The organism is Shigella sp. SIG6, assembly GCF_053555815.1.
In genome coordinates this window covers 1-51,979 of the sequence record NZ_JBQZXC010000009.1, presented here as the reverse complement: position 1 = coordinate 51,979, position 51,979 = coordinate 1, and the positions used below count along the sequence as shown (strand labels likewise).

The following is a 51,979-nucleotide window of genomic DNA, read 5'->3' as shown; positions in this document are numbered from 1 at the left end:
GTGGCATGACGTCCCATCAGAAAAATGAGATTCAGAATTAATACAACACCCAGACTCACCAACATACGGATGCGAAGATCAATAACCATATGCTTTGCCAGCTGTTCCGTAAGTGAGTTGGTAATTGCCACTGCATATATCAACACGACGACAAAAAAGGCGATGAAGTACAGCGTGGTAATCAGATTACCAATCTTCTTGCCATAGTAGTGTGTTACCGCGCCCGTTATCCCTTCACCTGCTGATGTTTTTGATGAGAGGATGAACTGGCATAAGGCTTTATGTGGCCAATATGTTAAAGGCCAGGCGACCAGAGCAGTAATAAACAGGACCACAGCCCCTGCCGAACCTAACTGAATAGGAAGGAATAGCGTGCCTGCACCAACGGCTGTGCCGTAGAGCGCGAAACTCCACAGAGTTTCTTCTTTAGACCAAATATTAGACATTATCTGAACGTATCATCTACAAATTAAACAAAATGGAGGGCAATTTACCATAAACCAAGTTAAGTATGGGAGATTAACGCCCTATCTACCCATCTATTGGTGGGTTAGTGGTTGCAAACCTTACGTGCCAGTTATGACTCTGACTACTGCTCAGGCATATTTCCTTTGTGATAAAAATCACTTTTTTTAAACAATTAAGATAACTGTAATTAACAATCATTTACTATTGCACTGTTAATTGGTGCGAGGTTGTGATGAAAGACGTTGTGATTGTCGGGGCGTTACGGACACCTATCGGCTGCTTTCGTGGTGCGTTAGCGGGTCATTCCGCCGTGGAACTTGGTAGTCTGGTCGTGAAAGCGTTAATAGAACTTACCGGCGTTCCTGCATATGCGGTGGATGAAGTAATTCTTGGTCAGGTGTTGACTGCAGGGGCAGGGCAGAATCCGGCAAGGCAATCGGCTATTAAAGGTGGTCTTCCTAACAGCGTTTCTGCAATCACGATTAATGACGTTTGCGGTTCCGGTCTTAAAGCACTGCATCTGGCTACTCAGGCGATACAGTGTGGCGAGGCTGATATTGTCATCGCCGGTGGCCAGGAAAACATGAGCCGCGCACCACATGTTCTGACTGATAGCCGCACCGGTGCACAGCTTGGCAATAGCCAGTTGGTTGACAGTCTGGTGCATGATGGGTTGTGGGATGCCTTCAATGATTATCATATTGGTGTCACCGCCGAAAATCTGGCTCGCGAATATGGCATCAGCCGTCAGTTGCAGGATGCTTACGCACTTAGCTCGCAACAAAAAGCGCGAGCGGCGATTGACGCCGGACGATTTAAAGATGAGATCGTCCCGGTAATGATCCAAAGTAACGGTCAGACGTTGGTTGTTGATACCGATGAACAGCCACGCACTGACGCCAGTGCAGAAGGTTTAGCCCGTTTAAATCCTTCATTTGATAGTCTCGGTTCTGTAACCGCGGGGAATGCATCATCCATAAACGATGGCGCAGCTGCGGTAATGATGATGAGCGAAGCCAAAGCACGAGCGTTGAATTTACCCGTGCTGGCCCGCATCCGCGCATTTGCCAGCGTTGGTGTAGATCCGGCATTGATGGGAATTGCGCCGGTGTATGCGACCCGCCGTTGCCTGGAGCGTGTAGGCTGGCAGTTGGCTGATGTCGATCTTATCGAGGCTAATGAAGCGTTTGCTGCACAGGCGCTTTCGGTTGGCAAGATGCTTGAGTGGGATGAGCGTCGGGTCAATGTCAATGGTGGCGCGATCGCACTCGGTCACCCGATAGGCGCTTCCGGTTGCCGAATCCTGGTTTCTCTGGTTCATGAAATGGTGAAACGTAATGCCCGCAAAGGGCTGGCAACGCTTTGTATCGGCGGGGGCCAGGGCGTGGCATTGACCATTGAACGTGACGAGTAGCTCTGCATTTCCTCCTTACCGATAAATATCTGCCGTCATTAATCTGTTGAATAATGATGGCTGGCAAGTCGACATACATTTTCTGGGCTCCCTCATTTTTCCATTCTCATGACATATTCGTGATCGACACTGCACTTTTTTTAATCCTTAACTTAAAAATGAAACATTATTTTATTTTTAATTGAAAACCCTAGCCCATGGGCATATCATCCCTTTATAGAGAAAACGAAACAGTGTTTCACTATCGTTTTCTATTTTCACGCTTCACTGATTATCGGAGGTTGATGTGGACGTAAGACAGAGCATCCACGGTGCGCACGCAAAAACGCTGGATACCCAAGGGCTGCGCAATGAATTTTTGGTTGAAAAGGTATTTGTCGCCGATGAGTACACCATGGTTTACAGCCACATTGACCGAATTATTGTTGGCGGCATTATGCCGATAACTAAAACGGTTTCCGTTGGCGGGGAAGTTGGTAAACAACTCGGCGTAAGCTATTTCCTTGAACGTCGCGAGTTAGGTGTTATCAATATTGGCGGTGCCGGTACGATTACTGTCGATGGTCAATGCTATGAAATCGGTCACCGCGACGCCCTGTATGTTGGTAAAGGTGCAAAAGAAGTTGTCTTTGCCAGTATTGATACCGCCACTCCGGCGAAGTTTTATTACAATTGCGCACCCGCGCATACGACGTATCCCACCAAAAAAGTCACACCGGACGAAGTATCTCCAGTCACGTTAGGCGATAACCTCACCAGTAACCGTCGCACGATTAACAAATATTTTGTCCCGGATGTACTGGAAACCTGTCAATTGAGTATGGGGCTGACGGAGCTGGCTCCAGGTAACTTGTGGAACACCATGCCGTGTCACACCCACGAGCGCCGGATGGAAGTTTATTTCTATTTCAATATGGATGATGACGCCTGCGTTTTCCACATGATGGGGCAGCCGCAAGAAACGCGTCACATTGTGATGCATAACGAGCAGGCGGTGATCTCCCCAAGCTGGTCGATCCATTCCGGCGTCGGAACCAAAGCTTATACCTTTATCTGGGGCATGGTCGGTGAAAACTAGGTCTTTAATGATATGGACCATGTGGCCGTTAAAGATTTGCGCTAGTTGTGGGCATAAACGAATAAGGTGTTGTTATGATTTTAAGTGCATTTTCTCTCCAAGGTAAAGTTGCGGTCGTCACTGGTTGTGATACTGGGCTGGGCCAGGGGATGGCGTTGGGGCTGGCGCAAGCGGGCTGTGACATTGTTGGCATTAACATCGTTGAACCGACTGAAACCATCGAGCAGGTCACGGCGCTGGGGCGTCGTTTTTTAAGCCTGACCGCCGATCTGCGAAAGATTGATGGCATTCCTGGACTGCTGGATCGCGCGGTAGCTGAATTTGGTCATATTGATATCCTGGTGAATAACGCCGGATTGATTCGCCGCGAAGACGCTCTCGAGTTCAGCGAAAAAGACTGGGACGATGTCATTAACCTGAATATCAAGAGCGTATTCTTCATGTCTCAGGCAGCGGCGAAACACTTTATCGCGCAAGGCAATGGCGGCAAGATTATCAATATCGCGTCAATGCTCTCCTTCCAGGGCGGGATCCGTGTGCCTTCTTATACCGCATCAAAAAGCGGCGTGATGGGTGTGACGCGATTGATGGCAAACGAATGGGCTAAACACAACATTAATGTTAATGCGATAGCTCCGGGTTACATGGCGACCAACAATACCCAACAACTGCGGGCAGATGAACAACGTAGCGCGGAAATTCTCGATCGCATTCCAGCTGGCCGTTGGGGACTGCCGAGTGACCTGATGGGGCCGGTAGTGTTTCTTGCCTCCAGCGCTTCAGATTATGTAAATGGTTATACCATTGCTGTGGATGGCGGTTGGCTGGCGCGTTAATTCATTCCTCTTACTTTTATGACCCTGCCGCATGGCAGGGTTTTTTATATCTCTAGATCATCATAATCCATATCATGGTTATGAAATAATCCATATCAATTATCAATTAATGAACTTTATGAATTTTATCTGCTTTAAAATTAGGTGGTTAATAATAATCTCAATAATTCAACTTAATTTTAAAATTGGAATATCCATCACATAACGGCATGTCGCAGCAATTTAATCCATATTTATGCTGTTTCCGACCTGACACCTGTGTGAATTGTTCACGTATTTTTTCACAATGTCTTACTCTCTGCTGGCAGGAAAAAATGGTTACTATCAATACGGAATCTGCTTTAACGCCACGTTCTTTGCGTGATACGCGGCGTATGAATATGTTTGTTTCGGTAGCTGCTGCGGTCGCAGGATTGTTATTTGGTCTTGATATCGGCGTAATCGCCGGAGCGTTGCCGTTCATTACCGATCACTTTGTGCTGACCAGTCGTTTGCAGGAATGGGTGGTTAGTAGCATGATGCTCGGCGCAGCAATTGGTGCGCTGTTTAATGGTTGGCTGTCGTTCCGCCTGGGGCGTAAATACAGCCTGATGGCGGGGGCCATCCTGTTTGTACTCGGTTCTATAGGGTCCGCTTTTGCGACCAGCGTAGAGATGTTAATCGCCGCTCGTGTGGTGCTGGGCATTGCTGTCGGGATCGCGTCTTACACCGCTCCTCTGTATCTTTCTGAAATGGCAAGTGAAAACGTTCGCGGTAAGATGATCAGTATGTACCAGTTGATGGTCACACTCGGCATCGTGCTGGCGTTTTTATCCGATACAGCGTTCAGTTATAGCGGTAACTGGCGCGCAATGTTGGGGGTTCTTGCTTTACCAGCAGTTCTGCTGATTATTCTGGTGGTCTTCCTGCCAAATAGCCCGCGCTGGCTGGCGGAAAAGGGGCGTCATATTGAGGCGGAAGAAGTGTTGCGTATGCTGCGCGATACGTCGGAAAAAGCGCGAGAAGAACTCAACGAAATTCGTGAAAGCCTGAAGTTAAAACAGGGCGGTTGGGCACTGTTTAAGATCAACCGTAACGTCCGTCGTGCTGTGTTTCTCGGTATGTTGTTGCAGGCGATGCAGCAGTTTACCGGTATGAACATCATCATGTACTACGCGCCGCGTATCTTCAAAATGGCGGGCTTTACGACCACAGAACAACAGATGATTGCGACTCTGGTCGTGGGACTGACCTTTATGTTCGCGACCTTCATTGCGGTCTTTACGGTAGATAAAGCAGGTCGTAAACCGGCTCTGAAAATTGGTTTCAGCGTGATGGCGTTAGGCACTCTGGTGCTGGGCTATTGCCTGATGCAGTTTGATAACGGTACGGCTTCCAGTGGCTTGTCCTGGCTCTCTGTTGGCATGACGATGATGTGTATTGCCGGTTATGCGATGAGCGCCGCGCCAGTGGTGTGGATCCTGTGCTCTGAAATTCAGCCGCTGAAATGCCGCGATTTCGGTATTACCTGTTCGACGACGACAAACTGGGTGTCGAATATGATTATCGGCGCGACCTTCCTGACACTGCTTGATAGCATTGGCGCTGCCGGTACGTTCTGGCTCTACACTGCGCTGAACATTGCGTTTGTGGGCATTACTTTCTGGCTCATTCCGGAAACCAAAAATGTCACGCTGGAACATATCGAACGCAAACTGATGGCAGGCGAGAAGTTGAGAAATATCGGCGTCTGATTTCACGGGCCGGATGTGCTGTACATCCGGCCCTTTTTTCGTTAATAGAGATTGGGCACCTGGCCGTTGAGGCGTTTGTCTCGTTCCTTATTCAGCCTTGTTGCGGTAACACACATCAGGAGAGAGGAATGAAAACAATTGGTTTGCTGGGAGGAATGAGCTGGGAATCCACCATTCCTTACTATCGTCTGATAAATGAAGGCATTAAACAGCGGCTTGGTGGGCTTCACTCTGCGCAAATGCTGCTACATAGCGTCGATTTTCATGAAATAGAAGAGTGCCAGCGTCGCGGGGAATGGGATAAAACCGGGGACATTCTGGCTGAGGCGGCGCTTGGCTTACAGCGGGCGCAGAAGGTATTGTGTTATGTACCAATACGATGCATAAAGTGGCGGATGCCATTGAGTCACGTTGCACTCTGCCTTTCTTACACATTGCGGATGCCACCGGACGTGCAATTACCGGGGCCGGAATGACTCGTGTGGCGCTGCTGGGTACGCGTTACACCATGGAACAGGATTTTTATCGCGGGCGGCTGACGGAACAATTTTCCATCAATTGTCTTATTCCTGAAGCGGATGAACGGGCGAAAATTAATCAGATTATTTTTGAAGAACTGTGTCTGGGGCAATTTACCGAAGCGTCATGCGCTTATTATGCGCAAGTGATTGCTCGCCTTGCAGAACAGGGCGCACAGGGCGTCATTTTTGGCTGCACAGAAATTGGTTTACTGGTGCCAGAAGAGCGCAGTGTTTTGCCTGTGTTTGATACCGCGGCGATCCATGCCGAGGATGCTGTCGCTTTTATGCTGTCGTAGCTGACGACAAAATAGCGTCAAGAGAAGTGACCAGTTTCGGTAACCCCGCTTGTAAATGCCCACTAAACGCCTGAACCAGCGCTGATGACGGGCGGTGCAGGGGGCGGATCAGGCTGACGGTGAACGGAACCGCAATACTGAACCGCCGCACCACTAAACCGCTTGCCGCATAATCTAGTGCGGTGAGCGGGTTAACCACCGAAACACCTACCCCCGCCCGTACCATTGCGCAGACTGACGCGGCGCTGTGGGTTTCTACGATCATGCGTCGTTTAACCTGATGTTCAGTAAATAGCTGATCCAGCAACTGGCGATAGCTGTCAGTACGGGAAAGGCTGATGTAATTCTCACCCTGAAAATCATCCGGCGTTAATACCTTTTTTACCGCCAGCGGATGACCCGGAGGTAACACACACACTTCATCTAAAGAGAGTAATTCGGTACGTTCTGTTCCCGCAGGCGTATGGAGTGTCTCAGTGAGTCCTAAATCATGACGCTGGGCCGAGAGCCACTCTTCAAGTAGCGGTGATTCCTGGGGCACGATATTTAAGCTGACATCGGGATAACGTGCCAGAAAGGGTTGCAGGAGCTGCGGTAAAAAAGATTGCGAAAAGACCGGCAGGCAGGCAATAGACAGTTCTCCCTGGCGAAACTCGCGCAGACTTTCTGCGGCGCTGACAATGCGATCCAGTCCGTACCAGGATCGTTGCACTTCTTCAAACAGACGCAGTCCTTGCACGGTAGGATGTAATCGTCCACGTACGCGCTCAAACAATTTCAGCCCGATCACCTTCTCAAAGCGCGCCAGTTCGCGGCTGACGGTTGGCTGTGAGGTGTGTAGCAGGTGTGCTGCCTCAGTCAGGCTTCCGGCGGTCATTACCGCATGAAAAATTTCAATATGACGTAAGTTAACGGCGGCCATTAGCGCTCTCTCGCAATCCGGTAATCCATATCATTTTTGCATAGACTCGACATAAATCGATATTTTTTATTCTTTTTATGATGTGGCGTAATCATAAAAAAGCACTCATCTGGAGTTTGTTATGCCACATTCACTGTTCAGCACCGATACCGATCTCACCGCCGAAAATCTGCTGCGTTTGCCCGCTGAATTTGGCTGCCCGGTGTGGGTCTACGATGCGCAAATTATTCGTCGGCAGATTGCAGCGCTGAAACAGTTTGAAGTGGTGCGCTTTGCACAGAAAGCCTGTTCCAATATTCATATTTTGCGCTTAATGCGTGAGCAGGGCGTGAAAGTGGATTCCGTCTCGTTAGGCGAAATAGAGCGTGCGTTGGCGGCGGGTTACAATCCGCAAACGCACCCCGATGATATTGTTTTTACGGCAGATGTTATCGATCAGGCGACGCTTGAACGCGTCAGTGAATTGCAAATTCCGGTGAATGCGGGTTCTGTTGATATGCTCGACCAACTGGGCCAGGTTTCGCCAGGGCATCGGGTATGGCTGCGCGTTAATCCGGGGTTTGGTCACGGACATAGCCAAAAAACCAATACCGGTGGCGAAAACAGCAAGCACGGTATCTGGTACACCGATCTGCCCGCCGCACTGGACGTGATACAACGTCATCATCTGCAGCTAGTCGGCATTCACATGCACATTGGTTCTGGCGTTGATTATGCCCATCTGGAGCAGGTGTGTGGTGCTATGGTGCGTCAGGTCATCGAATTCGGTCAGGATTTACAGGCTATTTCTGCGGGCGGTGGGCTTTCTATTCCTTATCAACAGGGTGAAGAGGCGGTTGATACCGAACATTATTATGGTCTGTGGAATGCCGCGCGTGAGCAAATCGCTCGCCATTTGGGCCACCCTGTGAAACTGGAAATTGAACCGGGTCGCTTCCTGGTAGCGCAGTCTGGCGTATTAATTACTCAGGTGCGGAGCGTCAAACAAATGGGTAGCCGCCACTTTGTGCTGGTTGATGCCGGGTTCAACGATCTGATGCGCCCGGCAATGTACGGTAGTTACCACCATATCAGTGCCCTGGCAGCTGATGGTCGTTCTCTGGAACACGCGCCAACGGTGGAAACCGTCGTCGCCGGGCCGTTATGTGAATCGGGCGATGTCTTTACCCAGCAGGAAGGGGGAAATGTTGAAACCCGCGCCTTGCCGGAAGTGAAGGCAGGTGATTATCTGGTACTGCATGATACAGGGGCATATGGCGCATCAATGTCATCCAACTACAATAGCCGTCCGCTGTTACCAGAAGTTCTGTTTGATAATGGTCAGGCGCGGTTGATTCGCCGTCGCCAGACCATCGAAGAATTACTGGCGCTGGAATTGCTTTAACTGCGGTTAGTCGCTGGTTGCATGATGACTTGCCTCCAGCGACGGAGTTGACACTGAATGACGACGTACCAGCGTCGGACTAAATACATTAGTAATTTCCGGGAGAGGGCGATTATCCGCCAGTGCCAAAGCCAGTTCGGCAGCCTGGGTCGCCATCGTTACGATTGGGTAACGCACGGTGGTCAGGCGCGGACGCACATAGCGTGACACCAGCACATCATCAAAGCCAATTAACGAAATCTCACCCGGTACATCAATACCATTATCATTGAGAACGCCCATCGCGCCCGCCGCCATTGAATCGTTATAACAGGCTACCGCAGTGAAATTTCTTCCTCGTCCCAAAAGCTCGGTCATTGCCTGTTCGCCGCCGCTTTCGTCTGGTTCGCCAAATGTCACCAGCCGATCATTGGCCGGAATACCACTTTCAGCAAGGGCATCGTAATACCCTTGCAGACGATCTTCGGCGTCAGAAATAGAGTGGTTAGAGCACAGATAACCAATGCGGGTATGACCTTGCTGAATTAAATGACGCGTTGCCAGCCAGGCACCGTAACGATCGTCAAGAGCAATACAACGGTTTTCAAAGCCAGGCAGGATACGGTTGATCAGCACCATACCGGGCATTTGTTTCATTAATGAGGCTAAATCGGCATCCGGGATCATTTTGGCATGGACGACCAACGCAGCACAGCGATGGCGGATCAGTTGCTCAATAGCCTGACGCTCTTTTTGTTCGTTGTGGTAACCGTTGCCAATCAATAAGAAATTACCGGTGTGATAAGCCACCTGTTCGACCGCTTTCACCATTGCACCGAAAAACGGATCGGAAACATCACCAACGATCAGACCGACCGTTTCAGTGGTCTGCTGCGCCAGCGCACGGGCGTTGGCGTTCGGGTGATAGCTAAGAGACTCCATTGCACTATGCACAGCCAGCCGGGAAGCTTCGCTGGCTTTGGGTGAATTATTAATGACGCGGGAAACGGTGGCGACTGAAACGCCTGCCAGTCGGGCTACATCCTTTATGGTCGCCATGAAAATACCTTTGTGGGTAAACGCTTACATTGTTTCAGTGTTACGGAAAACGCCCGTTGGTTCAAGGGGGGGCGTGTTTTCATCGTGGGAATGTGAGCCAAACGCAAATAAGTAAGACAAAAAAAGAGATTGCAAACCTTTGGTTACACTTTGCGAAACGCTGTTGCGATTGACCGCTGGTGGCGTTTGGCTTCAGGTTGTTAAAGTGGTGATCCCAGAGGTATTGATTGGTGAGATTATTCGGTACGCTCTTCGTACCCTGTCTCTTGCACCAACCTGCGCGGATGCGCAGGTTTTTTTTCGCACCTAATTTACTGTCGCTCGCGTTCTTTATCTCGTGTAATCTCCCTCCATTCGCTTTTACTGAATCAGAGCAAAGGGAGTTGGAATGCTTTTTAGCTTTTTTCGAAATTTGTGCCGTGTTTTGTATCGCGTTCGCGTTACGGGTGACACCCAGGCACTGAAGGGCGAGCGCGTTCTAATTACGCCTAATCACGTCTCTTTTATTGATGGCATTTTGCTTGGGCTGTTTTTACCTGTGCGTCCAGTGTTTGCCGTTTACACCTCAATAAGCCAACAGTGGTATATGCGTTGGCTGAAATCATTTATCGACTTTGTTCCTCTCGACCCGACGCAACCTATGGCTATTAAACATCTGGTACGTCTGGTGGAACAGGGCCGACCAGTGGTGATTTTCCCTGAAGGACGCATCACCACTACAGGCTCGCTGATGAAAATCTACGATGGCGCGGGTTTTGTCGCGGCGAAGTCTGGTGCAACGGTTATTCCTGTGCGTATTGAAGGGGCGGAACTTACGCACTTCAGCCGCCTGAAAGGTCTGGTTAAACGTCGCTTGTTCCCGCAAATTACTCTGCATATTTTGCCTCCAACGCAGGTGGCGATGCCGGATGCGCCGCGTGCCCGTGACCGTCGCAAAATCGCTGGCGAAATGCTGCATCAAATAATGATGGAAGCGCGTATGGCGGTGCGCCCGCGTGAAACTCTGTACGAATCTTTACTGAGTGCAATGTACCGCTTCGGAGCCGGGAAGAAATGTGTCGAAGACGTCAACTTTACCCCAGACTCCTATCGCAAATTGCTTACGAAAACGCTGTTTGTTGGACGCATCCTTGAAAAATACAGTGTTGAAGGCGAACGCATCGGCTTAATGCTGCCCAATGCAGGCATCAGTGCGGCAGTGATTTTTGGGGCCATCGCGCGTCGCCGCATTCCCGCAATGATGAACTACACTGCCGGGGTAAAAGGGCTGACCAGTGCTATTACGGCGGCTGAAATCAAAACCATCTTCACTTCCCGCCAGTTTCTCGATAAAGGCAAACTCTGGCATCTGCCGGAGCAACTTACTCAGGTGCGCTGGGTCTATCTGGAAGATTTAAAAGCAGATGTCACCACTGCCGACAAAGTATGGATCTTCGCTCATTTGCTGATGCCGCGCCTGGCGCAGGTAAAACAGCAGCCGGAAGAAGAGGCGCTGATCCTCTTTACCTCCGGTTCTGAAGGCCATCCAAAAGGCGTCGTCCATAGCCATAAAAGCATTCTGGCGAACGTCGAGCAGATTAAAACGATTGCCGACTTCACCACCAACGATCGCTTTATGTCGGCATTACCGCTGTTTCACTCCTTTGGGCTGACGGTAGGCCTGTTTACGCCACTGCTTACAGGTGCAGAAGTGTTCCTTTATCCAAGCCCGCTGCATTACCGCATTGTGCCGGACTTGGTGTATGACCGCAGTTGCACCGTGTTGTTCGGTACCTCGACTTTCCTCGGTCACTACGCGCGTTTCGCCAACCCGTATGACTTCTATCGTCTACGCTATGTGGTGGCAGGCGCAGAAAAACTACAAGAAAGTACCAAACAGCTTTGGCAGGATAAATTTGGTCTGCGCATCCTTGAAGGCTACGGTGTGACCGAATGCGCGCCTGTCGTTTCTATCAACGTACCGATGGCGGCGAAACCCGGTACGGTAGGGCGTATTCTACCAGGAATGGATGCACGCCTGTTGTCGGTCCCTGGTATCGAAGAGGGCGGACGCCTGCAACTGAAAGGGCCGAACATAATGAACGGCTATCTGCGGGTGGAGAAGCCAGGTGTACTGGAAGTGCCCACCGCCGAGAATGTTCGCGGCGAAAGGGAGCGCGGCTGGTATGACACTGGCGATATTGTGCGTTTTGACGAGCAGGGCTTTGTGCAGATTCAGGGCCGCGCAAAACGCTTTGCCAAAATTGCAGGCGAAATGGTGTCGCTGGAAATGGTGGAACAACTGGCACTTGGTGTTTCGCCAGATAAAGTCCATGCCACTGCGATTAAGAGCGATGCCAGCAAAGGCGAGGCACTGGTGCTTTTCACCACAGATAACGAACTGACGCGCGATAAGTTGCAACAGTATGCCCGCGAGCACGGCGTGCCGGAGCTTGCTGTACCGCGCGATATTCGCTATCTGAAACAGATGCCATTACTTGGCAGCGGCAAACCTGACTTTGTCACGTTGAAAAGCTGGGTAGACGAAGCGGAACAACACGATGAGTGAGTCAGTGCACACTAACACTTCGTTGTGGTCGAAGGGGATGAAAGCGGTTATCGTGGCGCAGTTTCTCTCTGCGTTTGGCGATAACGCGCTACTGTTTGCCACTCTGGCGTTACTGAAAGCGCAGTTCTATCCGGAGTGGAGCCAGCCCATCCTGCAAATGGTGTTTGTAGGTGCTTACATTCTTTTGGCGCCGTTTGTCGGGCAGGTGGCGGATAGCTTCGCCAAAGGCCGGGTGATGATGTTTGCCAACGGCCTGAAGCTGCTGGGCGCAGCCAGTATCTGCTTTGGTATCAATCCGTTTCTCGGCTATACGCTGGTGGGTGTTGGTGCTGCAGCCTATTCACCGGCGAAATACGGTATTCTCGGCGAATTAACCACGGGTAGTAAGTTAGTAAAAGCTAACGGTTTAATGGAAGCTTCTGCCATAGCGGCGATTTTACTCGGTTCCGTAGCCGGTGGTGTGCTGGCTGACTGGCATGTCCTGGTCGCCCTGGCCGCATGCGCACTGGCCTACGGTGGTGCGGTCGTTGCCAATATCTACATTCCCAAACTGGCGGCGGCGCGTCCGGGGCAGTCCTGGAATCTCATCAACATGACCCGCAGTTTCCTGAATGCCTGCACCTCGCTATGGTGCAATGGTGAAACGCGTTTTTCGCTGGTGGGCACCAGTTTATTCTGGGGAGCGGGTGTCACGCTGCGTTTCCTGTTGGTGCTGTGGGTACCGGTGGCGCTGGGCATTACCGATAACGCTACGCCGACCTATCTCAACGCGATGGTAGCGATTGGTATCGTGGTTGGCGCAGGTGCGGCAGCGAAGCTGGTTACGCTGGAAACCGTGTCACGCTGTATGCCAGCCGGGATTTTGATTGGCGTGGTGGTACTGATTTTCTCCCTGCAACACGAGCTGCTGCCAGCCTATGCCTTGTTGATGCTGATTGGCGTGCTGGGGGGCTTTTTTGTCGTTCCGCTCAATGCGTTGCTACAGGAGCGGGGTAAAAAAAGCGTCGGGGCGGGGAATGCGATTGCAGTACAAAACCTTGGCGAAAACAGCGCCATGTTGTTGATGCTGGGCATTTACTCGCTGGCGGTAATGGTAGGCATCCCGGTCGTGCCCATTGGCATTGGCTTCGGTGCGCTATTTGCGCTGGCAATAACGGCGCTGTGGATCTGGCAGCGCCGTCATTAATATTTAACGCCGGTTTTAACCGGCGTTAATCTTTATGGTGCAGGATAAGTATAAACCTGATGTACCGCTTCAATTTCAGCTAATACGTCTTCGCTTAACTCCAGATGCAAACTTTCGATGTTAGTTTTCAGCTGATCCATCGTGGTTGCGCCCAGCAGAGTGCTGGCAACAAACGGTTGACGGCGTACAAACGCGAGCGCCATCTGAGCAGGATCAAGGCCATGACGTCTGGCGATATCAACATACGCCGCGACGGCTTTTTGCGTTTGCTCACCGCTATAGCGGGTGAACCGACTAAAGAGCGTATTACGTGCGCCAGCGGGTTTTGCACCATTGAGATATTTCCCGGTCAGCGTGCCGAAACCCAGGCACGAATAGGCCAGCAGTTCGACCCCTTCATACTGGCTGACTTCTGCCAGACCTACTTCAAAACTGCGGTTTAACAGACTGTAAGGGTTCTGAATGGTGACAATACGCGGCAGATCGTGTTTGTCCGCCAGATGCAGGTAGCGCATTACGCCAAATGCAGTTTCGTTCGACACGCCGATATAACGAATTTTTCCCGCGCGTTGGTACTCTGCCAGTGCGTCCAGCGTATCCAGCAGCGAAACCGCAGGCGCAGAATCCGTCCAGCTATAACCGAGTTTGCCGAAGCAGTTGGTCGGGCGCTGCGGCCAGTGCACCTGATAAAGATCGAGGTAATCAGTCTGTAGGCGCTTGAGGCTGTCATGCAGCGCTTCGCGGATATTCTTCTGATCCAGCGCCTGATCCGGGCGGATGCCCTTGTCATTATTGCGCGACGGTCCGCTCACTTTGGAGGCGATAATTAACTTTTCGCGGCTGCCATGTTTCGCCAGCCAGTTGCCGACGTAGGTTTCGGTTAACCCTTGCGTTTCGGGGCGCGGAGGTACTGGGTACATTTCGGCAACGTCGATAAGGTTAATGCCCTGAGCGACGGCATAGTCGAGTTGTGCGTGGGCGTCGGCTTCGCTGTTCTGTTCACCAAACGTCATCGTGCCAAGCCCCAGCGTGCTGACTTCCAGCGAACTGTGGGGTATACGGTGATATTGCATAGCCGTTTCCTTTTTATAATCACGACATAAGGAATATAAAAATGGCAGAGGGAAGGGAAAAGGGAAAGAGAAAAATCTTAAGGCCAGCCGGATGCTGACCTTATTTGTTAACGTTCAATAATTTGCGAAACATCATCACGGTTAATTTGCATCGCGTTACCTTGCTGATCGTGATAACTCACCAGCCCGGTATCATCATCAATTTCAGGTTTTCCATCGGTCAAAATCATACGGCCATCTTTGGTCGCCATGACGTAATCACTGGAACACCCGGAAACAGCAAACGCCAGTCCGACTGCAGAAATTATTACTGCCCATTTTTTCATCCGGTTATCCTCATTTGGCCTACCTATGATAATAGTCTGTTTATAAACCGACGTTATATATCTTGAAAGCAGGAAAATCTTAAACTGTGAGGGTAAAAGGAGTGAGTACGCCCTCCCGCAGGAGAGCGTACGGAGTATCAGAGCGGATTCTTTTTGTTGCGAATCAAGTTGAGGCTTTCAACCGCAATAGAGAAGAACATCGCGAAGTAGATGTAACCTTTCGGTACGTGGATGTCGAAACTTTCCAGAATCAGGGTAAAGCCCACCAGAATCAGGAAAGAGAGCGCCAGCATTTTTACCGAAGGATGGCGTTCGACAAAATCACCAATCGAGCGCGCGGCGAACATCATCACGCCTACGGCAATCACCACGGCTGCCATCATAATAAACAGGTGATCTGACAGACCCACAGCGGTAATCACCGAGTCGAGGCTGAAGATAATATCCAGCAGCATAATCTGCACGATAGCGCCGAGGAATGATGAAACGCGTGTTTTCAGCCCTTCTTCTTCACCTTCAATGGATTCGTGGATTTCCTTGCTGGCTTTCCAGATAAGGAACAAGCCACCCAGAAGCAGAATCAAATCACGGGCAGAAATTTCCTGACTGAATATTGTAAAAAGCGGATTTGTCAGGCGCGTAACCCAAGAGATTGATGCCAGCAGCGCCAGACGCATAACCATGGCTCCCGCCAACCCCAGACGGCGCGCATGAGCACGTTGTGCTGTGGGAAGCTTTGCCACCACCAGAGAAAGGAAAATAATATTGTCGATCCCAAGAACGATCTCCAGCAGCGTCAGCGTACCGAGCGCAAGCCAGGCGTTAGGATCGGTTATCCATGCAAATAACATCTAAAAAGCCCTGCCAAAAAAATGAAGCGGTAATTATATGCCCGGAAAGCGGCAGGTCAAAGCGATGGCTACTGGATCAGAAAATGACGGGCCAGTAGTGCACTGGTGAAATTCTTCTTCAAATAAAAGCCGCGTGGCAGCGTCAGAATCCGTTCGCCCCGGGCACCAATGGCTTCGGTAAGTGCTTTCGCATTCGCTGCTTTCGGTCTTATCTGTAAATATTCCCCGTGACGAGCGGTGATCCGCTCAACCTGACCGAGAACAATCATATCCATTAATTCTTCCCAGTCTTCGCGTAGCTGTCGGTCTTCCTCTTCATTCGGGCTCCACAGCAACGGTGATCCTACGCGACGCTGCGCCAGCGGGATGCTGCGCTCGCCTTCAACCGGTATCCACAGTACGCGTTTGAGCTTGTGGCGCACATGGCTGGTTTCCCAGGTCACCCCGCTATTACCCGTTAACGGGGCAACACAAACGAATGTTGTTTCCAGCGGACGACCAAGACTATCCACAGGGATAGTTTTAAGTTCCACGCCCAGAGCAGCAAAATCTTGCTCAGGTTTACTCCCTGCGCTGGCACCTAGCCAGATCTCCAGTAACACGCCAATCCAGCCCTTATCGCGTTTTAAATTCTCTGGCGTAACCAGCCCGGCAAGTGCCGCCAGTTCTCCCAATGTATAACCAGAAAGTTGCTGTGCTTGCGCTAACAACTGTTCTTCAGTTTCGGGAGGAGAGAGCAGTGGGCGAGGTTGGGACATGTCATGATACCTTGGTTAAAAAACAAACAGCAATTATGTGCCGAATATTCGCAGTGTAACTTTTTCCACATGTGTTGTTCAATTCTCTGATTTATATTGCTTTTTAGGCTGCCGGTAATCGAGTTGCGCAACACTGCAATAGGTTTTCCAAATCTGGTCACTGAAAATAAACAGGATCTTACACCATGTTATCCACAGAAAGCTGGGATAACTGTGAAAAACCTCCACTACTGTTTTCATTTACAGCCTTGACGTGCGACGAAACTCCAGTTTTTAGTGGTTCAGTGCTTAACTTAGTGGCACATTCTGTGGATAAATACGGCATTGGTTGATCTTTCGCCAACCCGTAAATGAGAGGTGTGACCTGGGTCACGAATTACTCTTTTTCATTACTCAAATTACATGTAATGCATTGACTAATAATGAATATTTTAAAATGTCTATATCGGGCTTATTCAGAATGCTCCGGGTTTTCCCGTAGTAATTCCGTAGTTCTTCACAACTCTATCCACAGAAAAGGTGAATAAAAACGGCTATCCACCCCTTCCTCTGTTTATAACTCTGCACATAACTGTGAGTTATTCAATTGTTATTAGTGTGTAATGCCCTGCAGAGAGTGGTTTACCGTCTTCCTGGAGTATGAAACAATCATTCGTATATAAAGCTTTATTTTGAGGTAGTCCGGTGATTGATGACGATGGCTACCGCCCAAACGTAGGTATCGTGATTTGTAATCGCCAGGGGCAGGTAATGTGGGCCCGGCGATTTGGTCAGCACTCCTGGCAATTTCCGCAAGGCGGAATCAACCCCGGAGAATCCGCAGAGCAGGCGATGTACCGTGAATTGTTTGAAGAAGTAGGATTAAGCCGCAAAGACGTTCGAATCCTTGCTTCAACGCGTAACTGGTTGCGCTACAAATTACCGAAACGTTTGGTGCGTTGGGACACGAAGCCGGTTTGTATCGGCCAAAAACAAAAATGGTTTCTCTTGCAGCTGGTAAGCGGCGATGCAGAAATCAATATGCAAACCAGCAGTACACCAGAGTTTGACGGCTGGCGATGGGTAAGTTACTGGTATCCGGTCAGACAGGTGGTGTCATTTAAACGTGATGTCTACCGTAGGGTAATGAAAGAGTTCGCGAGTGTGGTGATGTCACTGCAGGAAAATACGCCAAAACCACAAAACGCATCTGCTTATCGACGTAAAAGAGGTTAAGTCACGCCAATTATGCTCACTCGCCTGCGCGAAATAGTCGAAAAGGTAGCCAGCGCACCACGCCTGAATGAGGCGTTAAATATTCTGGTTACCGACATCTGTCTTGCGATGGATACCGAGGTCTGTTCGGTCTACTTGGCCGATCATGATCGACGTTGTTACTACCTGATGGCGACCCGGGGGCTGAAAAAACCACGCGGTCGCACTGTAACGCTCGCGTTTGATGAAGGGATCGTCGGCCTGGTTGGCAGGCTGGCGGAACCGATAAACCTTGCAGATGCGCAAAAGCACCCCAGCTTCAAATACATCCCCTCCGTAAAAGAAGAACGTTTCCGCGCGTTTTTAGGCGTACCAATTATTCAACGTCGCCAGTTGCTTGGTGTACTGGTGGTACAGCAACGAGAGTTGCGCCAGTATGACGAAAGTGAAGAATCCTTCCTGGTGACGCTTGCCACCCAGATGGCAGCTATTCTTTCTCAGTCGCAGTTGACTGCCCTGTTTGGGCAATATCGCCAGACGCGAATCCGCGCATTACCGGCAGCACCTGGTGTGGCGATTGCCGAAGGCTGGCAGGATGCCACGTTACCTTTAATGGAACAGGTGTATCAGGCATCAACGCTGGATCCGGCTCTGGAACGCGAACGACTGACCGGGGCGCTGGAAGAAGCGGCAAACGAGTTTCGCCGCTACAGCAAACGCTTTGCCGCCGGAGCACAAAAAGAAACGGCGGCTATTTTCGATCTTTACTCGCACCTGCTTTCGGACACCCGGCTGCGTCGCGAATTGTTTGCCGAGGTTGATAAAGGCTCGGTGGCAGAGTGGGCGGTAAAAACGGTCATTGAAAAATTTGTCGAACAGTTTGCCGCGCTAAGCGATAACTATCTCAAAGAGCGGGCTGGCGATTTACGTGCGCTGGGTCAGCGATTGCTGTTTCATCTTGATGACGCTAATCAAGGGCCGAACGCCTGGCCGGAACGTTTCATTCTGGTGGCAGATGAACTGTCAGCGACAACTCTTGCTGAGCTGCCCCAGGATCGCTTAGTCGGTGTTGTCGTGCGAGATGGCGCAGCCAACTCCCATGCTGCGATCATGGTACGTGCGCTGGGGATCCCTACCGTGATGGGCGGGGATATTCAGCCTTCGGTGCTGCATCGTAGGACGCTGATCGTTGATGGCTATCGCGGTGAATTGCTGGTCGATCCGGAGCCGGTACTGCTGCAAGAATATCAGCGGCTAATTAGTGAAGAGATTGAGCTTAGCCGTCTGGCGGAAGATGACGTCAATTTACCCGCGCAGTTAAAAAGCGGTGAGCGTATAAAAGTCATGCTCAATGCTGGTTTAAGCCCGGAACATGAAGAAAAACTGGGCAGCCGTATTGATGGCATCGGTCTTTATCGCACTGAAATCCCATTCATGCTGCAAAGTGGTTTCCCGTCGGAAGAAGAACAGGTGGCGCAGTATCAGGGGATGCTGCAAATGTTCAATGATAAACCCGTCACCTTGCGTACGCTGGATGTCGGAGCAGATAAGCAGCTGCCTTACATGCCGATCAGCGAAGAGAATCCATGCCTGGGTTGGCGTGGGATTCGCATTACGCTCGATCAGCCGGAGATCTTCTTGATCCAGGTGCGGGCGATGCTGCGTGCTAATGCCGCTACGGGCAACCTGAATATTCTGTTGCCGATGGTCACCAGCCTCGATGAAGTTGACGAAGCACGCCGCCTGATTGAACGTGCCGGACGTGAAGTCGAGGAGATGATCGGTTACGAAATTCCCAAACCACGTATCGGCATCATGCTGGAAGTGCCGTCAATGGTATTTATGCTGCCGCATCTGGCAAAGCGGGTCGATTTCATCTCTGTTGGCACCAATGATCTGACTCAATACATTCTGGCCGTTGATCGCAACAATACCCGGGTGGCGAACATTTACGACAGTCTTCATCCTGCAATGTTACGAGCTCTGGCGATGATCGCCTGGGAAGCGGAAATACATGGTATCGATCTCCGTTTGTGCGGTGAAATGGCGGGCGATCCCATGTGCGTGGCAATCCTCATTGGGCTTGGGTATCGCCATCTGTCTATGAACGGACGTTCTGTAGCGCGGGTAAAATACCTGCTGCGGCGCATTGATTTTGCCGAAGCTGAAAATCTTGCGCAGCGTAGTCTGGAAGCGCAACTGGCGACCGAAGTTCGTCATCAGGTTGCAGCCTTTATGGAGCGTCGCGGCATGGGCGGGCTGATTCGCGGAGGGTTATAGCGCGGATCATATACATATCTTTTAACGGTATCCGGCAACCAGCCAGGTCCCCTTGTGCTATTATTCGCACCTTTGGAGCGCCTGAAACCTGCGGCGCGCATTTCAATCGCTGTTCTCTTTCAGCGAAATAACAAGAACTTGTGGTGACAGATGACCAGTAGCTATCTGCATTTTCCGGAGTTTGATCCGGTCATTTTCTCAATAGGACCCGTGGCGCTTCACTGGTACGGCCTGATGTATCTGGTGGGGTTCATTTTTGCAATGTGGCTGGCAACACGTCGGGCGAATCGTCCGGGCAGTGGCTGGACCAAAAATGAAGTTGAAAACTTACTCTATGCGGGCTTCCTCGGCGTCTTCCTCGGGGGACGTATTGGTTATGTTCTGTTCTACAATTTCCCGCAGTTTATGGCCGAACCGCTGTATCTGTTCCGTGTCTGGGACGGCGGCATGTCTTTCCACGGCGGCCTGATTGGCGTTATCGTGGTGATGATTATCTTCGCCCGCCGTACTAAACGTTCCTTCTTCCAAGTCTCTGATTTTATCGCACCACTCATTCCGTTTGGTCTTGGTGCCGGGCGTCTGGGCAACTTTATTAACGGTGAATTGTGGGGCCGCGTTGACCCGAACTTCCCGTTTGCCATGCTGTTCCCAGGCTCCCGTACAGAAGATATTTTGCTGCTGCAAACCAACCCGCAGTGGCAATCCATTTTCGACACTTACGGTGTGCTGCCGCGCCACCCATCACAGCTTTACGAACTGCTGCTGGAAGGTGTGGTGCTGTTTATTATCCTCAACCTGTATATTCGTAAACCGCGCCCAATGGGAGCTGTCTCAGGCTTGTTCCTGATTGGCTACGGCGCGTTTCGCATCATTGTTGAGTTTTTCCGCCAGCCCGACGCGCAGTTTACCGGTGCCTGGGTGCAGTACATCAGCATGGGGCAAATTCTTTCCATCCCGATGATTGTCGCGGGTGTGATCATGATGGTCTGGGCATATCGTCGCAGCCCACAGCAACACGTTTCCTGAGGAACCATGAAACAGTATTTAGAACTGATGCAAAAAGTGCTCGACGAAGGCACACAGAAAAACGACCGTACCGGAACCGGAACGCTTTCCATTTTTGGTCATCAGATGCGTTTTAACCTGCAGGATGGATTCCCGCTGGTGACAACCAAACGTTGCCACCTGCGTTCCATCATCCACGAACTGCTGTGGTTCCTGCAGGGCGATACTAACATTGCTTATCTACACGAAAACAATGTCACCATCTGGGACGAATGGGCCGATGAAAATGGCGACCTCGGGCCAGTGTATGGTAAACAGTGGCGCGCCTGGCCAACGCCAGATGGTCGTCATATTGACCAGATTACTACGGTACTGAACCAGCTGAAAAACGACCCGGATTCGCGCCGCATTATTGTTTCAGCGTGGAACGTAGGCGAACTGGATAAAATGGCGCTGGCACCGTGCCATGCATTCTTCCAGTTCTATGTGGCAGACGGCAAACTCTCTTGCCAGCTTTATCAGCGCTCCTGTGACGTCTTCCTCGGCCTGCCGTTCAACATTGCCAGCTACACGTTACTGGTGCATATGATGGCGCAGCAGTGCGATCTGGAAGTGGGTGATTTTGTCTGGACCGGTGGCGATACGCACCTGTACAGCAACCATATGGATCAAACTCATCTGCAATTAAGCCGCGAACCGCGTCCGCTGCCGAAGTTGATTATCAAACGTAAACCCGAATCCATCTTCGACTACCGTTTCGAAGACTTTGAGATTGAAGGCTACGATCCACATCCGGGCATTAAAGCGCCGGTGGCTATCTAATTACGAAACATCCTGCCAGAGCCGACGCCAGTGTGCGTCGGTTTTTTTACCCTCCGTTAAATTCTTCGAGACGCCTTCCCGAAATTTTGCAACGTCCTGCAACGGCGTAAATAGTCCGGAAGATGCGCCGAAGAAATAGAAACTGGCCCTCGTCTTTTTTTCTCCTCGCTCCATACTGCCGGCATGAAAACACAACGTGGTTATACGCTGATTGAAACGCTGGTCGCGATGCTGATTTTGGTCATGCTAAGCGCAAGTGGACTCTATGGCTGGCAATACTGGCAGCAGTCGCAACGGCTTTGGCAAACCGCCAGCCAGGCGCGGGACTATTTGCTCTATTTACGTGAAGATGCCAACTGGCATAACCGCGACCACAGTATCAGCGTTATCAGGGAGGGGACGTTATGGTACCTTGTGAGTTCCGCTGCTGGGGCCAATACCTGTCATGGCAGTTCACCATTGGTCTTTGTGCCACGCTGGCCCGAAGTCGAAATGAGCGACCTGACACCTTCGCTTGCTTTCTTTGGCCTGCGCAATACCGCATGGGCCGGGCATATTCGCTTCAAAAACTCAACGGGCGAGTGGTGGCTGGTGGTTTCGCCGTGGGGAAGACTCCGGCTTTATCAGCAAGGAGAAACAGAAGGATGCCTGTAAAAGAGCAAGGTTTTTCTCTGCTGGAAGTGTTGATTGCTATGGCGATCAGTAGCGTATTGTTGCTGGGGGCTGCACGCTTTCTGCCTGCGTTACAGCGTGAAAGTTTAACGAGCACTCGTAAGCTGGCACTGGAAGATGAAATCTGGCTGCGGGTATTTACCGTCGCGAAGCATCTCCAGAGGGCGGGTTATTGTCATGGCAGCTGTACCGGCGAAGGGCTGGAAATTGTCGGACAGGGTGACTGTATCATTGTGCAGTGGGATGCGAACAGTAACGGTATCTGGGATCGCGAACCGGTAAAAGAGTCCGACCAGATTGGATTTCGTCTGAAGGAGCATGTGCTGGAAACGCTACGCGGTGCGACATCCTGTGAAGGTAAGGGCTGGGATAAAGTCACTAATCCGGATGCCATCATTATCGACACTTTTCAGGTCGTACGTCAGGATGTCAGCGGCTTCTCGCCGGTGTTGACGGTTAATATGCGTGCTGCCAGTAAGTCTGAACCGCAAACCGTGGTGGATGCCAGCTATAGCGTGACAGGATTCAACCTGTGAACCGCGAAAAAGGTGTTTCGTCACTGGCTCTGGTCCTGATGCTGCTGGTTTTGGGTAGCTTGCTATTGCAAGGAATGAGTCAGCAGGATCGCAGTTTTGCCTCTCGCGTGAGCATGGAAAGTCAGTCATTGCGCCGCCAGGCCATCGTTCAGTCGGCGCTGGCGTGGGGAAAAATGCACTCCTGGCAGACGCAGCCAGCAGTTCAGTGCTCGCAGTACGCTGGAACCGATGCCCAGGTTTGTTTGCGTTTACTGGCAGATAATGAAGCCTTATTGATTGCCGGTTATGAAGGCGTTTCGTTGTGGCGAACAGGCGAAGTCATTGATGGAAAAATTGTTTTTTCGCCACGCGGCTGGAGCGATTTTTGTCCGCTGAAAGAGGGGGCATTATGTCAGCTTCCCTGAAGAATCAACAAGGCTTTAGCCTGCCGGAGGTAATGGTTGCGATGGTGCTGGTGGTGATGATTGTCACTGCGTTATCGGGTATCCAACGAACATTAATGAACAGTCTCGCCAGCAGAAACCAGTACCAACAGCTCTGGCGGCATGGTTGGCAGCAAACGCAACTGCGCGCGATTTCGCCACCTGCCAACTGGCAGGTCAACCGAATGCAGACATCGCAGGCGGGATGTGTCAGCATCAGCGTTACGCTAGTTTCACCCGGGGGCAGAGAAGGCGAGATGACCCGCCTGCATTGCCCGAATCGTCAGTAGTCAGGAGCCGCTATGTTAAGGGTCTACCATTCCAATCGTCTGGACGTGCTGGAAGCGTTGATGGAGTTTATTGTCGAACGCGAACGGCTGGACGATCCTTTCGAACCAGAGATGATTCTGGTGCAAAGTACCGGTATGGCGCAGTGGCTGCAAATGACCCTGTCGCAAAAGTTTGGTATTGCGGCAAACATTGATTTTCCGCTGCCAGCGAGCTTTATCTGGGATATGTTCGTCCGGGTGTTACCGGAAATCCCCAAAGAGAGCGCCTTTAACAAACAGAGCATGAGCTGGAAACTGATGACTCTGCTGCCGCAATTGCTGGAGCGCGAAGACTTTACCCTGTTGCGGCATTATCTGACTGACGATAGCGACAAGCGAAAACTGTTCCAGCTTTCCTCAAAAGCGGCGGACCTGTTTGACCAGTATCTGGTCTATCGTCCGGACTGGCTGGCACAGTGGGAAACAGGACATTTGGTTGAAGGGCTGGGAGAAGCACAGGCCTGGCAAGCCCCGTTGTGGAAGGCGCTGGTGGAATATACCCATGAACTCGGACAACCGCGCTGGCACCGCGCGAATCTCTATCAGCGCTTTATCGAAACGCTGGAGTCCGCGACGACCTGCCCGCCGGGGTTACCTTCGCGCGTCTTTATATGCGGTATTTCCGCGTTACCGCCTGTTTATCTCCAGGCGCTCCAGGCGCTGGGTAAACATATTGAAATCCATCTCCTGTTTACCAACCCTTGCCGTTATTACTGGGGCGATATTAAAGATCCTGCTTATCTGGCGAAACTGCTGACTCGTCAGCGTCGACACAGTTTTGAAGATCGCGAATTGCCGCTATTTCGCGATAGCGAAAATGCCGGACAGCTCTTTAACAGCGATGGTGAACAGGATGTCGGCAACCCGCTGCTGGCCTCATGGGGGAAGCTTGGGCGCGACTACATTTATCTCCTTTCTGACCTGGAGAGCAGCCAGGAGCTGGACGCTTTTGTCGATGTGACGCCAGATAACCTGCTGCATAACATTCAGTCTGACATTCTGGAACTGGAAAACCGCGCCGTTGCGGGTGTGAACATCGAAGAGTTTTCCCGTAGCGATAACAAACGCCCGCTTGATCCACTGGATAGCAGTATCACATTCCACGTTTGCCATAGCCCGCAGCGTGAAGTTGAAGTTTTACACGATCGCTTGCTGGCGATGCTGGAGGAAGCCCCGACACTTACTCCGCGCGACATCATCGTGATGGTGGCTGATATCGACAGCTACAGTCCGTTTATTCAGGCAGTGTTTGGTAGCGCACCTGCGGATCGTTACCTGCCTTACGCCATTTCCGACCGTCGTGCGCGGCAGTCACATCCGGTACTGGAAGCGTTTATCAGCCTGTTATCACTGCCTGACAGTCGCTTTGTGTCAGAGGATGTGCTGGCGCTGCTGGATGTGCCGGTGCTGGCGGCGCGGTTTGACATCACCGAAGAAGGGCTGCGTTATTTACGCCAGTGGGTCAACGAATCCGGCATTCGTTGGGGGATAGATGACGACAACGTTCGCGAGCTGGAACTCCCCGCCACCGGACAACACACCTGGCGATTTGGCCTGACGCGTATGTTGCTGGGCTACGCGATGGAGAGCGCGCAGGGCGAGTGGCAATCGGTTCTACCTTATGATGAATCGAGCGGCTTAATTGCAGAACTGGTGGGGCATCTGGCTTCACTGCTAATGCAGCTAAACATCTGGCGTCGCGGGCTGGCACAGGAGCGTCCGCTAGAAGAGTGGTTGCCGGTTTGTCGCGATATGCTCAACGCCTTCTTCCTGCCGGATGCGGAAACCGAAGCGGCGATGACGCTGATCGAACAACAATGGCAGGCGATTATCGCCGAAGGTTTAGGTGCGCAGTATGGCGACGCGGTGCCGCTGTCACTATTGCGTGATGAACTGGCACAGCGTCTGGATCAAGAACGTATCAGCCAGCGTTTTCTCGCCGGACCGGTTAACATTTGTACTCTGATGCCAATGCGTTCAATTCCGTTCAAAGTGGTTTGCCTGCTGGGAATGAACGACGGCGTTTATCCACGTCAGCTTGCGCCATTGGGCTTTGACCTGATGAGCCAGAAACCGAAGCGTGGCGACCGTAGCCGTCGCGATGACGACCGCTACCTGTTCCTGGAAGCGTTAATTTCCGCGCAGCAAAAACTCTATATCAGCTATATCGGGCGTTCCATTCAGGATAACAGTGAACGTTTCCCGTCGGTACTGGTGCAGGAACTGATCGACTACATCGGGCAAAGTCATTATCTACCGGGCGATGAAGCGCTCAACTGTGATGAAAGCGAGGCAAGGGTAAAAGCGCATCTTACTTGCCTCCATACCCGGATGCCGTTTGATCCGCAAAACTACCAGCCAGGCGAACGACAAAGCTATGCTCGTGAATGGCTACCTGCGGCCAGCCAGGCTGGTAAAGCACATTCTGAATTTGTTCAGCCGCTGCCGTTTACCTTACCGGAAACCGTGCCGCTGGAAACGCTACAACGATTCTGGGCACATCCGGTGCGGGCGTTCTTCCAGATGCGTTTGCAGGTGAACTTCCGTACTGAAGACAGCGAAATCCCAGACACCGAGCCATTTATTCTGGAAGGACTTAGCCGTTATCAAATCAATCAGCAGTTATTGAATGCACTGGTTGAGCAGGATGATGCCGAACGCTTGTTCCGCCGCTTCCGGGCGGCAGGGGATTTACCGTATGGCGCTTTTGGTGAAATTTTCTGGGAAACACAGTGCCAGGAGATGCAGCAGCTTGCCGACAGAGTCATTGCCTGTCGCCAGCCGGGGCAGAGTATGGAAATTGATCTCGCCTGCAACGGTGTGCAGATAACTGGCTGGTTGCCGCAGGTGCAGCCGGATGGCCTGTTGCGCTGGCGTCCCTCTTTATTAAGTGTGGCGCAGGGAATGCAACTTTGGCTGGAACACCTTGTCTACTGTGCCAGCGGTGGTAATGGCGAAAGTCGCCTTTTTCTACGCAAAGACGGTGAGTGGCGTTTTCCGCAGCTTGCAGCCGAACAGGCTTTGCATTACCTCTCACAACTGATTGAGGGGTATCGTGAAGGAATGTCCGCGCCATTGCTGGTGTTACCTGAAAGTGGCGGCGCGTGGCTAAAAACCTGTTATGACGCGCAAAACGATGCCATGCTGGATGACGATTCCACGTTGCAAAAAGCCCGTACGAAATTCCTTCAGGCTTACGAAGGCAACATGATGGTGCGTGGCGAAGGTGATGATATCTGGTATCAACGGCTCTGGCGGCAATTAACACCAGAGACAATGGAGGCCATCGTTGAACAGTCGCAACGTTTCCTGTTACCGCTGTTTCGCTTTAATCAGTCATGAGTGTTGTATAAAAATTGCGCAATCTGTCCGCTTACTTTATGATGCGCACCAGTCACGGACTGATGGTTATATAAACATAGGCTGACTCGTGCAGCACAAGATTAAATTCTGGCAGATGATTTGCGTTAACCTGTTGAATCTGTCCAGAAAATAAAGTTGATTATGAGGTCCGTGAATGCCCCGCAGCACCTGGTTCAAAGCATTATTGTTGTTTGTTGCCCTCTGGGCACCATTAAGTCAGGCAGAAACGGGATGGCAGCCGATTCAGGAAACCATCCGTAAAAGTGATAAAGATAACCGCCAGTATCAGGCTATACGTCTGGATAACGGTATGGTGGTCTTGCTGGTTTCTGATCCGCAGGCAGTTAAATCGCTCTCGGCGCTGGTAGTGCCCGTTGGGTCGCTGGAAGATCCCGAGGCGTACCAGGGGCTGGCACATTACCTTGAACATATGAGTCTGATGGGGTCGAAAAAGTACCCGCAGGCTGACAGTCTGGCCGAATATCTCAAAATGCACGGCGGTAGTCACAATGCCAGCACTGCGCCGTATCGCACGGCTTTCTATCTGGAAGTTGAGAACGACGCCTTGCCCGGTGCGGTAGACCGCCTGGCCGATGCTATTGCAGAACCCTTGCTCGACAAGAAATACGCCGAACGTGAGCGTAATGCAGTGAACGCTGAATTAACCATGGCGCGTACGCGTGACGGGATGCGCATGGCACAGGTCAGCGCAGAAACCATTAACCCGGCACACCCCGGTTCAAAGTTTTCTGGTGGTAACCTCGAAACTTTAAGCGACAAACCTGGTAATCCGGTGCAGCAGGCGCTGAAAGATTTCCACGAGAAGTACTATTCCGCCAATTTGATGAAGGCGGTTATTTACAGTAATAAACCGCTGCCGGAGTTGGCAAAAATGGCGGCGGACACCTTTGGTCGCGTGCCGAACAAAGAGAGCAAAAAACCGGAAATCACCGTGCCGGTAGTCACCGACGCGCAAAAGGGCATTATCATTCATTACGTCCCTGCGCTGCCGCGTAAAGTGTTGCGCGTTGAGTTTCGCATCGATAACAACTCAGCGAAGTTCCGTAGTAAAACCGATGAATTGATTACCTATCTGATTGGCAATCGCAGCCCAGGTACACTTTCTGACTGGCTGCAAAAGCAGGGATTAGTTGAGGGCATTAGCGCCAACTCCGATCCTATCGTCAACGGCAACAGCGGCGTATTAGCGATCTCTGCGTCTTTAACTGATAAAGGCCTGGCTAATCGCGATCAGGTTGTGGCGGCAATTTTTAGCTATCTCAATCTGTTACGTGAAAAAGGCATTGATAAACAATACTTCGATGAACTGGCGAATGTGCTGGATATCGACTTCCGTTATCCGTCGATCACCCGTGATATGGATTACGTCGAATGGCTGGCAGATACCATGATTCGCGTTCCTGTTGAGCATACGCTGGATGCAGTCAATATTGCCGATCGGTACGATGCTAAAGCAGTAAAGGAACGTCTGGCGATGATGACACCGCAGAATGCGCGTATCTGGTATATCAGCCCGAAAGAGCCGCACAACAAAACGGCTTACTTTGTCGATGCGCCGTATCAGGTCGATAAAATCAGCGCACAAACTTTCGCCGACTGGCAGAAAAAAGCCGCCGACATTGCGCTCTCTTTGCCAGAGCTTAACCCTTATATTCCTGATGATTTCTCGCTGATTAAGTCAGAGAAGAAATACGACCATCCAGAGCTGATTGTTGATGAGTCGAATCTGCGCGTGGTGTATGCGCCAAGCCGTTATTTTGCCAGCGAGCCCAAAGCTGATGTCAGCCTGATTTTGCGTAATCCGAAAGCCATGGACAGCGCCCGCAATCAGGTGATGTTTGCGCTCAATGATTATCTCGCAGGGCTGGCGCTTGATCAGTTAAGCAACCAGGCGTCGGTTGGTGGCATAAGTTTTTCCACCAACGCTAACAACGGCCTTATGGTTAATGCTAATGGTTACACCCAGCGTCTGCCGCAGCTGTTCCAGGCATTGCTCGAGGGGTACTTTAGCTATACCGCTACGGAAGAGCAGCTTGAGCAGGCGAAGTCCTGGTATAACCAGATGATGGATTCCGCAGAAAAGGGTAAAGCGTTTGAGCAGGCGATTATGCCCGCGCAGATGCTCTCGCAAGTGCCGTACTTCTCGCGAGATGAACGGCGTAAAATTTTGCCCTCCATTACGTTGAAAGAGGTGCTGGCCTATCGCGACGCCTTAAAATCAGGGGCTCGACCAGAGTTTATGGTTATCGGCAACATGACCGAGGCCCAGGCAACAACGCTGGCACGCGATGTGCAAAAACAGTTGGGCGCTGATGGTTCAGAGTGGTGTCGAAACAAAGATGTAGTGGTCGATAAAAAACAATCCGTCATCTTTGAAAAAGCCGGTAACAGCACCGACTCCGCACTGGCAGCGGTATTTGTACCGACTGGCTACGATGAATACACCAGCTCAGCCTATAGCTCTCTGTTGGGGCAGATCGTACAGCCGTGGTTCTACAATCAGTTGCGTACCGAAGAACAATTGGGCTATGCCGTGTTTGCGTTTCCAATGAGCGTGGGGCGTCAGTGGGGCATGGGCTTCCTTTTGCAAAGCAATGATAAACAGCCTTCATTCTTGTGGGAGCGTTACAAGGCGTTTTTCCCAACCGCAGAGGCAAAATTGCGAGCGATGAAGCCAGATGAGTTTGCGCAAATCCAGCAGGCGGTAATTACCCAGATGCTGCAGGCACCGCAAACGCTCGGCGAAGAAGCATCGAAGTTAAGTAAAGATTTCGATCGCGGCAATATGCGCTTCGATTCGCGTGATAAAATCGTGGCCCAGATAAAACTGCTGACGCCGCAAAAACTTGCTGATTTCTTCCATCAGGCGGTGGTCGAGCCGCAAGGCATGGCTATTCTGTCGCAGATTTCCGGCAGCCAGAACGGGAAAGCCGAATATGTGCATCCTGAAGGCTGGAAAGTGTGGGAGAACGTCAGCGCGTTGCAGCAAACAATGCCCCTGATGAGTGAAAAGAATGAGTGATGTCGCCGAGACACTAGATCCTTTGCGCTTGCCCTTACAGGGCGAGCGCCTGATTGAAGCCTCTGCCGGCACAGGCAAAACCTTTACGATTGCGGCGCTCTATTTGCGCCTGTTACTTGGACTAGGCGGTTCCGCCGCCTTTCCCCGCCCGCTGATCGTTGAAGAACTGCTGGTGGTCACCTTTACCGAGGCTGCCACGGCAGAATTGCGCGGTCGTATCCGTAGCAATATCCACGAGTTGCGCATCGCCTGTCTGCGTGAAACCACCGACAATCCACTGTACGAACGCCTGCTGGAAGAGATCGACGATAAAGCGCAAGCCGCGCAGTGGTTGTTGTTAGCCGAACGGCAGATGGATGAAGCGGCAGTCTTTACTATTCACGGCTTTTGCCAGCGCATGCTCAACCTGAATGCCTTTGAATCCGGCATGCTGTTTGAGCAGCAGCTGATTGAAGATGAGTCTCTGCTACGCTACCAGGCCTGCGCCGATTTCTGGCGTCGCCACTGCTACCCGCTGCCGCGTGAAATAGCCCAGGTCGTCTTTGAAACTTGGAAAGGGCCGCAGGCGTTGCTGCGCGATATTAATCGTTATCTGCAAGGCGAAGCGCCGGTTATCAAAGCACCGCCGCCCGATGATGAAACGCTGGCTTCCCGCCACGCGCAAATTGTGGCGCGTATTGATACGGTAAAACAGCAGTGGCGCGACGCAGTGGGTGAACTGGATGCGCTGATCGAATCTTCTGGTATTGATCGACGCAAGTTTAACCGTAGCAATCAGGCTAAATGGATCGAAAAGATCAGCGCCTGGGCAGAAGAAGAGACAAACAGTTATCAGTTGCCGGAGTCGCTGGAAAAATTCTCCCAGCGTTTCTTAGAAGATCGCACGAAGGCCGGGGGGGAAACCCCGCGACATCCACTGTTTGAGGCGATCGATCAACTGCTTGCAGAACCATTGTCGATCCGCGATCTGGTGATCACCCGCGCATTGGCTGAGATCCGCGAAACAGTAGCGCGTGAAAAACGCCGCCGTGGCGAATTGGGTTTTGATGACATGTTAAGTCGGCTCGATTCCGCGCTGCGTAGCGAAAGCGGCGAGGTGTTGGCAGCGGCGATCCGTACGCGATTCCCGGTGGCAATGATCGATGAATTTCAGGATACCGACCCCCAGCAGTACCGAATTTTTCGCCGTATCTGGCACCATCAGCCGGAAACCGCATTGTTGCTGATTGGCGACCCGAAGCAGGCCATATATGCATTCCGGGGTGCGGATATCTTCACTTATATGAAGGCGCGTAGTGAAGTTCACGCCCACTACACTTTAGACACCAACTGGCGCTCCGCACCTGGAATGGTGAACAGTGTGAACAAGCTTTTCAGCCAGACTGATGACGCGTTCATGTTTCGCGAAATACCGTTTATTCCAGTGAAATCAGCCGGGAAAAATCAGGCGTTACGTTTTGTATTTAAAGGTGAAACGCAGCCTGCGATGAAAATGTGGCTGATGGAAGGCGAAAGCTGCGGCGTTGGCGACTATCAAAGTACCATGGCGCAGGTATGTGCTGCGCAAATCCGCGACTGGCTACAAGCCGGACAGCGGGGCGAAGCGTTGCTGATGAACGGCGACGACGCGCGTCCGGTGCGTGCTTCGGACATCAGCGTGCTGGTGCGCAGCCGCCAGGAGGCCGCCCAGGTGCGCGATGCCTTAACGTTGCTGGAAATCCCTTCCGTTTACCTTTCGAACCGCGACAGTGTTTTTGAAACTCTGGAAGCGCAGGAAATGCTTTGGTTGTTGCAGGCGGTGATGACGCCCGAACGTGAGAACACCCTGCGCAGTGCGCTGGCAACGTCAATGATGGGGCTGAATGCGCTGGATATTGAAACGCTGAATAATGACGAACATGCGTGGGATGCGGTAGTCGAAGAGTTCGATGGTTATCGGCAAATCTGGCGCAAACGTGGCGTTATGCCGATGCTGCGGGCGCTGATGTCGGCGCGTAACATTGCAGAAAACTTGCTGGCAACGGCAGGCGGTGAGCGGCGTCTTACCGATATCTTGCATATCAGCGAACTGCTTCAAGAAGCCGGAACGCAGCTGGAAAGTGAACATGCGCTGGTACGCTGGTTATCGCAACATATCCTCGAGCCAGACAGTAATGCCTCCAGCCAACAAATGCGCCTCGAAAGTGATAAACATCTGGTGCAGATTGTCACGATCCATAAATCGAAAGGGCTGGAATATCCGCTGGTCTGGTTGCCATTTATTACCAATTTCCGCGTCCAGGATCAGGCGTTTTATCACGATCGCCACTCGTTTGAGGCAGTTTTGGATCTTAATGCTGCGCCAGAAAGCGTCGACCTCGCGGAGGTCGAACGTCTGGCGGAAGATCTGCGTTTGCTTTACGTGGCGCTGACGCGTTCGGTTTGGCATTGCAGTCTCGGCGTTGCACCGCTGGTGCGCCGTCGTGGCGATAAAAAAGGTGACACCGACGTCCACCAAAGTGCGCTCGGGCGTTTGCTGCAAAAAGGGGAACCGCAAGATGCGGCAGGGCTTCGCACCTGTATTGAAGCGTTATGCGATGATGATATTGCCTGGCAAACGGCACAAACTGGTGATAACCAGCCCTGGCAGGTTAATGATGCTTTAACTGCAGAACTGAATGCGAGGACACTACAACGATTGCCCGGCGATAACTGGCGTGTCACCAGCTACTCCGGCTTGCAGCAGCGTGGTCACGGTATCGCTCAGGATCTGATGCCACGGCTGGATGTTGATGCCGCAGGCGTGGTCAGCGTCGTTGAAGAACCGACGTTAACACCGCATCAGTTCCCGCGCGGTGCGTCACCGGGGACATTCTTGCACAGTTTGTTTGAAGACCTCGATTTTACCCAGCCGGTTGACCCGAACTGGGTACAGGAAAAACTGGAACTCGGCGGCTTTGAATCGCAGTGGGAACCGGTGTTGACCGAGTGGATCACGGCTGTCCTCCAGGCACCTCTCAATGAAACGGGTGTTAGCCTGAGTCAGCTTTCCGACCGCGATAAACAGGTGGAGATGGAGTTTTACCTGCCGATTAGCGAACCGCTCATCGCCAGCCAGCTTGATGCACTAATTCGCCAGTTTGACCCGCTATCCGCTGGCTGCCCGCCGCTGGAGTTCATGCAGGTACGCGGCATGTTAAAAGGCTTTATCGACCTGGTATTCCGCCACGAAGGGCGTTATTACCTGCTCGACTATAAATCCAACTGGCTGGGTGAAGACAGTTCGGCTTACACCCAACAGGCTATGGCAGCAGCGATGCAGGCACACCGCTATGATCTGCAATATCAGCTTTATACCCTGGCGCTGCATCGTTATCTGCGCCATCGCATTGCTGATTACGACTATGATCTTCACTTTGGCGGCGTTATCTATCTGTTCCTGCGTGGCGTTGATAAAGAACATCCGCAACAAGGGATTTACACAACCCGACCCAACGCCGGGTTGATTGCCCTGATGGATGAGATGTTTGCCGGTATGACCCTGGAGGAGGCGTAATGAAATTGCAAAAGCAATTACTGGAAGCTGTGGAGCACAAACAGCTACGCCCGCTGGATGTGCAATTTGCCCTGACCGTGGCGGGAGATGAACATCCTGCCGTCACCCTCGCGGCGGCACTGTTAAGTCATGATGCCGGAGAGGGACACGTCTGTTTGCCGCTTTCACGACTGGAAAATAACGAGGCGTCACATCCGCTGTTGGCGACCTGTGTCAGTGAAATCGGTGAGCTACAAAATTGGGAAGAATGCTTGCTGGCTTCTCAAGCGGTCAGCAGGGGAGATGAACCCACGCCGATGATCCTCTGTGGCGATCGTCTTTATTTGAATCGCATGTGGTGTAACGAGCGGACGGTAGCGCGCTTCTTCAATGAGGTGAATCATGCCATTGAGGTTGATGAAGCTCTACTGGCGCAAACCCTGGACAAACTTTTTCCAGTAAGCGATGAAATTAACTGGCAAAAAGTTGCAGCGGCAGTGGCGCTGACGCGGCGGATCTCGGTGATTTCCGGCGGTCCAGGCACCGGTAAAACGACCACCGTGGCGAAGTTGCTGGCAGCGTTAATTCAAATGGCCGACGGCGAACGCTGCCGTATCCGTCTGGCTGCACCAACGGGTAAAGCTGCCGCGCGCTTAACCGAATCTCTCGGCAAGGCTTTGCGACAGTTACCGCTGACCGATGAACAAAAGAAACGCATTCCGGAAGATGCCAGCACTTTGCACCGATTGCTGGGCGCGCAGCCGGGTAGCCAGCGTTTACGTCATCATGCCGGTAACCCGCTGCATCTTGATGTGCTGGTGGTAGATGAAGCGTCAATGATCGATCTGCCTATGATGTCGAGACTGATCGACGCCTTGCCAGATCATGCGCGAGTGATCTTTCTCGGCGATCGTGATCAACTGGCCTCGGTTGAGGCTGGGGCTGTGCTGGGCGATATCTGCGCTTATGCCAACGCGGGCTTTACCGCCGAGCGTGCCAGGCAGCTAAGCCGCCTGACGGGGACTCACGTTCCGGCAGGAACCGGCACAGAAGCGGCATCTTTGCGCGACAGTCTCTGCCTGCTGCAAAAAAGCTATCGTTTCGGCAGCGATTCTGGCATTGGTCAGTTAGCTGCGGCGATCAACCGTGGTGATAAAACGGCAGTGAAAACCGTTTTTCAGCAGGATTTTACTGATATCGAAAAACGACTTTTACAGAGCGGCGAAGATTATATTGCGATGCTTGAGGAAGCTCTTGCGGGTTACGGACGTTATCTGGATCTGCTGCAAGCGCGTGCCGAGCCGGATTTAATCATTCAGGCGTTCAATGAGTACCAGCTTTTGTGCGCCCTGCGGGAAGGGCCGTTTGGCGTGGCTGGACTGAATGAGCGAATTGAGCAGTTTATGCAACAGAAGCGCAAAATTCATCGTCATCCGCACTCTCGTTGGTACGAAGGCCGACCGGTGATGATTGCCCGTAATGACAGCGCGCTTGGGTTGTTTAATGGCGATATCGGTATTGCGCTGGATCGCGGGCAGGGGACGCGCGTCTGGTTTGCGATGCCGGACGGCAATATTAAGTCTGTGCAACCGAGTCGCTTGCCAGAGCACGAAACTACGTGGGCGATGACGGTACATAAATCGCAGGGATCGGAGTTCGACCATGCGGCGTTGATTTTACCGAGCCAACGCACGCCGGTAGTAACGCGAGAGCTGGTATACACCGCGGTGACCCGCGCGCGTCGTCGTCTGTCGCTGTATGCCGATGAGCGTATATTAAGTGCGGCAATCGCCACTCGTACTGAGCGGCGCAGTGGTCTGGCGGCGTTGTTTAGTTCGCGGGAATAAACGTAATTGCCGGATGCGACGCACGAGTGTTACGCCTGCCGCATCCGGTGATTTTCATCGCTTACCCTAAATCCGCCATCAACACTTTGGATTTACGCTGGTAGTTGTACAACTGCTTTTTGCTCTCGGGCAGTAAATCAATATCCACCGGGGTAAATCCACGTTCCTGGAACCAGTGAATACTGCGCGTGGTCAGCACAAACAATTTGCTTAAGCCGCTCTGCTTCGCCTGAGCGGCAATGCGTTCCAGCAGAACCTCGCCCCGTGATGAACTGCGGTAATCCGGGTGAACTGCCACACAGGCCATTTCCCCAATCTTCTCTTCCGGGAACGGATAGAGCGCGGCGCAGGCAATAGTCGTGTTATCGCGCTGAATAATGGTGAATTTGTCGATTTCCATCTCCAGCTGCTCGCGAGAACGGCGCACCAGAATACCTTGCTGCTCCAGCGGGCGAATCAACTCCAGAATACCGCCAATATCGTTGATTGTTGCGCGACGAATCTGCTCGGCGCTTTCCATCACAATCTGCGTACCGATACCGTCGCGTGAGAACAACTCTTGCAACAGCGCGCCATCTTCCTGATAACTGATTAAATGACAGCGGCGCACGCCGCTGCGGCAGGCTTTCACTGCGCCACGCAAAAAGCGCACCGTACCGGAGTTGTAATCGCCTTTCTCTTCCTGGGCTTCTACCCGTGCTTGCGCTTCGTTAGGGAAAAGTTCGGAGACAATATCACCGTCGTCATTAGTAACGCCCTGGGAAGAGCAAAAACCAATCATCTTTTCAGCTTTCAGTTTGATGGCTAGTTGAGTGGCAATCTCTTCCGAGGTCAGATTAAAGCTCTCGCCAGTGACTGAAACAGCGACCGGCCCCATTAGCACTATTGCACCGCTTTCCAGTTGACGATGGATCGCGTCTTCATCAATCCGCCGGATACGCCCGCTATGGCAGTAATCCACGCCGTCATCGACGCCCAGCGGCTGGGCAATAATAAAATTGCCACTAACGACGTTGATATGCGCGCCCTGCAGCGGCGTGTTATTGAGACTCATTGACAGGCGAGCAGTAATATCCAGTTGCAATGTTCCCGCAGCCTGCTTCACCAGTTCCAGTGTTTTGGCGTCGGTCACACGTATATTCTTGTGATACAGCGGTTCGTGGTGATGCGCAGCCAGATTTGCGTCGATCTGCGGACGTGCGCCATAGACCACCACCAGACGGATGCCGAGGCTGTGCAACAACCCGATATCATTAACGATACTGGAGAAATTCTCATGCTCAATGGCTTCACCGCCGAGCATGATGACAAACGTTTTTCCCCGGTGGGTATTGATATAGGGAACCGAATGGCGGAATCCCTCGACCAGCTCGGTTTTACGTTCCTTTACCACGGCACACCCCTTTGCATGATTATTTGAAATTATTGTATTTTTATTCTGTTTTTTCGCAGGGTGCAAGTGTAAATTTTATGCGAGAGCGACTTTTTTATCAGTAATGCCGTGAATATAAAAAGAATGTTTACCGTTTATTAGATGACAGATTATGCGTCTTTCGCTAAAGTTTCCGGTCAAATTAGTCGTTTACTTGTTACACAGCTTAGATTTCTTTTGCTCGGGAGAGGCATGTCAGGATCCAACACTGCAATCAGCCGTCGTCGTTTACTGCAAGGCGCGGGCGCTATGTGGCTATTGAGCGTAAGTCAGGTCAGCCTGGCTGCGGTTAGCCAGGTCGTGGCGGTGCGCGTCTGGCCTGCGTCCAGCTACACCCGCGTGACGGTAGAATCAAATCGTCAGCTGAAATATAAGCAGTTCGCGTTGAGTAACCCTGAACGCGTGGTGGTGGATATCGAAGATGTAAACCTGAACTCGGTACTCAAGGGGATGGCGGCACAAATTCGTGCAGACGACCCGTTCATCAAGTCGGCGCGCGTCGGGCAATTTGACCCGCAAACCGTACGCATGGTTTTTGAATTAAAGCAAAACGTAAAACCGCAGCTGTTTGCCCTTGCGCCGGTCGCCGGGTTTAAAGAGCGTCTGGTGATGGACCTCTATCCGGCCAATGCACAGGATATGCAGGACCCGCTGCTGGCGCTGCTGGAGGATTACAACAAAGGCGACCTCGAAAAGCAGGTGCCGCCAGCGCAAAGTGGTCCACAACCGGGTAAAGCAGGGCGCGATCGTCCGATTGTCATTATGCTTGACCCTGGCCACGGTGGCGAAGACTCCGGTGCGGTGGGGAAATACAAAACGCGCGAAAAAGATGTGGTATTGCAAATAGCTCGCCGTTTGCGCTCTCTGATCGAGAAAGAGGGCAGTATGAAGGTGTGCATGACGCGCAATGAAGACATCTTCATTCCGTTGCAAGTGCGCGTAGCAAAAGCCCAGAAACAGCGTGCTGACCTGTTTGTCTCTATCCATGCCGACGCCTTTACCAGTCGTCAGCCGAGCGGTTCCTCGGTGTTTGCGCTCTCAACCAAAGGCGCAACCAGTACTGCGGCAAAATATCTGGCACAAACCCAGAACGCCTCGGACTTGATTGGTGGCGTGAGCAAAAGCGGTGACCGCTATGTCGACCACACCATGTTCGATATGGTGCAGTCGCTGACTATTGCTGACAGCCTTAAGTTTGGTAAAGCGGTACTGAATAAGCTCGGAAAAATCAACAAGCTGCATAAAAATCAAGTTGAACAGGCCGGGTTTGCCGTACTAAAGGCACCAGATATTCCCTCCATTCTGGTCGAAACGGCGTTTATCAGTAACGTTGAGGAAGAGCGTAAACTGAAAACGGCGACTTTCCAGCAGGAAGTTGCGGAGTCTATTCTTGCGGGGATTAAAGCGTATTTTGCCGATGGGGCAACGCTGGCGAGAAGGGGATGATAAAAAGGCGCTGAATGGCGCTTTTTTTATGGGAGATCAGAAACAAAAAAACACCCGTTAGGGTGTTCAATAATTGGTTGCGGGGGCCGGATTTGAACCGACGACCTTCGGGTTATGAGCCCGACGAGCTACCAAGCTGCTCCACCCCGCGTCACCGTACTGCTTTTACTTCATCAAATTTGATTGGTTGCGGGGGCCGGATTTGAACCGACGACCTTCGGGTTATGAGCCCGACGAGCTACCAGGCTGCTCCACCCCGCGTCCGTGGATGCGCACTATACTCCGCTCGCGTTTTCATGCAACCTTTTTTTTACCCCGATCACGGATTTAGCATGATTTTGAACAAAAACAAACCACTAAAGCCTGTTTTTTGTGCAAAATTTGCGTCAGGGAGAGGCTGCTCATTTCATTAAACGCGGCGGTTTGTTATCTTCGTTGCGCCTTATTTTTTAACCTGAAGAAGAGAACAATGAAAGGACGTTGGGTAAAGTACCTTCTTATGGGCACGGTTGTGGCAATGCTTGCCGCCTGCTCTTCCAAACCAACCGATCGCGGACAGCAATATAAAGACGGGAAATTTACCCAGCCTTTCTCTCTGGTGAACCAGCCAGATGCCGTTGGCGCGCCGATTAACGCCGGTGATTTTGCCGAGCAAATTAACCATATCCGTAATTCGTCACCGCGTCTGTATGGCAACCAGAGTAATGTTTATAACGCGGTGCAAGAGTGGCTGCGCGCAGGCGGTGATACCCGCAATATGCGCCAGTTCGGCATTGATGCCTGGCAGATGGAAGGTGCCGACAACTATGGTAACGTGCAGTTTACAGGCTATTACACGCCGGTAATTCAGGCGCGCCATACCCGCCAGGGCGAGTTCCAGTATCCTATTTACCGTATGCCGCCAAAACGTGGTCGTCTGCCGTCTCGTGCGGAGATCTACGCCGGGGCATTGGGCGATAAATACATCCTCGCTTACAGCAACTCTCTGATGGATAACTTCATTATGGATGTGCAGGGTAGTGGGTATATCGACTTTGGTGATGGCAGTCCGCTTAACTTTTTCAGCTATGCAGGGAAAAACGGTCATGCCTATCGCAGCATTGGTAAGGTGCTGATCGACCGTGGCGAAGTGAAAAAAGAAGATATGTCGATGCAGGCGATTCGTCATTGGGGCGAAACACACAGTGAAGCCGAGGTTCGCGAGCTGCTGGAACAGAACCCGTCTTTCGTCTTCTTTAAACCGCAATCTTTTGCACCGGTGAAAGGGGCAAGTGCGGTGCCGCTGGTTGGCCGTGCTTCTGTTGCCTCCGATCGTTCAATTATTCCGCCAGGTACTACCTTGCTGGCAGAAGTGCCGCTGCTGGATAATAACGGCAAATTTAACGGTCAGTACGAATTGCGTCTGATGGTGGCGTTGGATGTCGGGGGCGCAATCAAAGGCCAACACTTCGATATCTATCAAGGGATCGGGCCGGAAGCCGGACACCGCGCAGGTTGGTACAACCACTATGGACGGGTTTGGGTGCTGAAAACGGCTCCGGGCGCAGGTAACGTCTTTAGCGGCTGATGTGATATTCTGTATGCCGTTTTTACGGATATGACAGGGTGAGGGGTAACCTCACATCCTGATTATTGACTAAGTGCGCGTTGTTCATACCGGATGCGGCGTGAACGCCTTATCCGGCCTACAAATCATGCAAATCCAAAATATTGCAGGAGTTATGTAGGCCTGATAAGCGTAGCGCATCAGGCATTTATGCGTTTAGGGTGAGGGATAACCTCGCCCTTTTTAATTCTGAGGTGCTATGTCTGTGGTAATTAGTGATGCATGGCGTCAGCGTTTTGGTGGCACAGCGCGTCTGTATGGTGAAAAAGCGTTGCAACTGTTTGCTGACGCGCATATTTGTGTGGTTGGTATCGGTGGTGTCGGTTCCTGGGCGGCGGAAGCGCTGGCGCGCACGGGGATTGGCGCAATCACGCTTATCGATATGGATGATGTGTGCGTCACCAATACCAATCGGCAAATTCACGCTCTGCGCGATAACGTCGGGCTGGCAAAAGCGGAAGTCATGGCGGAGCGCATTCGCCAGATTAACCCGGAGTGCCGTGTAACGGTGGTGGATGATTTCGTGACGCCGGATAACGTAGCGCAATATATGAGTGCCGGTTATTCGTACGTGATTGATGCCATTGATAGTGTACGGCCCAAAGCGGCGCTGATTGCTTATTGTCGGCGCAATAAAATCCCGCTGGTCACGACCGGTGGCGCGGGTGGGCAGATTGACCCGACGCAGATTCAGGTTACCGATCTGGCGAAAACGATTCAGGATCCGCTGGCGGCGAAGTTGCGCGAGCGCCTGAAAAGCGATTTTGGCGTAGTGAAAAACAGTAAAGGTAAGCTCGGCGTGGATTGCGTGTTTTCTACTGAAGCGCTGGTGTACCCGCAGTCAGACGGTACGGTGTGTGCGATGAAAGCCACGGCAGAAGGGCCGAAGCGGATGGATTGTGCATCTGGATTTGGCGCGGCAACGATGGTGACCGCCACCTTTGGGTTTGTTGCGGTTTCTCATGCGCTGAAGAAGATGATGGCGAAAGCGGCGCGTCAGGGTTAAACAATCAGGTCGGATGAGACGCGAACGTCTTATCCGACCCGGTTCTGTGCTTAAACCTGCTTCGTCGCAGCGATAATCGCCTCGCTTAACGCATTTAACCCCTGGCTGCGTGAGGCGCTAAGCTGCGCACGTAATCCCAGCTCATCAAACAATGCCAGCGGCGACTGTGCCTGTAATTCGGCGGCGGTTTTCCCCTCAACGGCAGTCAACAACACCGCCAACAGGCCGCGCACAATGCGCCCTTCGCTGTCGCCAAAGAAGTGCATTTTGCCGTTTTCAGCCACGGTATATCCCAGCCAGACGCGGTTTTCGCATCCGGCAATCTCTTTAGCCTGCGCTTTTAACTCGTCTGGCAAAGCCGGAAGCTGTTTCCCCAGCATGATCAACTGGCGATATTTATCTTCCCATTGCGACAACGGTGCGAAGGTATTGCGTAACGTTTCTGCGGTTACGGTTGTGCCGAACGGATGTCCGGCGAATTGCGGGTTTGTCATTAATCCACCAATAATTCCAGCGCGCGGTCAACGGCATTCACCAGCGCATCCACATCACTCTTTGTATTATATGGCGCAAATGAGGCGCGCAGTGTGCCGGTTACGCCTAATTCTGCCAGTAGCGGCTGAGCGCAATGTTGCCCGGCCCGCAAGGCAATACCGTACTCCGCCAGTAGCGTCACCATATCGCTGTGATGAACGCCAGCAAAATCAAAGGCCAGCAGGCTGGAATCCTGGCAGCGGAATGAACGAAAGCCTGGACGTTTCGCCAGCGCTTCTTCTGCAAGCGTTGCTAAGCTACGGCTCCAGCTTTCGGCCTGGTTGATATCGTAATCTGCCAGCCATTCCAGCGCCGCGCTTAATCCTATGACGCCAGCGACATTTGGCGTTCCTGCTTCCAGTTTCCACGGCGCAGATTGAGTGGTGAAACCGTCAAAACTCACTTCGTGAATCATTTTGCCGCCACCCAGCCAGGGTGACATCGCTTCCAGCAGTTCTGATTTGCCATACAGCACGCCGATACCCGTCGGGCCATACAGTTTGTGACCAGAGAAAGCATAGAAATCGATATCCAGTTGCTGAACATCCGCGGGGAAATGCACCGCCCCCTGAGCACCATCAACCATCACCACCATCCCGGCTGAATGAGCAAAGGTAATCGCTCGCGCCAGATCCGGGCAACCGCCAGTCACGTTCGACATCTGACCCAACGCCAGAATCCGACTACGGGGAGTAATCAGTTCTGGCAACAAATCGACATCCGGCAGTCGCTGCGCATTAAGCGGCAATTTCACCACTTTGGCTCTAGTTTGTTGGGCGACCATCAGCCAGGGGACGAGGTTAGCGTGGTGTTCTGCCACGCTGACAATAATCTCATCGCCCGGTTGCAGACGCGGACGCGCATAGCATTGTGCCACCATGTTGATGGATTCAGTGGTGCCGCGCGTCCAGACGATAGTTTTATCATCCGGTGCATTCAGTAATTGCGCCACTTTCTCTCGTGCAGCTTCATAACGCGCGGTCAGGCGTTGGGCTTCGGCAAACTGGCTGCGATGGACGTTTCCGGCGCTCAGGCTGTAAAACTGTCGAGTGGCTTCAACCACGGCTTCAGGTTTAAGCGCGGTCGCGGCGCTGTCGAGATAGACGCCCGCATCCTGTAGTGCGGGAAACTGGGCGCGAAACTGCGCGGGATTAAAAACGTTCATGGTACTCCTCGGCTTGATGCACCGATCGTGACGCAAAATTCACTTTGATACAAGGAGAGTGCTAACCATCAGAATTATCTGGATATCCTGGCGAAGCCGCGTAAGTAACATATGCTGAATAGTGTTAGGCGTTAATTTTAGCCTATTAATCAATACTATTAAGATTTATTAATCGCTTTAAGGAGAAGATGATGAAAAAGACTGCCGCAATTATTTCTGCCTGTATGCTGACTTTTGCCCTGAGCGCCTGTTCCGGTTCGAACTATGTGATGCACACCAATGACGGACGTACCATCGTCTCTGACGGCAAACCACAGACTGATAACGATACCGGTATGATTTCGTATAAAGACGCTAATGGCAACAAACAGCAGATCAACCGTACTGACGTGAAAGAGATGGTCGAACTGGAACAGTAATTCGCGATCGCAAGGTAAAAAAAAGCACCGCAATTAGGCGGTGCTACATTAATCACTATGGACAGACAGGGTAAATGTACAGGAAGTGAAAAAAGGTAGCTTTGCTACCATGGTCTGAATCGCAGACCAATTGCAAACACAACAACACAACATCACAACCGTAAGCCAAAAGTTCACCAGAATACGCATTCCGATAAAACTTTTCGTTCCGGCTCAGGAAGTGCCGCCACTATAGGTATTTGCTGGTAGAAGCTCAACGGACAATTTATAATGGCTCAGATTAAAAAAACTAATAGGTTACACAGTGTGATCTAATTGTTAAATTCATTTAACATCAAAGTTTAAAAGCCATGTCTAAACGATTACCACCGCTAAATGCCTTACGAGTTTTTGATGCCGCAGCACGCCATTTAAGTTTCACTCGCGCAGCAGAAGAGCTTTTTGTGACCCAGGCTGCAGTAAGTCATCAAATCAAGTCTCTTGAGGATTTTTTGGGGCTAAAACTGTTCCGCCGCCGTAATCGTTCACTCCTGCTGACCGAGGAAGGGCAAAGCTATTTCCTCGATATCAAAGAGATATTTTCGCAATTAACCGAAGCGACGCGTAAACTCCAGGCCCGTAGCGCCAAGGGGGCGTTGACGGTCAGTTTACTCCCCAGTTTCGCCATTCATTGGTTGGTTCCGCGACTTTCCAGCTTTAATTCAGCTTATCCGGGAATTGACGTTCGAATCCAGGCGGTTGATCGTCAGGAAGATAAGCTGGCGGATGATGTTGATGTGGCGATATTTTATGGTCGGGGCAACTGGCCGGGGCTACGGGTGGAAAAACTGTACGCCGAATATTTATTGCCGGTGTGTTCGCCGCTACTGCTGACAGGCGAAAAACCCTTGAAGACCCCGGAAGATCTGGCTAAACATACGTTATTACATGATGCGTCACGCCGTGACTGGCAGACATATACCCGACAGTTGGGGTTAAATCATATCAACGTTCAGCAAGGGCCAATTTTTAGTCATAGCGCCATGGTGCTGCAAGCGGCTATTCACGGGCAGGGAGTGGCGCTGGCAAATAACGTGATGGCGCAATCTGAAATCGAGGCCGGACGTCTTGTTTGCCCGTTTAATGATGTTCTGGTCAGTAAAAATGCTTTTTATCTGGTTTGTCATGACAGCCAGGCAGAACTGGGTAAAATAGCCGCCTTTCGCCAATGGATCCTGGCGAAAGCCGCTGCTGAACAAGAAAAATTCCGCTTTCGTTATGAACAATAATTTACGTAGGGTACGACCATGACCAGCCGTTTTATGCTGATTTTCGCCGCCATTAGCGGCTTCATTTTTGTGGCACTGGGCGCTTTTGGTGCGCATGTGTTAAGTAAAACCATGGGGGCCGTTGAGATGGGCTGGATCCAAACCGGTCTCGAATACCAGGCGTTTCATACGCTGGCGATCTTAGGTCTGGCGGTGGCAATGCAGCGTCGCATCAGTATCTGGTTTTACTGGAGTAGCGTTTTCCTCGCGTTAGGCACGGTGCTGTTCAGCGGCAGCCTTTATTGCCTGGCGCTGTCCCATCTGCGTTTGTGGGCGTTTGTCACACCGGTTGGCGGCGTGAGCTTCCTTGCGGGCTGGGCGTTAATGTTAGTTGGTGCTATCCGTTTAAAGCGCAAGGGCGTAAGTCATGAATAAGGTTGTATTGCTGTGCCGTCCGGGCTTTGAAAAAGAGTGCGCCGCAGAAATTACCGATAAAGCCGGCCAGCGGGAAATTTTCGGTTTTGCCCGCGTGAAAGAGAATGCGGGTTATGTCATTTATGAATGTTATCAACCTGATGATGGCGATAAGTTAATCCGTGAGCTGCCGTTCAGTTCATTAATTTTTGCCCGCCAGTGGTTTGTGGTGGGGGAACTCCTGCAGCATTTGCCGCCAGAAGATCGTATTACCCCCATTGTCGGCATGTTACAGGGTGTAGTAGAGAAGGGCGGTGAACTGCGTGTTGAAGTTGCCGATACCAACGAAAGCAAAGAGTTGCTGAAATTCTGCCGTAAGTTCACTGTTCCGCTACGCGCTGCCTTGCGCGATGCTGGGGTGCTGGCGAACTATGAAACGCCGAAGCGTCCGGTTGTGCATGTATTCTTTATTGCACCAGGATGCTGCTATACCGGTTACTCATACAGCAACAATAATTCGCCGTTCTATATGGGCATTCCGCGCCTGAAATTTCCGGCAGAGGCGCCGAGTCGTTCCACGCTCAAACTGGAAGAGGCATTTCATGTGTTTATTCCTGCGGATGAGTGGGATGAACGCCTGGCGAACGGGATGTGGGCGGTGGATTTAGGCGCTTGCCCTGGCGGCTGGACCTACCAACTGGTGAAGCGCAACATGTGGGTTTATTCCGTCGACAACGGCCCGATGGCGCAAAGTCTGATGGATACCGGGCAGGTGACGTGGCTGCGGGAAGACGGTTTCAAATTCCGTCCGACACGCAGCAATATCTCCTGGATGGTATGCGATATGGTTGAAAAACCGGCTAAAGTTGCGGCATTGATGGCGCAGTGGCTGGTTAATGGCTGGTGCCGTGAAACCATTTTCAATCTCAAACTGCCGATGAAAAAACGCTACGAAGAAGTATCACACAATCTGGCGTATATTCAGGCACAGCTTGATGAACATGGCATAAATGCTCAGATTCAGGCGCGGCAGTTGTATCACGATCGCGAAGAAGTGACGGTGCACGTCCGCCGCATCTGGGCTGCGGTGGGTGGTCGTCGCGACGAGCGATAACAGGCAAGGCCGGGGCGTCGTCTCCGGCCTGCTACCCTTTCCGTCAGGCTGTTACCAAAGAAGTTGCAACTTGGCGCTCATCAGAAATAATGTGCGTTACCTCATCCAGATGCCCGATGCGGGCTTCCCCTGAACGATTAAATTTACTTTTATCAATCAATAACAACGATTGCGCGGCACGTTTTAATAGCATCGATTTGTAATCAGCGTTGATCGCATTGGAGTCCCACAGTGCGCCGCTGCTATCGATCCCTTCACAAGAAAAAATAAACAGATCGATTTCCAGCGATTTAAGTTGGGAAATCAGCGAGGGATTGACGTAACAGCCATATTTGCGCTCAAGTGTGCCGCCGGAACTGATCAGTTGAATGCGTTCGCGTTTACCGAGTTCATGGCAAATTGGATGGCTATTGGTGAAGACCTGAATGTTGATGTCAGGCAACTGGCGTGCCAGATACCAGCAAGTTGAACTGGCGTCTAAGGCTATCACCATCCCTTCTTCAATCCACGCGAGCGCCTCGCGCGCGATATCTGCTTTATGCGCATAATGGCTTTTCAGCCTGATGTGAAAGGGATCGCCACTGTCTTGATTTTGACGGTGGATATATTTAGCGCGTCCATGATTGCGCAGAATTTTACCCTGCGTCTGTAATTCATTGAGATCGCGACGAATGGTTTCTTTACTGACCTTTAGCTGTTCAGAGAGAGCTTCCGTGGTCAGGCTGGTATGGTTCAGCAGCAGGTCGACTATCGCTTGCTGGCGTGCCGCTTTCATATTTTTCACCCCATCATTCGATAACCGCCCGCGTCATGCGGGCGTACCGGTATGAGATTACGGTGTTACCCCTTTTTTTAAAAGAATATTCCCGTACTTCGCTCGTTCGCCTGTGATAACGATCGCAAAGGCTTTTTGCGCCCGTTCATAAAACGCAAAACGATTGATGCGGATGATGTCAGGACACGGGGCTTGTAGTGAAAGCGCATTACGGTAACGTCGTTCTACTTCAGGATCGAGAGTGTCACCCTCTACCGCCGCCATCATCACCAGCGGCGGGGCATAACTGTCCAGCTCAAATAACGGGATAATCGCCTGGAGCAAGTCGCTCACCAACAGGCCATCAGCGCGGATCACCTGCGGTCCCATCGAATGGGCGGGAAAGTGAGCATCGGAAAAAATAATTTCATCTCCATGTCCCATCTCTGCCAGCACTTTCAATAGTTCGGGAGAAATTAACGGCGAAATTGTTTTCAGCATTTCACACTTCCTCTATAAATTCAGGTTCAGTTTGCGGGTAGAAATAACGGTACTGATAATGAATCTGTGCACGGGCTTCTTCCGGGCTGTTAAATTCCCCTACGCCATACCAACCGAACAGCGCAGCTCCTGCGACGGTCGTTTCGGCATCGTCGAGAACTTTTACCGGAATATCAAGCATATTGGCTTTAATCTGATTCCACAATGTGTTGCGACTTCCTCCACCGACTAACAATAATTCATAGGCTTTAAAGTGCCCGATTTTTTCCAGCATCTGTAGATTGCGCTGTAATTGCGCAGTTAACCCTTCCAGCGCCGCGCGATAGAAATGCCCCCGCGTGGTATTAAGCGTCACTCCTTGCCAGCCAGCGTTCTGACACGACAATAAATCACACTGCATTTTCACACCATCCGCGCCAGGTGCGATCAGACGAGCTTCTTCAATCAACATTTGCCAGGGTGTTTCAGCCGTCCAGAACAGTTTTCTCACCCATTCCAGCACGCCGGATGCCAGCCATTGCATACCTGGGTTATACAACCATGCCTGGCTATCTAGTTCGCAGGTGGAACCGGCGTACTGACTTAACAGCGAAGTATCAACCTAGGCGCTGCGAACCATTAAAATTTCCCATGTACCGGAGGAGAGCACGGGTTCATTTTGTTCGGCACCAGCGCCAAAAAGGGCGAACTGGGTATCGTGACCTGCGGAAATCACCGGTATGCCAACGGGTAAGCCGAGCATTGCTGCGGCGCTGTTCTGTAGCGTACCAATCTGTTCACCCGCTTCCACCAGACGAGGGAAGAGTCGGCGTGGAATACCGGTGGCTTGTAAAATTTGCGGACTGAAATCGCGTTGCTGGATATCCAGCATCTGGCTGGTTCCGGCCATCGTGATATCAGTAGTGAATTCGCCGGTTAAACGGTGGTTAATCAGCGACGAAATGAAGAGCCAGGCGTGCGCGCGTTCCAGCAGTTGTGGATGATTTTCTTTCAACCACACCAACTTATATAACGTATTGAAACTAAAGGCTCCGACGCCAGAAATAGCCTGCAACCGCTGTGCGGAGATTAACCGTTCAATATTGTCCATAACCGCTGCTGTTCGCGGACATTTCCAGCTAATGATCGGATAGAGCAGATTGCCTTGCTTATCTACCAGAGCGCCATCCACACCAAAGGTGGTGACGGCGATACCGCGGATGTGGCATTCAGTCAGTTCACTATTGATTTGCCGACAGCAATCAGCAAAGCGTTGCAAAATGGCAGTCTAAAGACCACTGGTGCCAGGTGTTGTTTTCCATCGCGATATCGCTGGCATTAGGCGTTGAGGCGCGGGCAACAATTTTTCCCTGCCGATTAACCGCGATGGCCCTGACATTGGTCGCGCCACAGTCGAGTACCAGGATAACTTCTTGTTTCATAATCGCTCCTGCAATATAGCCGGATAACATTGTTTATCCGGCTAACCACTCTTGCTTGTTCAGGCCCGGTAGCCGGAGCGACCGGGCATCACATCAGGGTGTAATGTATTAACGCTTGTACAACGGACCGTAGTTCTGGCAAGCGCGGTAATCCTGGCCCTCAATATCCATGCCGTGCGCAGCCCAGGCAGAAGGACGATACACTTTGGTCTCTTCAACGTTGTGCATACATACCGGGATACGCAGCATGGAGGCAAGGGTGATAAAGTCTGCGCCAACGTGGCCGATGGTCAGAACTCCGTGGTTGGCACCCCAGTTCGCCATTACCGAATACACATCCGTAAACGGCCCTTTACCAGTGAGGCGCGGTGCAAACCAGGTGGTTGGCCAGGTTGAGTTGGTGCGTTTGTTGAGGATGTCATGCACATCCTTCGGCAATTCCACGCTCCAGCCTTCCGCGATTTGCAGTACCGGTCCCAGGCCTTTGATGATGTTGACACGAGTCATGGTGAACGGGACGCCGCCTTCGGTAAGGAAGCGGGAAGAGTAACCGCCGCCACGGAAGTATTCGTGGATCGCCGGGCACCATTCGGTAGCGGCGAGGCAAGCGTCAGCCTCTTGCTGAGAGATTTCCCAGTGCGGCTTCATCGTCGGGTTACCTTCGCTGTCGCGTTGTTTACAGGAACCGTCCAGCGCAGCAGAACCTGAGTTGATCAAATGGATGATGCCGTGTTCTGCCAGTCCGTCCAGTTTATGCCCCGTTACACGCTCAATTGCTTCTGGTGACCAGTAGGTACGCACATCGGCAAATACCTGAGCGGTGCCGGTGAGCTGGTGACCCATTAGCATTGCCACGCCGTTAAGACTGTCGTTTTCGGTCGCCACGACAAAGGGTTCGCGCACGCCATTCCAGTCAAATGAACTGTTGAGGATCGCTTCGGCGGTGTCACCATTGGGATATTGATCGGTCCAGTGACGTTGCCCCTGGAAGCCCGCAGCGATGGCGTTGTAGCCAAGTGATTCTTCCACGCGACCAATATCGGCCAGTTTGCTGTTGCCTTGCATCATGTCGCGGATACACATCGCCATCAGTAAACTTTCGCGCAGAACTGCGCGGCTTTGCTCGGCATTGCGTTGATACTGTTTGTTATTTTCATCTTCGCCATAGCGGAAGTTTTTATCAGCCCAGGCCAGTGCCATTTCCAGTTCGGCTTCGTCGTAAATCTTCTGATCGATACGGCGACGCAGTTCGGTCATATCCACCGCCTGGACTTTCATTCCCAGCCAGGATTCAAAGAAGTTGTGATCAACAATAGAACCGGCGATACCCATCGAAACGCCGCCCAGCGACAGATAGCTTTTACCTTTCATGCTGGCGACGGCCAAACCGGCGCGGGCAAAGCGCAGCAGTTTTTCTTCAACATCGGCAGGAATCGATGTGTCATCAGGCATCCTGAACGTCATGACCGTAAATGGAGAATGCCGGGATGCCTTTCTGGCTGTGAGCTGCCAGAGCCGCTGCCAGGTAAACAGCGCCGGGGCGTTCAGTGCCGTTAAAGCCCCAAATGGCTTTCGGGCGGGTTGGATCCATGTCGATGGTTTCACTGCCATAGCACCAGCAAGGCGTTACCGTAATGGTGAGGCCTACATTCTGGCTGCTGAATTTTTCTTCGCAAGCAGCGGCTTCAGCCATACCCGCGATACAGGTATCGGAAATGACACACTCGACGGCAGCTCCGCAGGCATGGCGCAGTTTCTCGGTCAGCAGTGCGGCCGTAGCTTTCGCCATATTCATTGTTTGTTCTTCAAGCGACTCACGAACACCCATGCGACGACCGTCAATAACCGGGCGGATACCAATTTTCGGTAAGCTGATTTTTTTCATTACAGATTCCTCACTTTATTCGGAAAATATGTTCAGTTAGTTGCCGTTTGAGAACGGAAACGGGCAAAGATAAAGATGACCGCGAAGCAGAGTGCGGGGATCAGTTCAGCAGTGGGGATGTTGCCCGCCGCGTCACTGACAAAACCCATGACCGGAGTGACAATACCGCCGCCAATAATGGTCATAACGATGAAGGACGAACCGTATTTGGTGTCCTGGCCGAGATTCTTAATGCCCAGCGAGAAGATTGTTGGGTACTGAATCGACATAAAGGCGCTGCATAAAGTCAGGGCTATTAAGCCCACATGACCGCCAGCGAAGGCTGAGATCAGGCACAGTGCCATAGCGATTAATGCGTAGGCGGCCAGGACTTTGTGTGGTGCGAAGCGACTGATGAGCCAGGTACCGGTGAAACGACCAATAAAGAAGCACACCATGGTTCCGGTTAAATAGTTAGCGGCAAAGCCTGCAGTCATACCTGGAATTTCTTCTACAGCGTAGCGAATCAAATAGCTCCAGCAGGCCGTTTGTGCGCCGACATAGCAGAATTGCGCTAATACCGCCCAGCGCCAGTGACGAATACGCGCCAGACGAGAAAGCGATGCGGAGAACGATCCTTGTTTGGCGTCACTGTGATTATCACTCTGCAATGCCGGGAATTTCGTCAGCATGATCAGCAGGGCGACCAGTAACACGATAGCCACGATGATCATATAAGGTGTCTGTACCGATAATACCAGGCTGTGTTTATACGCACTCAATTGCTCTGGAGACATTTTATCGAGAACGTCTTGCGATTGATGTGGCACGTTAGACAAAATAAGACTTTGCCCAAAGACAACCGCGATAATTGCGCCAAACGAGTTAAATGTTTGCGCAAGATTTAAGCGGAAGTGACTACTGCTTTCCGGCCCTAATACCGTAACAAAAGGGTTTGCGGCAGTTTCCAGACAACCTAATCCGGCTGCAATAATAAATAGGCCAACTAAAAATAAGGTGTAGTTCATTATTTCTGCAGCGGGCCAGAATAATGCAGCGCCCAAGGCATATAAAAATAATCCGGTAATAATCCCTGCTTTATAACTGAGTTTTTTCATCAATATCCCAGCAGGGATTGGGATAATGAAATAACCAAAGTAAAAGGCCGATTGGATCAGGCCAGCCTGGAAATTTGTCAGCGTAAAAGCCTGCTGGAATTGAGGTAATAAAATGTCGTTAAGGTTATTGGCTACCGCCCAAAGAAAAAACAGTGAGCACAGCAGCGCGAATGGAATAATGTAACTTCTGCTTTGCCCTGCATCTTTATCTACCGCACGGTAACTCTGCGTTTGTATTGATGTGTTTCCCATAGCATCCTCTTAGGTTCAGAAGCTTAAGCACGTAATCGGTTATGTTTTCAAAAGTGCAAAACCAGCGAGTTCGGGCTTCATATCGGTGAATATTTGCCTGTCTGAAATGAACTCATGGATTCATTTTCAAGGTAATGACTCCAACTTACTGATAGTGTTTTATGTTCAGATAATGCCCGATGACCTTGCCATGCAGCTCCACCGATTTTGAGAACGACAGTGACTTC

At 51.6% G+C, this 51,979-nt stretch carries 40 protein-coding genes, 2 tRNA genes and 4 pseudogenes; 28 read left to right on the top strand and 18 right to left on the bottom strand.

Going from position 1 to position 51,979, the window contains the following annotated elements; translation table 11 throughout:
- Positions 1 to 446: pseudogene (locus ACUU1M_RS03145) on the bottom strand (aromatic amino acid transport family protein); the annotation flags it as partial.
- Between the two features lie 254 nt (positions 447 to 700).
- Between ACUU1M_RS03145 and ACUU1M_RS03140 the strand changes: the two are divergent.
- From ACUU1M_RS03140 to ygeA, 5 genes and pseudogenes are all read left to right on the top strand, one after another.
- Positions 701 to 1,882 carry an acetyl-CoA C-acetyltransferase gene (locus tag ACUU1M_RS03140; protein ID WP_000656002.1) on the top strand — a complete coding sequence of 394 codons (1,182 nt, stop codon included), beginning with the start codon at positions 701 to 703 and terminating at the stop codon, positions 1,880 to 1,882.
- A 286-nt stretch (positions 1,883 to 2,168) separates the two neighbouring features.
- On the top strand, positions 2,169 to 2,960 hold the full coding sequence (gene kduI, locus ACUU1M_RS03135) for a 5-dehydro-4-deoxy-D-glucuronate isomerase (RefSeq protein WP_000383212.1): 792 nt from the start codon (positions 2,169 to 2,171) through the stop codon (positions 2,958 to 2,960).
- A 74-nt stretch (positions 2,961 to 3,034) separates the two neighbouring features.
- Entirely contained in the window at positions 3,035 to 3,796 is a 762-nt protein-coding gene (kduD, locus tag ACUU1M_RS03130) for a 2-dehydro-3-deoxy-D-gluconate 5-dehydrogenase KduD (protein WP_000603533.1), read from the top strand.
- Between the two features lie 314 nt (positions 3,797 to 4,110).
- The gene (gene araE, locus ACUU1M_RS03125; RefSeq protein ID WP_000256438.1) at positions 4,111 to 5,529 is read left to right on the top strand and encodes an arabinose-proton symporter AraE; all 1,419 of its coding nucleotides are present in this window, start codon (positions 4,111 to 4,113) and stop codon (positions 5,527 to 5,529) included.
- A gap of 128 nt (positions 5,530 to 5,657) precedes the next feature.
- A pseudogene (ygeA, locus tag ACUU1M_RS03120) lies at positions 5,658 to 6,346 on the top strand (amino acid racemase).
- Here the strand turns inward: ygeA and lysR are convergent.
- Complete coding sequence (gene lysR / locus ACUU1M_RS03115; RefSeq protein ID WP_000741828.1) at positions 6,333 to 7,268, bottom strand: DNA-binding transcriptional regulator LysR; 936 nt, start codon at positions 7,266 to 7,268, stop codon at positions 6,333 to 6,335. The pseudogene ygeA and the gene lysR sit on opposite strands and share 14 nt — an antisense overlap.
- A gap of 121 nt (positions 7,269 to 7,389) precedes the next feature.
- Between lysR and lysA the strand changes: the two genes are divergently transcribed.
- Complete coding sequence (gene lysA / locus ACUU1M_RS03110; RefSeq protein WP_001120739.1) at positions 7,390 to 8,652, top strand: diaminopimelate decarboxylase; 1,263 nt, start codon at positions 7,390 to 7,392, stop codon at positions 8,650 to 8,652.
- A 6-nt stretch (positions 8,653 to 8,658) separates the two neighbouring features.
- On the opposite strand, the gene galR is transcribed toward lysA, so the two are convergent.
- Positions 8,659 to 9,690, bottom strand: coding sequence for an HTH-type transcriptional regulator GalR (gene galR / locus ACUU1M_RS03105; protein WP_000201051.1), 1,032 nt, complete (start codon positions 9,688 to 9,690; stop codon positions 8,659 to 8,661).
- A 388-nt stretch (positions 9,691 to 10,078) separates the two neighbouring features.
- On the opposite strand from galR, the gene aas reads away from it, so the two are divergent.
- Positions 10,079 to 12,238 (top strand): bifunctional acyl-ACP--phospholipid O-acyltransferase/long-chain-fatty-acid--ACP ligase, encoded by a 2,160-nt coding sequence (gene aas, locus ACUU1M_RS03100; RefSeq protein WP_000899048.1) that lies wholly within the window; start codon positions 10,079 to 10,081, stop codon positions 12,236 to 12,238.
- Complete coding sequence (gene lplT / locus ACUU1M_RS03095; protein ID WP_000004636.1) at positions 12,231 to 13,424, top strand: lysophospholipid transporter LplT; 1,194 nt, start codon at positions 12,231 to 12,233, stop codon at positions 13,422 to 13,424. The genes aas and lplT overlap by 8 nt, the downstream gene beginning before the upstream one ends.
- A 32-nt stretch (positions 13,425 to 13,456) precedes the next feature.
- Here lplT and ACUU1M_RS03090 read toward each other — a convergent pair whose 3' ends face one another.
- The 4 genes from ACUU1M_RS03090 to mutH form a co-directional block, all read right to left on the bottom strand.
- Positions 13,457 to 14,497: an NADP(H)-dependent aldo-keto reductase gene (locus tag ACUU1M_RS03090; protein ID WP_152028874.1), complete on the bottom strand. Its 1,041-nt coding sequence runs from the start codon at positions 14,495 to 14,497 to the stop codon at positions 13,457 to 13,459.
- Between the two features lie 107 nt (positions 14,498 to 14,604).
- Positions 14,605 to 14,823, bottom strand: coding sequence for a lipoprotein YgdR (gene ygdR, locus ACUU1M_RS03085; RefSeq protein ID WP_000758655.1), 219 nt, complete (start codon positions 14,821 to 14,823; stop codon positions 14,605 to 14,607).
- A gap of 137 nt (positions 14,824 to 14,960) precedes the next feature.
- Positions 14,961 to 15,674 (bottom strand): TerC family protein, encoded by a 714-nt coding sequence (locus ACUU1M_RS03080; protein ID WP_000895627.1) that lies wholly within the window; start codon positions 15,672 to 15,674, stop codon positions 14,961 to 14,963.
- Between the two features lie 68 nt (positions 15,675 to 15,742).
- A complete protein-coding gene (gene mutH, locus ACUU1M_RS03075; protein WP_000082188.1) occupies positions 15,743 to 16,432 on the bottom strand; it encodes a DNA mismatch repair endonuclease MutH in 690 nt (229 codons plus the stop codon).
- Between the two features lie 185 nt (positions 16,433 to 16,617).
- On the opposite strand from mutH, the gene ygdT reads away from it, so the two are divergent.
- From ygdT to recD, 13 genes are all read left to right on the top strand, one after another.
- The gene (gene ygdT / locus ACUU1M_RS03070; protein ID WP_269473089.1) at positions 16,618 to 16,764 is read left to right on the top strand and encodes a protein YgdT; all 147 of its coding nucleotides are present in this window, start codon (positions 16,618 to 16,620) and stop codon (positions 16,762 to 16,764) included.
- Positions 16,765 to 17,116: 352 nt separating this feature from the next.
- Positions 17,117 to 17,647 carry an RNA pyrophosphohydrolase gene (gene rppH, locus ACUU1M_RS03065; RefSeq protein WP_000564489.1) on the top strand — a complete coding sequence of 177 codons (531 nt, stop codon included), beginning with the start codon at positions 17,117 to 17,119 and terminating at the stop codon, positions 17,645 to 17,647.
- 12 nt (positions 17,648 to 17,659) lie between these two features.
- Positions 17,660 to 19,906, top strand: coding sequence for a phosphoenolpyruvate--protein phosphotransferase (gene ptsP, locus ACUU1M_RS03060; protein ID WP_152028873.1), 2,247 nt, complete (start codon positions 17,660 to 17,662; stop codon positions 19,904 to 19,906).
- 150 nt (positions 19,907 to 20,056) lie between these two features.
- The gene (lgt, locus tag ACUU1M_RS03055) at positions 20,057 to 20,932 is read left to right on the top strand and encodes a prolipoprotein diacylglyceryl transferase (RefSeq protein ID WP_000204663.1); all 876 of its coding nucleotides are present in this window, start codon (positions 20,057 to 20,059) and stop codon (positions 20,930 to 20,932) included.
- A gap of 6 nt (positions 20,933 to 20,938) precedes the next feature.
- Complete coding sequence (thyA, locus tag ACUU1M_RS03050; RefSeq protein ID WP_000816236.1) at positions 20,939 to 21,733, top strand: thymidylate synthase; 795 nt, start codon at positions 20,939 to 20,941, stop codon at positions 21,731 to 21,733.
- Positions 21,734 to 21,916: 183 nt separating this feature from the next.
- Complete coding sequence (locus tag ACUU1M_RS03045; RefSeq protein WP_000857057.1) at positions 21,917 to 22,387, top strand: prepilin peptidase-dependent protein; 471 nt, start codon at positions 21,917 to 21,919, stop codon at positions 22,385 to 22,387.
- Complete coding sequence (locus ACUU1M_RS03040) at positions 22,378 to 22,941, top strand: prepilin peptidase-dependent protein (protein ID WP_001144322.1); 564 nt, start codon at positions 22,378 to 22,380, stop codon at positions 22,939 to 22,941. The genes ACUU1M_RS03045 and ACUU1M_RS03040 overlap by 10 nt, the downstream gene beginning before the upstream one ends.
- Positions 22,938 to 23,345 (top strand): DUF2509 family protein, encoded by a 408-nt coding sequence (locus tag ACUU1M_RS03035; protein WP_001078387.1) that lies wholly within the window; start codon positions 22,938 to 22,940, stop codon positions 23,343 to 23,345. Before ACUU1M_RS03040 ends, ACUU1M_RS03035 begins: the two co-directional genes overlap by 4 nt.
- On the top strand, positions 23,330 to 23,653 hold the full coding sequence (locus tag ACUU1M_RS03030; RefSeq protein ID WP_001276480.1) for a prepilin-type N-terminal cleavage/methylation domain-containing protein: 324 nt from the start codon (positions 23,330 to 23,332) through the stop codon (positions 23,651 to 23,653). Before ACUU1M_RS03035 ends, ACUU1M_RS03030 begins: the two co-directional genes overlap by 16 nt.
- A 12-nt stretch (positions 23,654 to 23,665) precedes the next feature.
- Positions 23,666 to 27,034 carry an exodeoxyribonuclease V subunit gamma gene (recC, locus tag ACUU1M_RS03025; RefSeq protein ID WP_000946914.1) on the top strand — a complete coding sequence of 1,123 codons (3,369 nt, stop codon included), beginning with the start codon at positions 23,666 to 23,668 and terminating at the stop codon, positions 27,032 to 27,034.
- 175 nt (positions 27,035 to 27,209) lie between these two features.
- A complete protein-coding gene (gene ptrA / locus ACUU1M_RS03020; protein WP_001138158.1) occupies positions 27,210 to 30,098 on the top strand; it encodes a pitrilysin in 2,889 nt (962 codons plus the stop codon).
- Positions 30,091 to 33,633, top strand: a complete 3,543-nt coding sequence (gene recB / locus ACUU1M_RS03015) for an exodeoxyribonuclease V subunit beta (RefSeq protein WP_001285972.1) — start codon at positions 30,091 to 30,093, stop codon at positions 33,631 to 33,633. Before ptrA ends, recB begins: the two co-directional genes overlap by 8 nt.
- Positions 33,633 to 35,459, top strand: a complete 1,827-nt coding sequence (gene recD, locus ACUU1M_RS03010) for an exodeoxyribonuclease V subunit alpha (RefSeq protein WP_000775955.1) — start codon at positions 33,633 to 33,635, stop codon at positions 35,457 to 35,459. Before recB ends, recD begins: the two co-directional genes overlap by 1 nt.
- 61 nt (positions 35,460 to 35,520) lie before the next feature.
- Here the strand turns inward: recD and argA are convergent, their stop codons facing one another.
- Entirely contained in the window at positions 35,521 to 36,852 is a 1,332-nt protein-coding gene (argA, locus tag ACUU1M_RS03005) for an amino-acid N-acetyltransferase (RefSeq protein ID WP_000237956.1), read from the bottom strand.
- A 231-nt stretch (positions 36,853 to 37,083) separates the two neighbouring features.
- On the opposite strand from argA, the gene amiC reads away from it, so the two are divergent.
- Positions 37,084 to 38,337 carry an N-acetylmuramoyl-L-alanine amidase AmiC gene (amiC, locus tag ACUU1M_RS03000; RefSeq protein WP_005076468.1) on the top strand — a complete coding sequence of 418 codons (1,254 nt, stop codon included), beginning with the start codon at positions 37,084 to 37,086 and terminating at the stop codon, positions 38,335 to 38,337.
- Between the two features lie 74 nt (positions 38,338 to 38,411).
- Here the strand turns inward: amiC and ACUU1M_RS02995 are convergent.
- Both ACUU1M_RS02995 and ACUU1M_RS02990 read right to left on the bottom strand, forming a co-directional pair.
- Positions 38,412 to 38,488, bottom strand: a tRNA-Met gene (locus ACUU1M_RS02995).
- Positions 38,489 to 38,521: 33 nt separating this feature from the next.
- Positions 38,522 to 38,598: transfer RNA gene (locus tag ACUU1M_RS02990), tRNA-Met, on the bottom strand.
- Between the two features lie 208 nt (positions 38,599 to 38,806).
- Between ACUU1M_RS02990 and mltA the strand changes: the two genes are divergently transcribed.
- Together mltA and tcdA are read left to right on the top strand one after the other, a co-directional pair.
- The gene (mltA, locus tag ACUU1M_RS02985; protein WP_000678641.1) at positions 38,807 to 39,904 is read left to right on the top strand and encodes a murein transglycosylase A; all 1,098 of its coding nucleotides are present in this window, start codon (positions 38,807 to 38,809) and stop codon (positions 39,902 to 39,904) included.
- A 238-nt stretch (positions 39,905 to 40,142) separates the two neighbouring features.
- Positions 40,143 to 40,949: a tRNA cyclic N6-threonylcarbamoyladenosine(37) synthase TcdA gene (tcdA, locus tag ACUU1M_RS02980; protein ID WP_000117724.1), complete on the top strand. Its 807-nt coding sequence runs from the start codon at positions 40,143 to 40,145 to the stop codon at positions 40,947 to 40,949.
- A gap of 50 nt (positions 40,950 to 40,999) precedes the next feature.
- Here tcdA and csdE read toward each other — a convergent pair whose 3' ends face one another.
- Positions 41,000 to 41,443, bottom strand: a complete 444-nt coding sequence (gene csdE / locus ACUU1M_RS02975) for a cysteine desulfurase sulfur acceptor subunit CsdE (protein ID WP_000184247.1) — start codon at positions 41,441 to 41,443, stop codon at positions 41,000 to 41,002.
- The gene (csdA, locus tag ACUU1M_RS02970; protein ID WP_005064131.1) at positions 41,443 to 42,648 is read right to left on the bottom strand and encodes a cysteine desulfurase CsdA; all 1,206 of its coding nucleotides are present in this window, start codon (positions 42,646 to 42,648) and stop codon (positions 41,443 to 41,445) included. Before csdA ends, csdE begins: the two co-directional genes overlap by 1 nt.
- A gap of 191 nt (positions 42,649 to 42,839) precedes the next feature.
- On the opposite strand from csdA, the gene ACUU1M_RS02965 reads away from it, so the two are divergent.
- The 4 genes from ACUU1M_RS02965 to rlmM all read left to right on the top strand — a co-directional run bounded on the left by ACUU1M_RS02965 (position 42,840) and on the right by rlmM (position 45,842).
- Complete coding sequence (locus ACUU1M_RS02965; protein WP_005070698.1) at positions 42,840 to 43,067, top strand: YgdI/YgdR family lipoprotein; 228 nt, start codon at positions 42,840 to 42,842, stop codon at positions 43,065 to 43,067.
- A gap of 350 nt (positions 43,068 to 43,417) precedes the next feature.
- Positions 43,418 to 44,335 (top strand): glycine cleavage system transcriptional regulator GcvA, encoded by a 918-nt coding sequence (gene gcvA / locus ACUU1M_RS02960; RefSeq protein WP_000044401.1) that lies wholly within the window; start codon positions 43,418 to 43,420, stop codon positions 44,333 to 44,335.
- Between the two features lie 18 nt (positions 44,336 to 44,353).
- Entirely contained in the window at positions 44,354 to 44,749 is a 396-nt protein-coding gene (locus ACUU1M_RS02955; protein ID WP_000203905.1) for a DUF423 domain-containing protein, read from the top strand.
- The gene (rlmM, locus tag ACUU1M_RS02950; protein WP_001045525.1) at positions 44,742 to 45,842 is read left to right on the top strand and encodes a 23S rRNA (cytidine(2498)-2'-O)-methyltransferase RlmM; all 1,101 of its coding nucleotides are present in this window, start codon (positions 44,742 to 44,744) and stop codon (positions 45,840 to 45,842) included. The genes ACUU1M_RS02955 and rlmM overlap by 8 nt, the downstream gene beginning before the upstream one ends.
- Before the next feature lie 43 nt (positions 45,843 to 45,885).
- On the opposite strand, the gene fucR is transcribed toward rlmM, so the two are convergent.
- The 6 genes and pseudogenes from fucR to ACUU1M_RS02920 form a co-directional block, all read right to left on the bottom strand.
- Positions 45,886 to 46,617, bottom strand: a complete 732-nt coding sequence (gene fucR, locus ACUU1M_RS02945) for an L-fucose operon activator (RefSeq protein WP_000642344.1) — start codon at positions 46,615 to 46,617, stop codon at positions 45,886 to 45,888.
- A gap of 57 nt (positions 46,618 to 46,674) precedes the next feature.
- Positions 46,675 to 47,097 carry an L-fucose mutarotase gene (gene fucU, locus ACUU1M_RS02940; protein WP_000920840.1) on the bottom strand — a complete coding sequence of 141 codons (423 nt, stop codon included), beginning with the start codon at positions 47,095 to 47,097 and terminating at the stop codon, positions 46,675 to 46,677.
- Position 47,098: 1 nt separating this feature from the next.
- Positions 47,099 to 48,518, bottom strand: a pseudogene (gene fucK, locus ACUU1M_RS02935) (L-fuculokinase).
- A 108-nt stretch (positions 48,519 to 48,626) separates the two neighbouring features.
- Positions 48,627 to 50,403, bottom strand: a pseudogene (fucI, locus tag ACUU1M_RS02930) (L-fucose isomerase).
- A gap of 32 nt (positions 50,404 to 50,435) precedes the next feature.
- On the bottom strand, positions 50,436 to 51,752 hold the full coding sequence (gene fucP / locus ACUU1M_RS02925; protein WP_000528612.1) for an L-fucose:H+ symporter permease: 1,317 nt from the start codon (positions 51,750 to 51,752) through the stop codon (positions 50,436 to 50,438).
- Positions 51,753 to 51,897: 145 nt separating this feature from the next.
- The coding region (locus ACUU1M_RS02920; RefSeq protein ID WP_449144640.1) for an IS1 family transposase at positions 51,898 to 51,979 on the bottom strand (82 nt) is incomplete at its 5' end.

Bases quoted from the DNA above. Each gene is read 5' to 3' on its own strand.
- ACUU1M_RS03140 (WP_000656002.1), top strand. From the start codon at position 701: ATGAAAGACGTTGTGATTGTCGGGGCGTTACGGACACCTATCGGCTGC.
- kduD (WP_000603533.1), top strand. From the start codon at position 3,035: ATGATTTTAAGTGCATTTTCTCTCCAAGGTAAAGTTGCGGTCGTCACT.
- araE (WP_000256438.1), top strand. From the start codon at position 4,111: ATGGTTACTATCAATACGGAATCTGCTTTAACGCCACGTTCTTTGCGT.
- lysR (WP_000741828.1), bottom strand. From the start codon at position 7,268: ATGGCCGCCGTTAACTTACGTCATATTGAAATTTTTCATGCGGTAATG.
- lysA (WP_001120739.1), top strand. From the start codon at position 7,390: ATGCCACATTCACTGTTCAGCACCGATACCGATCTCACCGCCGAAAAT.
- galR (WP_000201051.1), bottom strand. From the start codon at position 9,690: ATGGCGACCATAAAGGATGTAGCCCGACTGGCAGGCGTTTCAGTCGCC.
- aas (WP_000899048.1), top strand. From the start codon at position 10,079: ATGCTTTTTAGCTTTTTTCGAAATTTGTGCCGTGTTTTGTATCGCGTT.
- lplT (WP_000004636.1), top strand. From the start codon at position 12,231: ATGAGTGAGTCAGTGCACACTAACACTTCGTTGTGGTCGAAGGGGATG.
- ACUU1M_RS03090 (WP_152028874.1), bottom strand. From the start codon at position 14,497: ATGCAATATCACCGTATACCCCACAGTTCGCTGGAAGTCAGCACGCTG.
- ygdR (WP_000758655.1), bottom strand. From the start codon at position 14,823: ATGAAAAAATGGGCAGTAATAATTTCTGCAGTCGGACTGGCGTTTGCT.
- ACUU1M_RS03080 (WP_000895627.1), bottom strand. From the start codon at position 15,674: ATGTTATTTGCATGGATAACCGATCCTAACGCCTGGCTTGCGCTCGGT.
- mutH (WP_000082188.1), bottom strand. From the start codon at position 16,432: ATGTCCCAACCTCGCCCACTGCTCTCTCCTCCCGAAACTGAAGAACAG.
- ygdT (WP_269473089.1), top strand. From the start codon at position 16,618: ATGTTATCCACAGAAAGCTGGGATAACTGTGAAAAACCTCCACTACTG.
- ptsP (WP_152028873.1), top strand. From the start codon at position 17,660: ATGCTCACTCGCCTGCGCGAAATAGTCGAAAAGGTAGCCAGCGCACCA.
- lgt (WP_000204663.1), top strand. From the start codon at position 20,057: ATGACCAGTAGCTATCTGCATTTTCCGGAGTTTGATCCGGTCATTTTC.
- thyA (WP_000816236.1), top strand. From the start codon at position 20,939: ATGAAACAGTATTTAGAACTGATGCAAAAAGTGCTCGACGAAGGCACA.
- ACUU1M_RS03045 (WP_000857057.1), top strand. From the start codon at position 21,917: ATGAAAACACAACGTGGTTATACGCTGATTGAAACGCTGGTCGCGATG.
- ACUU1M_RS03040 (WP_001144322.1), top strand. From the start codon at position 22,378: ATGCCTGTAAAAGAGCAAGGTTTTTCTCTGCTGGAAGTGTTGATTGCT.
- ACUU1M_RS03030 (WP_001276480.1), top strand. From the start codon at position 23,330: ATGTCAGCTTCCCTGAAGAATCAACAAGGCTTTAGCCTGCCGGAGGTA.
- recC (WP_000946914.1), top strand. From the start codon at position 23,666: ATGTTAAGGGTCTACCATTCCAATCGTCTGGACGTGCTGGAAGCGTTG.
- ptrA (WP_001138158.1), top strand. From the start codon at position 27,210: ATGCCCCGCAGCACCTGGTTCAAAGCATTATTGTTGTTTGTTGCCCTC.
- recB (WP_001285972.1), top strand. From the start codon at position 30,091: ATGAGTGATGTCGCCGAGACACTAGATCCTTTGCGCTTGCCCTTACAG.
- recD (WP_000775955.1), top strand. From the start codon at position 33,633: ATGAAATTGCAAAAGCAATTACTGGAAGCTGTGGAGCACAAACAGCTA.
- amiC (WP_005076468.1), top strand. From the start codon at position 37,084: ATGTCAGGATCCAACACTGCAATCAGCCGTCGTCGTTTACTGCAAGGC.
- mltA (WP_000678641.1), top strand. From the start codon at position 38,807: ATGAAAGGACGTTGGGTAAAGTACCTTCTTATGGGCACGGTTGTGGCA.
- tcdA (WP_000117724.1), top strand. From the start codon at position 40,143: ATGTCTGTGGTAATTAGTGATGCATGGCGTCAGCGTTTTGGTGGCACA.
- csdE (WP_000184247.1), bottom strand. From the start codon at position 41,443: ATGACAAACCCGCAATTCGCCGGACATCCGTTCGGCACAACCGTAACC.
- csdA (WP_005064131.1), bottom strand. From the start codon at position 42,648: ATGAACGTTTTTAATCCCGCGCAGTTTCGCGCCCAGTTTCCCGCACTA.
- ACUU1M_RS02965 (WP_005070698.1), top strand. From the start codon at position 42,840: ATGAAAAAGACTGCCGCAATTATTTCTGCCTGTATGCTGACTTTTGCC.
- gcvA (WP_000044401.1), top strand. From the start codon at position 43,418: ATGTCTAAACGATTACCACCGCTAAATGCCTTACGAGTTTTTGATGCC.
- ACUU1M_RS02955 (WP_000203905.1), top strand. From the start codon at position 44,354: ATGACCAGCCGTTTTATGCTGATTTTCGCCGCCATTAGCGGCTTCATT.
- rlmM (WP_001045525.1), top strand. From the start codon at position 44,742: ATGAATAAGGTTGTATTGCTGTGCCGTCCGGGCTTTGAAAAAGAGTGC.
- fucR (WP_000642344.1), bottom strand. From the start codon at position 46,617: ATGAAAGCGGCACGCCAGCAAGCGATAGTCGACCTGCTGCTGAACCAT.
- fucU (WP_000920840.1), bottom strand. From the start codon at position 47,097: ATGCTGAAAACAATTTCGCCGTTAATTTCTCCCGAACTATTGAAAGTG.
- fucP (WP_000528612.1), bottom strand. From the start codon at position 51,752: ATGGGAAACACATCAATACAAACGCAGAGTTACCGTGCGGTAGATAAA.